Raw genomic sequence first — 43,399 nt, 5'->3', positions numbered from 1 at the left:
TAAGGGACAGGATCGGGACGGGGGGCGTCGGGGAGGTCGAGCAGCTCCCGGCCCCGCTCGTCCCGGAAGGCGACCAGTTCCCCGCGCAGCGCGGCGACCGCGGGCCGCAGCCCGGCGAGCCCGCACCAGGCGCGCAGGTCGGCCGTGGCGGCGGGGCCGAACGCGGCGAGGTAGCGCCGTGCCATCGCCTGGCCGACCGGGTCCGTGTCGTCCGCGGGCAGCGGGTCGATCTCCCGGCCGAGCCAGGACGGCAGCAGGACGTTGTGGACCCCCGCCCTGACCTGCCACACCCCGCGCGGCGGCGCCTGCGCCGTCGGGAGGAGCGCGGAGACGAGCATCTCGCCCAGGGCCCGCCGCGGCACGTCCGGCCAGCGCCCGGCGACCGCGTCGACCAGCTCGGCCATCGTGCGGGGGCGGCCGTCGTCCAGCGCCGCCAGGCCCGCCGCGGCGAGTTCGTCCAGGTCGACGCCGTCGAGGTCGCGGCGGTAGACCCCGAGTACCTTCTGCCGCAGCATGGCGTCGTGGCGTGCCCGCCAGGCGAGGACGTCGTCGGCGGTGACGAGGTGGATGGTGCGGCGCATGAGGGCGGTGCGGACCACGCGCCGCCCGGTCAGCAGGTCCGACAGCTCCGCCGGGTCGAACGCGCGGAGCCGCGACCAGAGCCCGGTGAACGGTTCCTGCGGCTCCTGCGCCTGCATGCCGCAGAGGTGCGCGACGGCGTCGAGCACCGGCATGTCCGAACGGTCGAGCAGCAGCTGCCGGGCGAGCGTGGCGCGGTTGAGCGCCCGGTCGTCCAGGACGGGCATGGTCGGCTCCCTGGTTCCTCGTGATCAGGCCGGAACCAACGATGCCCGGAGAAGCGGTCACATCCTGACCGCTTCTCCGGGCCAATCGCAGCAAGAATCCCGGGGAGCCGAATCCGTCACCGCTCGCCGGTGCGCCGCGCCTCGCGGACCGCGTCCTTGGCCTTCTCACCGACCTGCTTGGCGCCGCCCGCGACGCGGTCCTTGCGGCCCTCCGCCTCCAGGTACGGATCGCGCGACTCGCGTCCCGCGGCCTCCTTGGCGCGCCCCTTGCCGCGCTGCGTCCTGTTCTTCAGCTTGTCGAACAGCCCCATGGACTCCCCCTCCTCGGTTCTTCGGCGGTGTTCGTGTCCCTCGTCGTTCGTGTCCCTCGTCGTTCGTGTCCCTCGTCGTTCGTGTCCCTCGTCAGCCGGCGCGGCGCATCTCCCGGCGGTACCGCTCCGCCTCCTGGTGGATCCGCGCCTCGGTCGCCATGAGGTCCGCCTCGGCGCGCTCGGTCCGCATCCGGGCGTGCATCTCCCGGAAGGTCGGCACGCGGCGTCCCGCCCGCGCCGGCTTCCCGGCGCGCCTCGTTCCCCGCCGTCTGAAACGTCCCAGCAGCCTCATGTCGCGCTCCTCTCCGCACCGGACGGACAGCCATGTGCCCCATTCAGGACATTTCATGCAGGCAGGAGCGTTGACGTGGGGTGACCTGGATCCGCCGCGGTGCGTCAGGAGGGTGGGGCGGTGGCCGGCCGGCGGGTCCGGGCGAGCACCGCGGTGACCGCGGCGGACCGGTAGGCGGCGGCCACCTGGCGCCACCAGGCGAGCTCGCAGTGCAGGTCCGTGCCGTCGCGCTCGTCGCCGTACCGGTCGGCCGCGGTGGCGTCGCCGGCCCGGACGCCGTTCCGCCAGGCGTGCAGGGCGGCCTTGATCTGGGCGGCCTCGACCGTGGTGGTCAGGCGCTCCCCGGTGAGCCCCTGGCGCTCGCCCAGCCGGAGGGCGTCCTCCTGGACGGCGGGGTCGAACAGCGGGCTCAGCGTCCATCGCCAGTCGCTCAACTCGATCAGCGTCCGGCGGATCCGGTGCTGGACGTCCAGCCGCCTGCCGGGCGCGACGAAGACGGCGTTCGGGTTGACGTCGCGCAGGTCGCGGTGCAGGGGGCGCAGCGTCCAGAACGCCGACCACAGGCCGAGGGCGCGGCGGGCGGCGGACCAGCGCGGCCCCCAGACGGGGACCACCAGGGCGGCGGTCAGCAGGAAGCAGCCGGTCAGCGACGCGATGACCGGCACCAGGTTGCCCATCGGGTCCAGGGCGGAGGAGCCCAGCCAGTTCGCGGCCATCGTCAGCAGGCGCAGCAGCGCGTAGACGACCAGGACGAGGCTGGCGCCGCCGTAGAGCCGCAGGCCCCGGCGCAGATGGGGCAGGCCGGCGTAGTCGGGCTGCCGCGCCCAGGTGAGGCACCAGCGGGTCAGGATCGTCGACCCGGTGACCGTCGCCGCGTAGTAGATCGTGTACATGGCCGCGATGGTCGGCTGCCCTGCGTAGTGGAACGTGAAGTCGACGGGCCGTTCCTCCGGTACGTCCGACAGCGCGAACAGCACGACCATGCTGGCGATCACGAGCGAATAGGCCGGGAGCACCCAGCGGATCCGCGACCACGCCTGCGCCGTCGAGTAGCGCCACAGCAGCGCCAGGACGAGGAACAGCCCGCCGAGCGCGGCCAGGCCGACCGCGGCCAGCAACTCCGCGACGTTCGGAATTCCGGTAGCCCGATTAATGACCTTAACGCTGGCCGGAAATGCGGACCACATGGTGACGGCGAAGCAGAACACGGTGGCGCACAGCGCCCACACGCGGGCGCTGCTCCAGCGTGAGCGCAGGTAGCGCAGCTTGTAGAGGAAGACGATCGTGAGCATGACGCCGCACACGGGGAAGGCGATGTTCATGATCACCCTGGATTCTCTTCGGCAGGGGGTTCCCAACATTCACGGTTCGCCTCCGGAGCGCCACCGGGATGGCGAACAAGATGTGATCGATTTCCCGCCGGACGTTCCCCGAACGCCTTGCCGGTTTGTCGCAGATGTGAAGAATCTGAGTGCGAGCTGAGACGGGGGTCCGAAATGGGGGCGCATGGCAGCCGATACCGATGAGCCGGTGGGGCTCGGACGCACGCTGGGCACCACCAAGATCGTCTTTCTGGTCGTCGCCGCCGCGGCACCGCTGGTGGCGATGGCGGGCACGGTGCCGCTGTCGATGGGCGTGGGGAACGGGGCCGGGGTGCCCGGCGCCTACCTGGTCGCCACGCTCACCCTGCTGTGCTTCTCGGCCGGGTACGCGGCGATGGCCCGGACGATCACCGGCGGCGGCGGCTTCTACGCCTACGTCGCCCGCGGGCTGGGCCGTCCCCCCGCCGCCGCGGGCGCGGTGCTCGCCCTGCTCGGCTACAACGGCCTCGTCGCGGCGCTCGCCGGGGGCATCGGCTACTTCCTGACCATCGAGGGCGGCGCGCCCGGACCGTGGTGGGCCTACAGCGCGGCGGCGATCGCGATCATGGCCGTGCTGGGCTTCCGCGCCGTCGACCTGTCGGCCAAGGTGCTGGCCGTGCTGCTGACCTGCGAGATCGGGATGCTGCTCGCCGTCGACCTGGCGATCCTGGCCGACCGGGGGACGGCCGCCTTCCCCGCCGCGTCGCTCGATCCGGCCACCGTGCTGTCCGGGGCGCCGGGCGTGGCGTTCATGTTCGCGTTCGGCTCCTTCGTCGGGTACGAGGCTGCCGCGATCTACGCCGAGGAGAGCCGCGACCCGGAGCGCGCGGTGCCGCGGGCCACCTACGCGGCCGTGCTGGTCATCGGGGTGTTCTACACGCTGACGAGCTGGCTGACGGTCGGCGCGCTGGGCGCCGGCCGGGCCCGCGAGGTGGCCGACGACCAGGAGGGCGAGCTCATGCTCAACCTGACCGCGGACCTCCTCGGCGCGAGCGCCGAGGCGCTGTTCGGGCTCCTGGTGATCACCAGCATCTTCGCCTCGCTGCTGGCCGCCCACAACGCGGCCGGCCGCTACCTGTACTCGCTGGGACGCGACGGGCTGGTCTTCACCCGGCTGGGCCGCGTCCACCCGCGGCACCGCTCCCCGTACGCGGCGAGCGTCGCGCAGTCCGGGTGCACGCTGGTGGTCGTGGCCGCGTTCGCCGCCGCCGGGCTGGACCCGTACCGCAACCTCGTCACCGTCATGAGCGGGCTGTCGACTCTGGGGATCGTGCTGCTGCAGATGCTGACGGCGGTGGCCTGCGTCGTCTACTTCCGCCGCCGCCGCGACCCGCGGCTGCTGCGCACGCTCGCCCTCCCCCTCGCCGGTTGCGCCGGGCTGGTCACCGCGACCGTCCTGCTGCTGGCCAACTTCGGCACGCTGGCGCACAGCGACGCCGTGGCGATCAACACGCTGCCGTACCTGGCGATGCTGCTCGCGGTGGCCGCCGCGCTGTACGCGGTGCGGCTGCGTCGCACCGACCCTGACCGCTATGCCAGGATCGGGGCGTCGCGCCCCGACGCCGCGGACGCGACGCCCGCCGCTGCCCTGACACCGCCCGGGACGGGGGACGCCGATGGTTCGCACGCTCGGTGAACTGCACGAACTCACCGGGAAGGAACTGTTCTGCTCGGACTGGGTGCGGCTCGGCGCCGACGACGAACGGGCCTTCGCCGACGCCTCCTTCCTGCGCGAGGACTTCCTCGGCGCCCCGCCGGCCAACGGCGACCCGTACGGCGACCGGCTCATCTCCGGGTTCCTGCTCCTGTCGCTGCTCGTCGCCTTCCACAAACGGGAACTGGACCTCGACCTCCAGGGCGCCTACGGGCTGAACTACGGCGTCGACAAGGTGCGGTTCCTCCGCCCGGTGCTGGCCGGGGAGCGGGTGCGGGTCCGTGCCCGGCTCGTCGAGGCCCGCGAGAAGGAGCCGGGGCGGGTGCGCGTGCTCACCCGCAACGTCATGGAGGTCGAGGACGCCGGCACCCCCGCGATGGTCGCCGACTGGATCTCGATGTTCGTCACCCCCGAAGAGGAGGGCCCGCAGTGAGCGAACCGCCCGGCGAGGAGATCGTGCCGCGGGTGGGCAGGGTGGCCGGCTACCTCGACCACTGGGCGTCCCGGACCCCCGACGCCCCGCTGGACGAGCTCGACGGCACCGGGCGCGCCCCGCGGACCTACCGGCGCGCCGCCGCCGACGTGGCCCGCTGCGCCGCCGCGCTGCGCGCCTCGGGGGTGCGGCACGGCGACCGGGTGGCCGTGCTGACGACCCCGCGACCGGAGTTCCTCACCCTGTTCCTCGCGCTGTCCCGGATCGGCGCGGTGTGGGTGGGGCTCAACCCCCGGTACACGCGCGGCGAGCTGCTGCACGTGGTGACCGACAGCGCGCCGGTGCTGCTCGTCTCGCTCGCCGAGCACGGCGGCCGCCCGTTCGGGGAGGACATGGCCGCGCTGCGGGACGCGGCCGGCACGGTCCGGGAGACGGTGGCGCTGACCGGCTCGTTCCCCGGGGCCGTGCCGTTCGGGGACTTCCTCGCCCACGCCGGCGCGCCCGCCGAGGACTCCTCGCCGGAGGGCGCGGCCGCCTCGCCGGAGGGCGCGGACGACGACCCCGGGCTGATCATCTACACGTCCGGGACGACCGGCCGTCCCAAGGGCGCCGTCATCAGCCACCGCGCGTTCGCCGAAGGGTGCCGCCTCCAGGCGACGCGCCTGTACCACGCGCCCGCCGTGGCCCTGGCCAACCTCCCGGTCGGCCATGTGGGCGGGGTCATGGACGTCGTGTCGGTCCCGCTGGCCATGGGCGGCGGCGTCTGCTTCATGGAGGACTTCGACCCGGCCGCGATCCCGGCGGCCATCGACCGCGCGAAGGTCACCATGTGGGGCCAGATCCCCACCATGTTCCAGCTGGTCATGATGCGTCCCGAGGTCGCCGCGGCGGACCTGTCGTCGCTGGTGTACGTCGCGTGGGGCGGCGCGCCGCTGCCCCGCGAGCTGGTGCCGCCGCTGCGGGCGACCGGTGCGCGCCTCACCTCCGTGTACGGGCTGACCGAGAGCTGCGTCGCGGTGGCCTACAACGATCCGGACGCCGACGACGAGACGCTCGCCACCACCATCGGCCGCCCCGACCCCCGGCTCGAACTGCGGCTCGCCGATGCGGACGGGACGCCCGTGGCTCCCGGCACGCCCGGCGAGATCCAGGTGCGGAACCCGTGCCTGATGAGCGGCTACCTCGGCGCACCGGACGCGACCGCCGCGGCCTTCACGCCGGACGGCTTCCTGCGCACCGGCGACGTGGCCGTGGCACGCCCCGACGGCACCCTGACGCTGGTCGGCCGCCTCAAGGAGATGTTCAAGTCGGGTGGCTACAACGTCTATCCCCGCGAGATCGAGATGGCCCTGGAGGCGCATCCGGACGTCGCCGCGGCGGCCGTGGTCGCCGTGCCCGACCCGGTGTACCACGAGGTCGGCGCCGCTTTCGTGCTGCCCCGTCCGGACGCCGGGACCAGTCCGGACGATTTGGACCGCCACTGCCGCACCCGGCTGGCCGGGCACAAGGTCCCCAAGCACTTCGAGATCGTCGACGGGCTGCCGCTGCTGCCCACGGGCAAGGTCGACAAGGAGGCGCTCCGGCGGGCGCTTCCGCCCCGCCCCTAGCCGCCGGGCCGCCGCGCGATGCCCCCGTAGGACGTGATCGTGCGGCGGCCGGCGGGCGGGCGGGTGCGCGGCCATCGGGCGACGTCCGTCACCCCGGGTTGCGGCAGGTCGAAGCCGTCGAACAGGCCGGCGATCTGCTCGCGGCTCCGCAGGGTCAGCGGCGCGGTGGCGGTGGCGTACACCTCCTGGAGCATGCCGGTGATGTGCGGTGCGGCGTGGTCGCCGCACAGGTGGCTGACGAGCAGCGCGCTGCCGGGGGCGAGCACGTCGCGGAGGGCGGCCACGACCTCTCCGGGCCGCTCGCCGTCGAGGTGCGGCAGGACCGCGCCGCAGAGCACCGCGACCGGGCGCCGGAAGTCCAGGATGTCGGCCACCCGCGACTCACGGAGCAGGCGCTTCGGGTCGCGGACGTCCCCGGGGACGGTCAGCACGGAGTCGCCTTCGTCGAGCAGCGCCCGCCCGTGCGCCACCACGACCGGGTCGTTGTCGACGTAGACGACGCGGGGGCGCCGCCCGGGCCCGGCGGCGCCGGCGGCGCTCTCGTGGACGGACCGTCCGACCGGCATCCCGCAGCCGAGGTCGAGGAACTGGTCGATGCCCGCCTTCCAGGCCAGCCACCGCACGCCGCGCATCAGGAAGAGCCGCTCGGCGCGGGCGAGCCTGTACAGCTCCGGCGCGTGCTCCAGGAGGTCCCGCACGGCCGACCGGTCCGCCGCGTAGTGGTCCTTGCCGTCGAGGAGGTAGTTGTGCATCCGGGCGACGTTGGGGACGTATCCGCCGACCTCCCGCCGGCGGCTCCCGACCGCGTGCAGGTTCATGGCGCGGGCCCCCCGCCATGCCATCGAGCCTGGTCATACTCAAGAAGCATGGAGACTTGCCCTCCCGTGATGGCAGTAGCGCCGCCTGTCGGAGCGTAGCCAGCACGCAAGGACTACTTCAACTTAAAAGTGGATAAATCGGAGCCTGACTCCAGGGCAGTATGACGGCGGTTCACCGCCGGCCGCCCCTGGCCGGGTAGTGGACCAGCCCCTCGGCGATGCGCCGGACATGCGGGGTGGCCTCGGCCGACGGCAGCTCGGCCGACCGGTCGCCGCGTTCGGTCAGCCGCTCCAGCAGGAGGTCGGCCAGTTCCTCGGCCTCCCGCTCCTCGTCCACCGCGTGGTCGCTGCGTCCCGCGACGATGCGGGCCGCCCGCCCCGGCAGGTGCGGCGCGAGCCGGCGCAGGCCGTCGCCGCCGGACGCGGCGTCGAGCCGGTGGTCCAGCACCACGTGCGCCAGCTCGTGCAGGAGGATGCCCAGGCGGTGGTACCAGGACCGCGACCTGGCGCAGAACACCACGTACCCGCCGTCGGCCAGCCGCACGGTGGCCCCGCTGAACGGGGCGTCGCGCAGCGCGACGAACCGCAGCTCGACCCGGGCGCCGAGCAGCTCGCTCATCACCTCGCCCGTGCGGCGGCACAGCTCCCGGTGGGTCACCCCGCCCGGCCCGCGGAACCGCGCCACCACCTCGTCGCAGAGCTCGCCGCGCTCCCGCCTGCTCATGCGGCCCATCGCGATCCGCCTCCGCTCGTGCCCCGCGCCGGCCTGGTCATCGGTCACTCCCGGGTCCGCGCGGGAACACCCACCGGGTCTCTCCCGACTCCACCGCCTGCGTGATCGCCTCGACGGCCTGCCTGCGCAGTTCGGGACTCCACGTGGAGGCGTGCTCGACCACCCGTGCCGCGAACTCCACCACGCCGGCGTCGCGCAGCGCCTTCAGGTCGGCGAGCTCCGCGTCGATGGCGGCGGCGAGCCGGTCGTCCAGGAAGTACGCGGCCTGCGGGACGCCGTCGTCGCCGGTCAGGCCGAAGTGGCCGGCCAGCGCCAGCATGTGCTTGAGCCGCGGGTTGGGCGGCGCGACCGGGTGCAGCAGCTCCCGGATGTGGCTGGCCGAGATCGACCCGTACCGGCCGTCCGCGCTGATCGCGGCGGCGACGTCCTCGGGCGTGTACGGCCCCCGCGCCGGCGGGTGGACGGCCTCGAACAGGTGCCGCAGCCTGGCCGGGAACGAGCGGCGCGGGCACTCCTCGCCCGCCCGCTCCCGGCGCCCGCCGACGAACGCGGCCGGGCACACGCCGAGGGCGGCGGCCAGGTCCTGGATCGTCTGCAGGGTCGGGTTGTCCCGGTGCCCCTTGCGCAGGTGCGAGATGTATCCGTCGGTGATGTCGCCGCCGAGGTCGGTGACCGCCCGCGCGAGCTCGACGTTGGAGAACGGGCGCCGTCGTCCGGGGGGCCGCCGGCACAGGTCGTCCAGCACCGCCGCGAACGACAGGTCGTCAACCATGGCCACGCCTCCGCCGGGACCTTGCACCAATTCGGGCACCACCGGGCAAGTCGCCGCCCACTCTAGCGACGGGCCCCCGGCCCCGTCCCCGGTTTCCGGCGCCGGGGCCCCCTGGCGTAGCGGAGGGGTCGCCCTCAAGCCGGCGGGCCGGTCCGGCGCGGCACGGTCAGGGCGACGAGGGCGGCGGCGACCAGCAGCACCGCGCTGAGGGTCAGCCCGAGCGCGTACCCGTCGTTGAGGGTCTCGGGCGTGCCTGTCCCCCCGGTGCGGTGGTGGGCCGCAGTGCCCAGCGCGGCGAGCCCGAGCGAGGCGCCGATCTGCCGCGAGCTGTTCAGCAGGCCCGACGCGGTACCGGTCTCGTGGGACGCGACGCCGGCGGTGGCGGTCGCCACGAGCGGCCCCAGGCAGAGGCCGAAACCGACGCCCGCGATGACCGAGGGCCCGAGGACGTCGGTGGCGAAGCCGCCGTCCGGGCTGATGAGGCCGAACCAGGCGAACCCGGTCGCGGTCAGGAGCCCGCCGGCCACCAGCAGGGTCCGCGGCGGGAGACGGTAGCCGAGCTTCACGGCGAGCACGGACCCGGCCACCACCGCGAGGGCCAGCGGCAGGAACATGAGCCCGGCCGGCGCCGGCCCGATCGCCAGGACCCGCTGCAGGTACAGGGACAGGAAGTAGAAGGCCGCCGCCATCGCCGCGCCGACCAGGAGGTTGTAGGCGTTCGCGCCGCGGACGGAGCGGTTGGCGAGCAGGCCGAGCCGGACCAGCGGCTCGCGGGTGGTGGTCCGCTCGACCCGGACGAACGCGGCCAGCAGCGCGGCGGCCGCCGCCAGGGTCGCCAGGGTGACCGGGGACGTCCACGCGTACCGGTCGGTGCGGACGACGCCGAACACCAGCAGCGTCATGCCGGCCGTGGCCAGGACGGCGCCGAGCACGTCCGGGCGCCCGCCGCGCGACGGCGGCGGGCCCGCGGGGACGCCCCGCCAGGCGAGGGCCAGCGCGCCGGCGGCCATCGGCACGTTGACGAACATGACCCAGCGCCACCCGGCGTACTCGGTGAGCAGGCCGCCGATCAGCACGCCGAGCGCCCCGCCGGCGGCGTTCGTCGCGCTCCACACCCCGAAGGCCCGGACCCGGGCCCGGCCTCCGGGGAACGTCGCGGCCAGCAGCGCCAGCGCGGCCGGGGCCAGCGCGGCGGCCCCGGCGCCCTGCGCGGCCCGCGCGGCGACCAGGTGCCCGGGTTCCTGGGCGAAGCCGCCGGCGAGGGAGGCGAGGCCGAACAGGCCGAGTCCGAGCAGCAGGACCCGCCTGCGGCCGTACCGGTCGGCGGCCTTGCCGCCGAGGAGCAGGAGCCCGCCGAAGGTGAGGGCGTAGGCGTGGATCACCCAGGTCAGGCCGACCGCGCTGAAGTCGAGTCCGGCCGCGATCCGCGGGAGGCCGACGTTCACGACGGACAAGTCGAGCGAGACCATGAACTGCACGACGGCCACCACCGCCAGGGTGAGCCCCGGCCGGCCGCCCGTACCGCCCGGTGCTGCCTTCTCGTTCGGTGGACTGCTTTTCGAACGTGTTCCGAAATTCGACATGGCGATTCCCTGCGTGCTGGGGTTCGGGTTCGGATCAGCGGAGGGCGGCGGGCCGGGTCAGGCGCCAGCCCCGCGCGCGGCGGCGTTCCCGCCAGTAGTGGGCGTACCGGCCGTCGCGGGCGAGCAGTTCGTCGTGGCCGCCCTCCTCCACGGCACGCCCGCCGTCGAGGACGACGATGTGGTCGGACTCGCGCAGCGTGTGCAGCCGGTGCGCGATCACCAGGACGGTGCGGTCCCGCGACAGGGCGGCCATCGCCTGCTGCAGGGCGTGCTCGTTCTCGGCGTCCAGCGCGACGGTCGCCTCGTCGAACAGGACGATCGGGGTGTCCTTGAGCAGCGCCCGCGCGATCGAGACGCGCTGCCGTTCGCCGCCGGACAGCCGGCCGCCGCCCTCCCCGACCCGCGCCGCCCAGCCGCCCGGCAGGCGCTCGGCGATGTCGTCCACCCGCGCCGTGCGGGCCGTGGCGCGCACCTCCTCGTCGGTGGCGTCGGGGCGGCCGACCCGCACGTTGTCGAGGATCGTCCCGTCGAACAGGTAGACGTCCTGGAAGACCACCGAGATGAGCGACGTCAGGTCCTCGGTCCGCATCTCGCGGACGTCCACGCCGCCCACCCGCACCGCGCCGGCGGCGGGGTCGGCGAACCGCGCGATCAGCTTGATCACGGTCGTCTTGCCCGCCCCGGACGGGCCGACCAGCGCGGTCATCCGGCCCTGCGGCACCCGCATCGACAGCCCGTCGAGGACCGCGGTGCCGTCATAGCCGAAACGCACGCCGTCGAGTTCGACATCGGTGCCGCCGGGGCGCCGCGACACATCCGGTTCGGGCAGCGTCGCGGTGCCGAGCAGTGCGTCGATGTCGGTCACCGCGTTCTGCGCGACCCGTATCGCGCCGCCCAGCTCGGCGACGACCGTCACCGGCTCGACGAACCGGGCCGCCAGCACCAGCAGGGCGATCAGTTCGGCCGCGCCCACCGAGCCGCCGAGCGCCAGGTGGGTGCCGAGGGCCAGCAGGACGACGAACGACGCCTGCGCGAGGAAGCCGAGCGCGACGATGCCGGGCATCCCGGCGCGCAGCGTCCGGCGGCCGGCCCGGTGCTGCGCGGCGAGGGCGCCGTCGAGTGCGGCGTGCCCCTCGACCGTCCGGCCGAAGGCCCGCAGCACCGGCTGCGCGCGGGCGAACTCCACGATCCGCCCGGCGGCCGCGGCGTGCACGGCGTCCGCCCGGCGGTCGGCGGCCTGCATGCCGCGGCTCGCCAGCCGGTACGCCACCGCCATCCCCGCCGCGGCGACGGTCATCGAGACCGCCAGCCGCCAGTCGAACGCGAACATGGCCGGCAGCACGACCAGCGGCGTGACGACACCGTCGATCAGCGGCCGCAGCAGGTGCGCGGGCACCGACATGATGTCGACCACGCGCTGCGAGGCCAGCCGCCCCAGTTCACCGACGCGGTCGCCGGTGAACCAGGCGGGCGGCAGCTGCGCGACCTTGTCCCCGATGCGGTGGTGCAGGTCGCGGCTCAGGCGCGTCCCCGCCCGGTACCCGGCCACCGTCGCGGCATGGCTCACCGCCGCGTACCCGGCCCACAGCAGCGCGAGCGCGAGCACCCACGGCCAGGCCCGTTCCGGGTCGTCGCCCAGCACCTCCTCCAGGATCGGGACCAGCAGGACGAACGCCGCCCCCTGCAGCAGGGCCGCGGCGGTGAACAGGGCCAGCACCCGGCGCAGCGCACCGTCGTGCTCCGGCCCGAGCGCGGCGAACAGCCGGCGGATCATCGTTCCCCCTCCTCGGCCGCGCCGAATCCGGCGTAGGCGCCGTCTGCACGGGCGTCGCCTTCGTGGACGTCGCCTTCGTGGACGTCGCCTTCGTGGACGTCGCCTTCGTGGACGTCGCCTTCGTGGACGTCGCCTTCGTGGACGTCGCCTTCGTGGACGTCGCCTTCGTGGACCTCGTTCTGGAGCCGCCACATCCGGGCGTAGCGGCCGCCGGCGGCGAGCAGTTCCGCGTGCGTGCCCTGCTCGGCGATCCGGCCGCGTTCGAGCACGACGATCCGGTCGGCGCCGGCCACCGACGCCAGCCGGTGCGCGACGACGAGGACGGTCCGTCCGGCGGCCAGCTCCGACAGCGCGTCCTGGATCGACGCCTCCGCCTCCGGGTCGGCATGGGCGGTCGCCTCGTCCAGCACCACGATCGGGGTCTCGGCGAGGATCGCCCGCGCGATGGACAGCCGCTGCGCCTCCCCGCCGGAGAACCGGACGTCCCGGCCGACGACCGAGTCGTAGCCGCGCGGCAGCGCGGTGACGCGTTCGTCGATGGCCGCGGCCCGCGCCGCGCGGCGTACCGTCTCGTCGTCCGCGTCGGGACGGGCGAGGCGGACGTTGTCGCGCACGCTGGCGTCGAGCAACTGGACGTCCTGCAGGACGAACGACACCAGCCGGTAGAGCCGGTCGGGCGCGATCTCGCGCACGTCGACCCCGCCGATCGCGACGCTTCCCGCGGTCGGGTCGAAGAACCGCGGCAGCAGCTTCGCCAGCGTCGTCTTGCCCGAACCCGACGCGCCGACCAGCGCGGTCACGGTGCCCGGTGCCAGCACCAGATCGATCCCGCTCAGCACCGGCCGGTCCGCGTCGTAGCCGAACTCCACCCCGGACATCTCGACCCGCGGGCCGCCGCCGAGGTCCGGGGTCCGCGGTTCGGCGGGCACGGCCAGCTCCGGTGCCGCGAGCAGGGCGCCCACCCGTTTCGCCGCCGCGTTCGCCGTCTCCATGTCCTCGCCGTGGAAGTCCAGCGCCTGCAGCGGAACGGACAGCCCCAGCCCGAGGATCACGAACGGCAGCAGGTCGACCGGGTCCAGGTGCCCGGCGGTGACCAAAACCATGCCCCCGGCCAGGACCGTGAGCAGGATGGTGACCGGGCTCAGCGCCAGGGCCGATGCGGCGCCCGCCCGGTAGCTCCGCGAGAGCCAGTCGTCGAGGAACTCCGCGAAGTCGTCGGCCGCCCGCGCGTACCGCCGGTGTGCCCGCCTGGCCTGCCCGAACATCTTCACCACGGCGATGCCCTCGACGAACTCGACGACGCTGCCGATGATGCGCTGCAGCGCCTGGTCGTAGGCGGCCATCTCCGCGGTCATGCTCGTGATCCGCCGGGCGAACAGCGCGCTCCCGACGGCGATCGGGACCAGCACGATCAGCGCCATCCGCCAGTCGACCCAGAACAGGTAGCCCAGCGTCACCAGCGACGTCACGACGACCGCGGTGAGGTCCAGCAGGGAGTGCGCCACGAGGTGGTGCATCGCGTCCACGTCGTGCTGGACCGCCTTGCCGATGCCGCCCGCGCCCCGGTCGGTGAACCAGCCCAGCGGCACGCGCCCCAGCCGGTCGACCAGGCGCCGCCGCACCGAGAGCTGGAAGTCCAGGTCCGCGCCGTGGGCGAGCAGCCCCGCCACCGCGGTCAGCAGCAGCCAGGCGAGCAGCGCGCCCGCCGCGACCGCGGTCACCGTCCAGGCCCGGCCGCGGTCGGCCGGGCCTTCCGCGAGCAGCACCCTGGCCAGCTCGGCCACCGCCGCGAACGGCACGACGGCCACCGCCGCCGCCACGGCCCGCAGCGCGACCGCCGTGCCGAGCCGCCGCCGGACGGGCCGCAGCAGCTCCCCGAGCCCCACGGCACCCGCGGGTTCCACTTCCGCCGTCTTCATCGTCTCCGGTGCCCCTCCCCGTCGTAGGCGGACTTTCCGAACGTGTTCCGAAAGTAGCACCGCGCCGTCCGGCTGTCGACCGCGAAAGATCGCTCCTGCTCCGCACCGACCCCGCACCGGTTTGGTCGCGGCGGGCGGCGGGACGGCATGATGGGACGATGTCCCGACCGCCCGCACCGCGCGGCCGCACCGGCCGCCCGCCCGTGACGTCCCGCGCGCAGATCGTCGCGGCGGCCCGCCGGATCATCGAGCGGGACGGCTGGGAGAGGCTGACGATCCGGGGGCTCGCCGCCGAGCTCGGCATCGGGGCGACGACCCTGTACCACCACGTGCGGAGCAAGGAGGACCTGCTGGTCCTGGTGCTCAACCACTACCTCGGGCAGATCGAGCGCCCGCCGCTGCCCGCCGACCCGCGGGAGCGCATCATCGCGGTCGCCACCTCGGTGCACGACGCCGCCGCGGCCTGGCCGTGGGCGGTGGAGATCGTCACGACCGACGGCTTCGTCGGCCTGCTCGACGAGTCGGCCCTGTGGATGGTGGACGAGATCCTGGCCGGCGCCGAGGACTACGGCTGCACGCCCGCGGACGCCGTCTACATCTTCCGCAGCATCTGGTACTACACCGCCGGCGAGGTCCTCGTCCGCGCCAACACCGCGCGGCGGCGGGCCGGCATCCTGGGCCCCTTCTCCCTGGACCACATCGACGGGTCACGGCTGCCGCGCCTCGCCGCCGTCGGCGGCGACCGGTGGGCGGCGGTCGCCGAGCGGGACACCTACCCGGCGGGGCTCCGGGCACTGGTCGACGGCCTGCTCGCACAGACCGCGCCGAAGCCGGATTAGCGGGACTGCGGGCGCTCCAGCGGATGGGGCGGCGCGTCCAGCATGGGGACGAGGAACCGCCGGGCCAGCGCGGCCACCTGCTCGTCGTCGTCGAGGTCGATGAGCTCGCTCGGGATCGCCAGGAAGGAGCCGGAGACCCGGACCATCATCTCGGCGACGAAGTCGATGTCCAGGTCGGGTGACACGTTGCCCGCGCGCTGCTCGCGGCGGAGCTGGCCCGCGACGAACTGCCGCACGATCGCGAGGGTCCGGCCGTCGTCGCTGATCGTGGCGGCCATCAGCACGTCCGGTTCCGCGGCGCTCAGCCCGCCGATCAGGGGGTTGCCCCGGATGGCGCGCAACGCGCTCACGAAGCCGAGCACGACCCGGTCGGCGGCGGTCTCGGCCTGCTTGATCTCGTGCAGGAACCGGTCGAAGTAGCGGCGGAACTCCCGGCGCACCACCTGCTCGACCAGGGCGTCCTTGGTGACGAACCGCCGGTAGACCGTGATGCGGGAGACCCCGGCCCGCCGCGCCACGTCCTCCATGGTGGAGCGCTGGATGCCCATCCGGGAGAACTGCTCATAGGCCGCGTCGAGCACGCGCGCACGGCTCTCGTCCATCTCGTCGACCTGTTCGACCGCGTCGCTGTACGCGCGTTCGAGCAACGACTCCTGGCCCGAATTACCCATGAGCGCGGACAGCGCACGTTCCATGATCGCCTCCCGTGATGACCGATTGTGCCTCACTCTCCGGCCGGCGTCACGCTAGGTCTTGTCAAGGCCGAAACAGTGTGCTGACATTGTGTCCAGCACCGATGATACACAGAAGCGGTTCGCGTTTCAGCGTATCAGGCTGGTGCTCTTCCACCCCGAGGAGGAGCAAGGAATGGAAAACCCCAGCAGACGCAACGTGTTGGTGACGGGCGGCGCCGTCGGCGCACTCGGCGCACTGAGCGTGGCCGCCCCCGCGCAGGCGTCCGCACTGTGGACGTGGTCCCCCAAGGGCTCGGTGGCGGGCGCCGGCGCCGGCGCGGACCCGAAGGGCGTCTGGGACGACGAGGCCGACCAGCTGGTCGCCTCCCTGCTTGAGCGCGGCGTCGTTCCCGACGTTAACCGGAAGCTGGCGACATGGACCAAGAACGACCAGGCGCTTCCGAGCGGCCTGCCCGCGGATCTGCGCGACTTCATCGAGCGGGCCAGGCAGCTGCCGTCATGGACCGACCAGGCCAAGCTCACCCAGGCGGTCGACTTCAACGAGCGGCGGGGACTCTACCTCGGGGTGACCTACGGGTTCGCCAGCGGGATGATGAGCACGGTCATTCCGCGTGAGGCGCGCGCCGTGTACTACTCCAAGGGTGGCGCGGACATGCGGGACCGCATCACCAAGACCGCCAAGCTGGGGTACGACATCGGGACGGCCAACGCCTACGGCGCCAACGGCGAGATGGTCGTGACCTGCGTCAAGACGCGGCTGGCGCACGCGGGCGTGCGCCACCTGCTGCCGCAGTCCCCGTACTGGAACAAGGTCGCGGACGAGGAGAAGCCGATCAGCCAGGCCGACATGATGGTCACCTGGCACAGCCTGCCCACGACCGTCATGCAGAACCTGGTCAAGTGGAAGGTCCCGATCCCCGCCGCCGACTCCGAGGCGTTCCTGCACTCGTGGCAGGTCTGCGCCCACATGCTCGGCATCAAGGACGAGTACATCCCCAACTCGTGGACCGAGGCCAACTCCCAGGCCAAGCAGGTCCTGGACCCGATTCTGGGCCCGACGCCCGAGGGCATCAAGCTCGCGGACATGCTCCTGAACCTCGCCACGATCGTCCCGGGCGGCCCCCTCCGGTACATCACCAAGCCGATCCTCGGCGCGCTCACCCGGTACGTGCTCGGCGACGAGATCGCCGGCTGGCTGAACATCCGCCGGTACCCGCTGTGGGACACCATCTTCGAGGTCGGCTGGGAGCCCTTCGTCCGCATCCGGGAGGGCCTGCTCGAACTGGAGGACGCGCCCGGCATCGTGCAGTCGTCCTACTGGGCCTTCGACGAGCTCCTCCGCGTGGCGGCCCTGCTCGTCCTGTCCGGCGCGGACTTCCCGATCAGCATCGAGATCCCGACCGGCAACAACCCGGACTACGAGTGATCAAGACCGCCTGACCGCAACCGCTCGGTCGGCACCCGCGCATTCGGGCTTGGAATCCCCCCTCCGATTCCAAGCCCGAAGCCATTTCCAGATGATCTGGCAGATCTGAAATCCGCCCCGGCCTAACCCTCGATCCACCGATGGTGGTTCGAGGTTGATCTCTCGGTCGTTTCGGTGAGGTTTGTCGAGTTGGCGGAAGCTTGCGGGCAGGGCTGATCGGCTGGTCTGCCCAGCCTTTCCACGTGTCGAATTCCGGTCGAGCCCGCTTGGGCGGTGGGTAATGGCAGGTCAGATGCTGTCGGGTGGGGCGTGGACGGTGGTGAACAGGTGCATCCACGCATCAGCCCAGGGCCAGTTGCCAGGCAGGTGCAGCAGCAGGCGGCGTGCTGAGCGGGCCAGCCGGGCTGGGACGTTGACCAGGTGGGCGCGGAGGGTGGCGGTGGTGGCTTTGGCGTGGAAGGCCGAGGCCAGCGCGCCGGCGGCGCGCAGCAGGTTGAACGACATCGCCCACAGCACCAGCCATGCGGCGTTGGCGTTGAAGTTCCCAGACGGCAGGTGGGCCAGGGGCCCGGCCTTGCCGTCGGCGATGACCTGCTCGATGACGGCGTGGTGGCGGTGCTGTCGCTCGGCCTGCAGGGTCTGGAACGGGCTGTCGGTGAAGAACGGGTGGTAGCGCCAGGCGGGGAACAGTTCGCCCTGCTCACCCACGGTGGCGGGTTTGGCCAGGTCACGCACCCGGCGGACGATCAGCCGGGCGGTGACCTGCTCGGACTTTCTGCGGCCGGTGAAGGCGGTGTAGGCGGGTATCTCGGCGACCTGGGCGTCATAGATCAGCTCGCCGGTGTCGGGATCGAGTACACCGGTCGGGTAGCGGATCTGCGTCCACGCGTCCTCGCCGATGGCGGCGATGGCGCGCTTGATGGACGGGTTCATGCCGCAGGTGATCGAGAAGTGGGCGTCGGCGCGGCGGCAGGCGGCCACCACATCGGCGTTGTAGTACTGCGAATCGGCGCGCAGTACGCGGATGCCGGTGGCCCCGACCTGCGGTGCGGTGGCCAGCGCCTCGGTGACCAGGCGCATCGCTCCCCGGCTGTCGGCCGAGCGGCCTTGGCGCAGCCGCACCGCGGCCACGATCGGGCGGGCGATCGGGGTGCTGATCGTGGCCAGCAGTGGATGCAGGGTGCGTACGCCTTTGAACCGTCCGATCTGCGCGCCCTGCTTGGTGCGGCCGAACACCCGCTTATGGGTGGAGTCGACGTCGATGAAGGCGACCTGGCCGGCGCCGGGCAGCAGCGGCGCCCGCCTGGCCAGCTCGCCCAGGAACCGGCGATGCACCGCGTGCAGCTGCAACCCATGCCCGTGGGTGAACGACCGCAGGAACGTGCCCAGCGTGGAGGGCGCCCGAACCCCAGTGAAGGCCACCGGCACCGCGCCGTGCCGCAGCCGGTCGGCGTCATCGATGCTGTCGGCGCCGGCGCACATCGCCGCCACCAGCGACATCACCTTCGCCGCCGGGGCGGCGCCCGCGCCGTTGCCCGAACCCTTGATTCGTACCGCGGTGCTCACCAGCTCGGGCAGACCGGCCCGCTCCGCTAGCCGGACCACCGGCACCAGGCCCGCGTCCGCCATCAGGTTCGGTTCATCGAACCCGGCGCCCACCGCCGAGACCGCATGAGAGGATTGCACTTACGGGATGCCTCGTTGTTATTGCGTTGCTGGACCTTAGACAAGCCCATCATCGCAGGCCACGGGGCATCCCTTTCGTCGTTTCCGTAACCTGGACGACCATTCACCCGGTCGGGTGGCCGGAGGGAGTCTCACCCTCCGGCTCCCACAGATCCCGGCGTGACAGTCTCCCGTCACCGGGCTCCTGTCATCCTGATCACCAGACGCGCGGTACCGAGGTGACCCAAGCCCAGTGCGCAAGCCAGCGGGGATACCGCACGGTGATCCCCTGCCAGCACTGGATGGCCTTCTTCATTGGTCGCAGCCGTTTATATTTGTTGCGGATCCAGCGCACCAGGTAGGCGTTGATGCGCGAAAGGAGGGGATACATCGCGGAGCGGTGGAATGCCCCGTAGTAGTGCATCCAGCCTCGGACGATCGGGTTGATCCGTCGGACGAGGTCGCTGAAGGTGTGGCCGGTCCGGTTGTGCAGTCTCCATGATCGCACTTCCGCACTGAGCCTTTTCAAAGCATCCTTGCTGATCGCGGGCAAGAAGGCGTTGAAGTACTGCCCTCTCTTGTTCCGCGCTTTGCGCTGGTGGAACCCGAACCCCAGGAACGTGAACGACGTATGCTCGTAAGAGCCGCGTCGCTGGCCGTCCTGGCAGTAGACTATTCGGGTTTTGTCGGGGTGCAGTCGCAGCCCGACCTGTTCCATCCGTTCGCCGATCGCCTTGGCCACATATTGGGCTTGGGCCTTGCTGACGCAGTGCACGACCACGTCATCGACGTACCGTTCGAACACGATACCCGGGAATCGCCGAGCCATCCACGCATCGAACGCATAATGCAGGAACAGATTCGCCAGCACAGGCGAGACCGCCGACCCTTGCGGGGTGCCGCGGTCACGCTGCCGCAAGGTTCCGTCGGGCATCTGTACCGGGGCCTGCAGCCACCGTTTCACATAAAGAACCACCCACGGCTGGTCGGTGTTGGCCTCCACCGCTTTGACGATCAGGTCCCATGGCACGCTGTCAAAGAATTTCTGGATGTCCAGATCGATCACCCAGTCGTTCTTCCAGCAGCGTTGCCGGCACGTCGCCACCGCATCCAGCGCCGAGCGTCCCGGCCTGTAGCCGTAGGAGTCGGGATGGAAGATCGGTTCGACCTTCGCCTCCAGCCTCCCGGCCACCACCGTCTGGGCGACTCGGTCTGCGATGGTGGGCACGCCGAGCATCCTGGTCCCTGCGCCGTGCGGCTTGGGGATTTCCACCGCGAGCACCGGCGGCGGGAAGTAGCTCCCTGACGACATCCGGTTCCAGACCTTGTAGAGACTGTTCCTCAGGTCCGATTCGAAGTCATCGAGGGAGCGTCCGTCCACCCCCGGCGCGCCCTTGTTCGCCCTGACCTTCTGCCACGCCTCCCATACTTCCCGCTTCGAAATGTCGAACGGCCTGCCTGTTGACTTCAGTTCGCTCACGCGACTCCTCCCAGCCGAATGCTGGTTGATCGAACGCACAAACCACGGATGACCCGGCCCCTTGGCTCCCCTCCCACCGTGTCTAGCAGGAGCTTCACGGCTACTACGGGCCGGTCCGCCAGCGCACCCCGCGTCGGTACTCAATCCCTCACGGTTTCTGCCGCTTGAGACACTCCCTCTCGCGCCCCGCCACCGGGACGGCAGTATCGAGGTCCGCCTTCTCACGTTCCATGCAAGAGCTGCAGATCAGGCTCACGTCGCCTCTATGCCGGGCACCGCCTGGCCAGTAAGCGGGTGACCGCCAGGCTTATCCCGAAGCTATCCACATGCCCCGGTTTCGATGCCAACCGAACCTCTTTCGGCACCTCAATGGCTACGACACTCGTCTTCCTGATCCCCACCTGACGCATCCCGTGCGCCTTTTCCCACACGCTCACCACGACAGTCTTCAGCTAACGCAGCAGTGGGCGGTTTGGAACCTGCCCCCGCAGGCCGATTCCGAGGGGCCATCCCTCATCTCTTACGCAGCACCGCCTCAAGGAACTCCTCCTACATCAAGCTCCTCTCGACGTTCGTGACACACGTGGATCGAGGCTAACGGCCCGCCAGGGCGTTGCCGATTATCCAGCCCATGCCGAACGCGGACAGGAGGCCGTTGCCGGACAGGTAGCCGTCGGAGTGGGGGCCGGCCAGGCCGCAGGCCGTGCCGCCCCCCGCGTACAGGCCGGGGATCGGCCGGCCGGCGCCGTCCAGGACGCGGCCGCCCGGGTCGATCACCAGGCCGCCCTGCGTGGTCAGCAGGCCGTGGGTGACCCACGCGAGGTGGTACGGCGCGGTGAGGCGGCGGCGTCCCGGCAGCGGGGTCAGGGCGCGTTCGGTCTCCTCGACCGTGCGGCCCAGCGCCCCGGCCAGGTCCTCGATCGTCGGGCAGTCCCGGACGGCGCCCGCGGCGAGGGATTCGCGCATCATCTCGGACTCGCGGGTGGCGGCCATCGCGGCGGCGTCCCAGACCATCGCGGCGCGTTCGCCCGGCCGCCGCCGCAGGACGCCCGCCATGGACGAGTAGCCCTTGGACTCCTCGTCCACGAAGCGCTCGCCGTCGCGGTCGACTAGGACGGCGCCGTTGAACGGCAGCGCCGGGGACACCCGGGTGCCGTGGCCGGCGACGAACAGGCCGGAACGCAGTCCGGCGCCCATGTTCCGCAGCCGCGCGCCCAGCCGCAGCGCCCAGCCGAGCGCGTCCCCGGTCGAGGTGGAGACGCCGCCGTAGAAGGGTGTGCCGAGATGCGGCAGGTGCTCCCCGACCAGCGCCGGGTTGTTCGCGAAGCCGTCGGTGGCGAGGACGACGCTGCGGGCCCGGACGCGCTGCAGGACGCCGTTCTGGGAGACGACGACGCCGGTGACCCCGCCGTCGCCGGTCACGAGGTCGACCACGGGCGCCTCGTCCACGAAGGCGGCGTTGCCGTACCCGTCGAGGAGGCCGCGCAGGTGGCGCATGAGCCGGGCGCCGCCGAGCCGCCCGGTGTCGGTGTGCAGCCGCCGCGCGGCCATCCCGGCCCGGGGCATGTCGAGGCCGAGTTCGACGGGGTAGCCGGTGTCGGCGATCCAATGGACGAGGTCCGGCGCCGCCGCGCAGAGCGCCTCCACCACCGGACGCCACTCCTCGTCGCCGCCGGCGCGGATGATGTCGTCGGCGTGCCGGCGCGGCGAGTCCTCCACGCCGGCCGCGGCCTGCCAGCGGGTCCCTCCGGCGGCGAGGGAGCCGGAGGAGATCGCCGCGTTGCAGCCGTCGCGGGTGGACTTCTCGAAGACCGCGACGGTCAGGCCGGGGTCGCGTGCCGCGCGGAGGGCGGTCATCACGCCGCACGCCCCGCCGCCCGCGACGGCGACATCGACCTCCGCGTCCCACGCGTGCGGGGCCGGCGCGGTCACGTCAGCGTCCTGTTCGTCCCGTAGAAGTCGCGTGCCGCGTCGACCAGCGGGCGGGGCGGGCGGGCCCCGTAGAACCCGGTTCGCGCCGGGGCGAGCCCGGTGGCGCGGTACTGCGCCGCGCGCAGCTCCGCGACGCGGACGCAGGTGCCGAGGGAGTCGAGGACCGGCACGTCGTCGACCCGGGACACGCCCTGGTCCGCGAGGAACACGTTGAGCGGCCCCTCACCGGGGACGATGACGTTCGCGCCGGCCTCGATCGCCCGGCGCGCCGCGCGGGTGAACGCGTCGAGCAGCGGCCCCGGGTCGGCGTAGGCCGCCATGACATCGGTGAACCCGGCCTCCACCTGGACGATCGGCCCGACCAGCGCGTCCAGCCGGTAGTTGCGCAGGTTGCGGCGCAGCTGCGGTTCGAGGGCCCCGATGAAGTTGACGATGCCGACGCGGTCGCCGAGCGCGCCCGCCATCAGCACCGACGTCTGGCCGAACGCGATCACCGGGATGTCGACCAGCGTCCGGACCTCCTCGTACGCGGTGTCGGGGATGGTCGCGATCAAAAACGCGTCGTAGCCCTCGTCCTGCGCCCGCAGCGCGGCGTGCGCGAACTGCTCCCGGTGCAGGCCGGCGAGGTAGGCGTACCCGATGTGGGTGCCCGGGTAGTCCGACGGGTAGGTGCCGGGCTTCATCCCGTGGAGGTCGATCCCGGTGCCGGGGGCGGCCTGCGACCGCAGGTGGCGGGCGAGCGCGTCGCGGTAGTGCGGGACGTCGTCGAGGACCGTGAAGGACTGGTGCCAGATCCGCATCGTCAGGCTCCCGCGAGGGACCGCGCGCGGGCCGCGGCGCCGGCGCCGGCGATCCGGCCGAACGTCGCGCCGCGCAGCACCGAGGTGGAGCCCGTGTAGTTGGTGTAATACAGCCCGGTCAGCTCCCCCGCCGCGTACAGGCCCGCGATGGGACGGCCGTCGCGGTCCACGACCTCGGCGGCCGAGGTGGTCTTCAGGCCGCCGAAGCTGAATACGTTGGCCGCCATGATCGGGTAGGCCGCGAACGGGCCCCGGTCGACGGGGCGGCTCCAGTTCGACTTCGGCGGGACGAGCCCGCGGGTCGCGAGGCCGTCCGGCGCGGTGGGGTCGAAACCGTCCGGCGGCGGGCAGGCCGCGTTGTACGCCTCGATCGTCGCCTCGACGTCCGCGGCGGGGAGTTCCAGCCGGCGCGCGAGGTCGCCGACGGTGTCCGCGGTGACGGGCGGGACGTCGGTGCGGACGCCCGCCATCAGGTTCGGCACCGCCAGCCCCCGCTGGTCGAGGATCACCCAGGCGATCCCGCCGGTCTGGTCCTGGATCGCGCGGGTCGTCCGCTCGTACCAGGCGTCGACGGTGCCGCGGGCCTCGTCCACGAACCGGCGCCCCTCCCGGTTGACCAGCACGCCGTAGGGGAAGCAGAAGATCGCGGCCTCGGGCGCGCCGCTGCGCGGGTCGACCGGCTCGGCGTGGAAGAGCGAGAAGTTCCCTGCGGTGGCCGCGCCGAGCGCCAGCGCCATCTCCAGCCCCTCCCCCTTGTTGTAGTTGCCGCCCCTGGCGACGGGACGGCAGGTCAGCGCCCGCTCGCCGTGGTAGCGGGCCATCAGCTCGAAGTTGCCCTGGTAGCCGCCGCTGGCGAGGACGACGGCGCCCTCGAAGACCGCGGGGCCTTCGGCGGTGTGCGCGACCACGCCGGCGACGCCGCGTCCGGAGCGGACGAGCCCGCGGGCGGTGGTCTCGAAGTGGAACTCCACCCCGAGCCGCCGGGCCGCTCCGCCCATCGTCTCGACGATGGCGAGGCCGCCGCCGACCGGCGCCATCCGGGTCGTGGACCGGGTGAGGAACGGGGTCGGCACGAAGTCGAACCGGACGCCGTGCCCGGCCATCCAGCGCAGCGCCCCCGGCGCGTTCTCGGCGAGCGCGGCGACGTAGTCCGGGTCGACGGTGTGGGCGGCGCGGTAGAGCGCGCCCTGCCTGCGGGCCGGGAGCGCCGCGTCGTTGACGATGGACGGGTCGGGGTGCCCCATGAAGTCGTCCACGAGGGCGTCGGCGAAACCGTCCGCGACCTCGTCCAGCGACTTCATGCGCAGGAACGCCTCGGTGTAGCGGGTGTTGCCACCGGTCTCGGCCTCGGGGGCGCGCTCCAGGACCGCGACGCGGGCGCCGTCCTCGGCCGCCGACACCGCGGCCGACAGACCGGCGACGCCGCCGCCGACCACGACCACGTCGTAGCGATGGGTTTGCTCGGTCATGGCGGCGTCCCTCAGAACCGGAGGTCGGCGGAGCCGGTCACGGAGCCGAACAGCGGGAGCATGTGCGTCACGGAGAACTCGTGGAAGTCCGGGCGGAAGGAGGCGCACATGTCCTCGACCACGGTCACCTGGAGCCCGGAGTCCGAGGCGTGCCGCGCCGCCGACTCTACGACGAGGTTGGTGGCGACGCCGCCGAGGACGACCTCGGTGACGCCTTCCGCGGCCAGGACCTCGCGCAGCGGCGTCCCGACGAACGGGTCGACGCAGCCCTTGTCGACGACCGGCTCGCCCGCGACCGGCGCCAGCGCCTTGACGATCTGCGCCTCCGGGGAGTCCGCGAGCATCGCGCGCTGCTCCTCGTAGGGGTCGAAGCGGGGCAGCCGGTTGGTGCGCAGCCGGTAGGACGGGTCGAACGCGAGCCGCACGTGGGCGACGAACGTCCCGGCGGCGCGGGCGGCGGCCAGCACCCGCTCGGCCGTCGCCAGGACGCCGCGCTCGGCGATCTGCGCGGCGAGCGGCGGCATCCGCAGGTGCGGGCCCTCCTCGCAGAGCGCGACCTGGTAGTCGAGCATGAGCAGGGCCTTCTTGGCGGTGGTCATCGAGGTCTCTCCTTCTGATCGGGATGGGGAACGGCCGGGGCTACCAGGCGGACCAGCCGCCGTCGACGTACACGACCTGGCCGGTCATGTACGCGGCGGCCGGGCTCGCGAGCAGCAGCAGCGGGCCGGTGAGGTCGGTGCCGGGATCGCCGAGCCGGCCGAGCATCGTGCGGTCGCCGAACCACTTCAGCCGGTCGGGCTCGGCGCCGAGCGCGGCCGTCATCTGGGTGGGGTAGAAGACGCCGGGCGCGAGGCAGTTGACGTTGACGCCGTGCGGGCCGAGTTCGGCGGCGAGCGCCCGGGTCACGTTGACGACGCCCGCCTTGGACGAGTAGTACGCCGACTCGGGCACGGGCCCCACGCGCTCGGCGTACACGGTGGTGAGGTTGACGATGCGTCCGCCCCGGCCTCGGCGGGTGAGCGCCTTGCCGGCCTCGCGTCCGACGAGCCAGGTCCCGGTGAGGTTGACGCGGACGACCCGCTCGAACTCCTCCAGCGACGTCTCGTCGTAGGGCTTGCGCAGCATGACCCCGGCGGCGTTGACGACGACGTCCAGCCGGCCGTGCGCGCCGATGACGGCGTCGACGAGTGCGGCGACGGACGCCTCGTCGGTGACGTCCACCTCGTGTTCGCTCGCGCCGCGGGCCCGTGCCGTGGCGGCGAGGTCGGCGGCGCGCGACGCCAGGTCGGCGACGGCGACCCGCGCGCCGGCGTCCGCCAGGGCGTGCGCGGCGCGCTCGCCCAGGCCCCCCGCCGCCGCGCCCACCACCAGGGCCACCTGGCCGGACAGGTCGAACGGGTTCGACGGTTTCACCATTGGAGCTCGCTTTCCTCTGCCGCGGCGTTCCGTCCGGCGAGCCGGCCGAAGACGCCGGACTTGCCGATGGACGTGCCGGTCATGTAGCCGGCGCCGTGGAAGCCGCCGGTGATCTCTCCCGCCGCGTAGAGGCGCCCGATCGGGTCGCCCCACCAGTCGAGGACCCGCATCCGGGTGTCGACGGTGAGCCCGCAGTACGTCGCGAGCACGACGGTTCCGGACGGGTGCGCGTAGAACGGCGGCCGGTCGATCGGCACCGGGCGCCCCACTCCCCCGGACAGGCGGGCCCGGCCGAACGGGTCGGGCCGCCCCTGCTCGATCGCCGCGTTGTACTCGGCGACCGTGCGCCGCAAGGAGCCCTCCGGGAGGCCGATCGCGGCCTCAAGCGCCGCGATCGTGTCGGCTTTGAGCAGCATCCCGGCGCGCTCGCGCCCGCCGAACCCGTAGATCGGCACCTCGTCGTTGGCCTGGGCCATCGTCCGGGCGTCGAAGACCTGCCAGGTGGTCACGCCGGGCTGGGCGAGCGCGGCGTCCCCGATCTCCTTGTAGTTCTTCGACTCGTCCACGAACCGGCGGCCCTCGCGGTTGACCGCGATCGCCCCCTTGTAGACCGCGAGGACGCCGGTGCCGTCCTCGTCCGGGTGCTCGGTGTAGTAGTGCCCGTAGGTGCCCTTGATGTAGGGGGTGTCGCGCAGCCCGGCGCCCAGCGCCATGGCCATCTTGAGGCCGTCGCCCTCGTTGCCGTCGCCCCCCTGCCGCAGCGCGTGCTCCATCTGCGGCGCGAACGCGGCGAGCAGCTCCGGGTTCATCGAGAAGCCGCCCGTGGCGAGGACGACGGCGTCTGCCCGCACCTCCCGGCCGTCGGCGAGCCGGACGCCGGTCACCCTGGAGCCGTCGTGCAGCAGCCGGGCGGCCGGGGCGTCGCACATGATCCGGGCGCCCAGCTCGCCGGCCGCCTTGAGCAGCAGCTCCAGCATGCGGGTGGTGTCCGCGGGATGGCTGCGCGGCGCCGACTGCCCGGAGGCCGCGTGGATCTCGCCGTACCGGACGCCGTGGCCCTTGAGCCAGCGGTGGGCGTCCAGCTGGTGCTCGCAGTAGAGGTCGACCAGCGCCGGGTCGTTGCGCCCCTTGCCGACTTCGAGGAGGTCCTTGCGCAGCAGGTCGACCGAGTCGGCGATGCCCTGCTCCGCCTGCTCGTCCGTCCCCGCGAAAGCGGACAGCCCCGCGGACTTCACGGTGGACCCGCCGATCTCGCCGGTCTTCTCCAGCAGCAGGGCGTACCGGCCCGCCTCGGCGGCCGCCAGCAGCGCGGCGCATCCGGCGAGCCCGGCGCCGAGGACGAGGACGCCGACGCGCTCGGGCAGCTCGGTCTCGACCGGCAGGCCGGGCACGGCGCCGTCCCGGAGGCTCACTTGGCGCCCCCGGGCTCGCGGTCCAGCGCGGCTTCGGCGGCGCTGAACGCGGGCAGATTGAACAGGTTCTGCCGCTGCGACCAGGTGGCCATCCGGCCGGCCCGCGACGCGGTCTCACCGCGTTCGCGCAAATGGGCGAGCGCCTCCCGGCCGGCCAGGTGCATCGACCGCATCAGGTAGTTGGCGAACAGCACGACGCCGAACCCGAGGCGGGCGTACTCGGCGAGCTCCAGTTGCGGGGTCTTGCCGCCCTCGACCACGTTGACGATCAGCGGGACGCCCGCCAGCTCGCGGCCGACCAGGGCCAGCTCCTCGACCGTCCGGGGCGCCTCGACGAACAGCGCGTCCGCGCCGGCCTCGGCGTACGCGCGGCCGCGGGCGATCGCCTCGTCGATACCGTGCGCGGAGCGGGCGTCCGTCCTGGCGATGATCACCAGCGCGTCGGCGGCGCCCGGCTCCGCGCCCCGCGCTGCGCACGCCGCGGCGATCTTGGTCTGCATGTGGCCGGACGGGATGAGCGCGTGCGAGTCGAAGTGCCCGCACCGCTTGGGCGTCTCCTGGTCCTCCAGCTGGAGACCGGCGACCCCGGCGCGCTCCAGCAGCCGGACGGTGCGCATGGCCGACAGCGGGCCGCCGTAGCCGGTGTCGGCGTCGCAGATCAGCGGGATTCGGGTCGCCTCCGTGAGCCGTCCGGCGTGGTCGGCCACCTCCGTCTGGGAGACGAGGCCGATGTCGGGCAGGCCGAAGCCGGCGTTGGCCAGCCCCGCGCCGGTGGCGTAGACCGCGGCGAACCCCGCCTCCTCCACGAGCCGGGCGCCGAGCGCGTCGGTCGCGCCCGGCAGCACGAGCGGTTCGAGGGCGTCGCCCCGGCCGGGCACGGCCGTCACCGCGGCCAGCGCGGAGCGCAGCGCGACGCGCTTGTCGCGGGCGCTCGGGCCGGGGCCGACCCCGGTCAGCGACGAGAGCAGGCCCGACTCCCAGGGCTGCGTGAGCGGCACGGTCGACTCCTCCATGTAGTGATTACTACAGAGCCTTACCGTGACATCAGCCGCCGCGAGAACGCAACCCCGACAACCTGAGGAGGGGTGCGATCTGGGGAAGATGATCGGCCGCTGTGGTCGCCGTCACGAAATTTCGGCACCCCTCTTGCCTTTTCTGGAGTGCCCGTTCTACGGTTCCGTGTAGTGACTGTTCCAGAGATGTCGGTCACGCCTCCCTGCCGATCTCCACTACCGAAGGAACTGACGCCGATGACCGTCCTGGACGAGATCCGCCGGCTGGAGCCGGAGTTTCGCGCCGAGGAGGACCTGTCGGCCGAGCAGCGCACGCTGACCGGCCTGGCCTTCACGTACATGCGGGAGACCGGCCTCATGCGCGGGCTCCAGCCGAAGCGCTGGGGCGGCGCCGAGCTGTCGCTGCGCGAGCACCTCACCGCCGTCTACGAGCTCGGCCGGATCGCGCCCTCGGCGGGCTGGGTGGCCGGGGTCATGGGGTCGCACCCGTGGCAGATCGCCCTGTTCCCCGAGGAGACGCAGGCCGAGGTCTGGGAGTCCGACCCGGACTGGAACGCCTCCTCCTCGTACGCCCCGACCGGGAAGATCGAGCCCGTCGACGGCGGCTACCGCGTCTCCGGCCGCTGGTCGTTCTCCTCCGGCTGCGACCACGCCCAGGGCGTGATCCTCGGCGGCTTCGCCGGGAAGGTCGAGGCGGCGCCCGGCGTCGAGGTGCCGAACTACGGGTCCGCGCTGCTGGACCGCGACCAGTACGCCATCGAGGACACCTGGCACGTCCGCGGCTCCCGCGGCACGGGCAGCAAGGACATCGTCGTCGCCGGCGCCTTCATCCCCGAGCGCCGCTTCCTGTCGAGCCCGCTGTACGAGTACAACCCCGACCGTCCCGCACCCGGCATGGAGACCAACCCGTCCGCGCTCTACAAGGTGCCGTGGGCGGTCATGTTCAACCTCGTCCTCGTCGCGCCGATGCTCGGGCTGGCCCGCCGCGTCCTGGACGACTGGACGGCCGACACCCGCGTCCGCAAGGCGAACTGGGGCGGCTCCTACGCCGACGACCCGCTGATGCAGATGCACCTCGCCGAGGCCGAATGGGTGCACGAGGCGGCCGTCCTGAAGATGTACGACGCGATCGACACGATCACCGAGGCCGCCGAGAGCGGCGTGTTCCTCGACAAGCGGGAGCGGGCCCGGATGCGGTGGAACATCACCAAGGGCTGCCAGGAGACCGGCTTCGCGATCAACAAGCTGATGCGGGTCGCCTCGGGCCGCACCGTCTTCGTCGACCACCCGCTGCACCGCATCTACCAGGACGTGATCGCCGAACTGGGCCACGCGTTCCTGGTCTCCGAAGGCGTCGGCCAGTACTACGGCGCCGCGCTGCTCGACTCGTCCGCTCCGGAGGTCATGCTTTGATCACGCAACTCGCCTACCTGGGGATCGCGTCGCCGAAGTACGCGGAGTGGCGCGACTACGCCACCCGGCTGCTCGGCGCCGTCATCGCGGAGGACGGCCCGGACGGCGCGGTCCGGGTCAAGGTGGACGACAAGGGCTACCGCGTCGCCGTCCATCCGGCCGAGCAGGACGAACTGCGGTACGTCGGCTGGGACTGCGGCAACGAGACCGCGCTGCGGTCCTACGTCGCCGAGCTGCGCGGCAAGGGCGTCGAGCTGCACGAGGGCGGCACCGACGAGCTGAAGGAACGGCAGGTCGCCGAGCTGCACTGGTTCGCCGACCCGTTCGGCAACCGCCACGAGCTGGTCTGGGGGCAGTTCTCCCAGCCGAACTCGTTCTTCCCCGGCCGTCCCATGCGGGGCCGGTTCGTCACCGGCGACCTCGGCCTCGGCCACATCGTGCTCATCGTCCCCGACCTCGAACGGGCCAACGCGTTCTACGCCGACACGCTGGGCTTCCGGCTGTCCGACCGGGTGAAGAGCGACATCTTCAACCTGCGGTTCTACCACTGCAACGGCCGCCACCACTCGCTGGCCGTCGCGGAGATCCCCGGCATGACCGGCATCAACCACCTGATGCTGGAGGTCGAGTCGTTCGACGACCTCGGCACCGCGATCGACCTGTTCACCGCCGACCCGGACCGGGAGATCCTGCTGTCGCTCGGCCGGCACACCAACGACCTGATGACGTCGATCTACGTGCAGACGCCGTCCTCGATGCAGATCGAGTACGGGCACGGCGGCATCACCGTGGACGACCTGACCTGGGTCGCGGGCAACCACGACCTGCCGTCGATCTGGGGGCACCACCGCTCCCAGGCGTATCTGGACGGGCCTCCCGGGATCTTCCGCACGGTCGCGGCAGAGGGGACGGGCGGATGAGCGCCGGGATCCGCGTCGCGGACGTCGAGATCGGCGGCGGCCGGCATCTGCGCGTCAACCAGAGCGGCACCCCGGGCCGGCCGGCGCTGCTGTTCCTGCACGGCTCCGGGCCGGGCGTGACCGCCGCGTCCAACTGGCGGAAGGTCATCGAGGGCCTCGGCGACACCTACCACTGCATCGCCCCCGACATCCTCGGCTTCGGCGATTCCAGCCATCCGGACCCGCAGCCGCAGGGCTTCGCGGCGCAGGCGGAAGTGCGCATCGAGGCGTTGTTCGACCTCGTGGACAAGCTGGGCCTGGAAAAGGTCGTCCTGGTCGGCAACTCGATGGGCGGCATGTACTCGCTGCGGATGGCCCAGCTCCGGCCGGAGCTCGTCGACCGGATCGTGCTGATGGGCTCGGGCGGCATGCCCGGCCTGCAGCCGACCCCGGAGCTGATCAAGCTGATCACCTACTTCGACGACCCGACCGTGGAGGCGATGGCCGACCTGCTGATCCAGTTCGTCCACGACAAGAGCGCCTTCGGCGACACGGTCGAGGCCGTCGCGGCCGAGCGGATGCCGATGGTGCGGCGGCCGCACATCGAGGCGGGGCACCGGGCGATGTTCGGCCCCGAGATGCTCGTCTTCGAGCCGGACGACCTCGCGAAGATCGACATGCCGGCGCTGGTGGTGCACGGCCGCCAGGACGTCATCGTCCCGCTGGAGTGCGGCTACTACCTGGCCGAGCACCTGCCGCGGGCGGACCTATACGTGATCGACAAGTGCGGCCACTGGACGCAGATCGAGCAGGCCGCGCGCTTCCAGGCGATCGTGCGGACATTCGTGGGGAACGGGGACGAGGACAGATGAGCATGATCGAACGGGCGCGGGCTGTGGCACCGGCCCTGGCCGCGGCCGACGCGGAAGGCGCGAAGCTGGGGCGGCTGACCGGCGAGGCCGTCGCGGCACTGGAGTCGACGGGCGTGCTGCGCGCCCTCCAGCCGGCCCGGTGGGGCGGCGGCGAGGTCCACCTCGCCGAGTACGCCGAGACGGTGATCGAGATCGGGCGCGCCTCCGCGTCGGCGGGCTGGGTGGCCTCCGTGGTCGGCGTCCACCCCTGGCAGATCGCCCTCTTCCCGGAGGAGACGCAGAAGGAGATCTGGGGCGAGTACCCGGCGCGCAGGATCGCCTCGTCCTACACCCCGACCGGCAAGATCGAGAAGGTGGACGGCGGCTACCGCGTCTCCGGCCGGTGGTCGTTCTCGTCCGGCAGCGGCATCTGCGACGGCGTCATCCTCGGCGGCATCGCCGGTCGACGCGAGCTGAACGGGACCGAGTACCCCGACTTCACGTCGGTGATCCTGGACGCCGGCGACTACCGGATCGAGGAGACCTGGAACGTCGCGGGCCTGCGCGGCACCGGCTCCAACGACATCGTCGTGGACGACGTCTTCGTCCCCGGGCACCGCGGCCAGTCGCACGTCTACTACACGCACGGCCTCGGCACGCCGCTGCCCGGCCAGGAGCTGAACGACGGGCCGCTGTACCGGGCGCCGTGGGCGGTCACCTTCAACCTGATCATCGCGGCGGGCGCGCTCGGCGCCTGCCTCGGCTTCTACGACCAGTGGGTGAGCGAGACCCGCGGCCGCCGCACCAACTACGGTCAGCTGCTCCGCGAGGAGCCCGGCGTGCAGAACCACCTCGCCGAGGCCGCCTGGCAGCTCGACGCCGCCGTCCTCAAGGTGAAGCGGGCGGCGGACGAGCTGATGGAGCACGCCGAGCGCGGCGAGATCCCGTCCCTGGAGCAGCGCGCGTTCTGGCGCTGGGACATCGCACGGTCGGCGAACGCGGCACTCGACGCCGTCCAGGCGCTGATGCGGGTCTCGTCCGGCCGCTCGGCCTTCATCGACCACCCGCTCCAGGCGAAGTTCCAGGACGCCGTCGCAGCCGGCAGCCACGCCTTCCTCTTCGACGACCCACTGGCCAAGGCGTGGGGCGGTCGCCACCTCGGCGCCGAGAAGCTCGCGGAGGTGCACCTGTGATCACCTCGACCGATGTCTCCGTCAAGGCGCGCGGCGGGGAGCTGACGTTCCGGCTGCACGAGACCGGCGAGCGCGGGCCGGAGGCCGTGCTGTTCCTGCACGGCTCCGGCCCCGGCGCCACCGGCCTGTCGAACTGGGAGCGGATCATCACCGACCTGGGGCACCGCTACTGGTGCCTCGCGCCGGACCAGATCGGCTTCGGCGACTCCACGCACCCTTTGGACCCGCCGCGCGGGATGGGCCCGTTCAACGACTTGCGCGCCGAGGCGCTCCTGGCACTGCTGGACGCCCTCGGCGTCGAGAAGGCCCACCTGATCGGCAACTCGATGGGCGGCCAGCTCGCCTTGCTGATGACGCTGGCCCGCCCGGACCTCGTCGGGAAGGTGCTGCTGATGGGCAGCGGGGGCGCACCGGACATGCCGGTCAGCCCCGGCCTCAAGCACCTGCGCGAGTTCTACGCGAGCCCCAGCGCGGAGAACCTCAGGGGCCTGCTGAACGAGTTCGTGTACGACCTCGAACCCATGCGCGGCACCGTGGACCGCGTGGTGGCCGAGCGGATGGAGTACGTGAACCGGGAGGACGTCCGCCGGTCCCACAAGGCGTCGTTCGACCCGGACGGCCCCCGCCGCTTCTTCACCCCCGAGGAGCTCGCAGCCATCCCCCACGAGGTGCTCTGCGTCCACGGCCGCGACGACCGGATCATCCCGGTCGCCGCGAGCCGGTACTTCGCCGACCATCTCCCCAACGCGAACCTCTACGTCATCGGTCAGTGCGGCCACTGGACGCAGATCGAGCACCCCGAGACGTTCGAGAAGCTCCTCGTGGGCCTGATCGACGGCCGAATCTGATGCGCATGGCCAACCACGCGGGCCGCGCCGTCCTGGTCGTCTCCGACGGCAAGGGCACGGACATCGCAACTGCCTCGAACGGCCGTTTCGGCCCCGACCCGCAGAGCGTCTACGACCAGTGGGACGCCTTCACGGCCTGGGCGGCGACCACCACCCCGGTGCCGGACGTCGACATCGACAAGAGCCGGCTCGAGTCACCGTCCCCGGCCCCGTCCCAGGTGGTCGCGATCGGGCTGAACTACGCCGACCACGCGGCCGAGGCCGGTTTCGCACCGCCGACAGACCTGCCGCCGGTCTTCACCAAGTTCGCGTCCTCCATCACCGGCCCGTACGGCGAGATCGAACTCCCGAAAGGCGGCAACACCGACTGGGAGGCCGAGGTGGTAGCGATCATCGGCCGCACAACCCACCGGATCTCAGCCGACGATGCCTGGGACCACGTGGCGGGCCTGACGATCGGCCAGGACCTCTCGGAACGAATCCTGCAGTTCGTCGGCGAGGCCCCACAGTTCGGCTTCGCGAAGTCCTACCCGGGCTTCGCACCCATGGGCCCCTGGCTGGTGACCCCGGACGAACTCCCCGATCGCGACGACCTGGCCCTCGGCTGCGCGATCGACGGAGAGACGATGCAGGACGGCCGCACGTCCAAGTTGATCTTCTCCATCCCCCGCACGCTCGCGAAGCTCTCCGAGGTCATCACCCTGAACCCCGGCGACGTGATCTTCACGGGCACCCCGGACGGCGTGGGCCTGGGCATGACCCCGCAACGCTTCCTGCAACCCGGCGAAACCCTGCGCACCTGGGTAGAAGGCATAGGCGAAATGCAGCACACCTTCAAACTCCGACGTCCCGCATAAGCCGCCGTCGAGCCACGGGACGGCGTCGGCGGGTTATCGTGGCGGCATGCCGGGTTGACGCTAGAGACTCCGCACCACTCAGTGGCCTAGGGCTCCGCCCTTCCTTCCCTGTTTCAGGACGACTCGTCCCCCGAAGGGAAGGAAGACCATGGAGGTCAGACGGATCCACGACGGTGAAGGCGAAGCGGTCGGCGGTCTGTGGGACCGCATGTGCCGCGAGATCGAGGACGGCGGTCCGCTCACCGAGCAGGGGCGCCGGAACCTGTCGCGCATGCTCGCGATGTCCGCATGGCACCGCGACGCGTTCTGCCTCGTGGCCGTGGAGAACGACCGGATCATCGGCTTCGTCAACGGCCGCATCACCGATGAGGACGGGCTCCTGCCCGGCCTGACCGGCGAGATCGACTCGCTGTACGTCGTCCCAGAGCAGCGCGCCAAGGGGATCAGCCGCTCACTCGCCGAAGCCGCGATCAGGCGGTTGCGGGACCAGGACGTTCACACGATCCGCTACCTGTCCTGCGCCGACGCCACCGACGACCACCGCTTCTGGCAGGCACTCGGCTTCGAACCCGACATGGTGTGCCTGTCGCTGTACCGCCCTGACTGACACCCGATGATCCCGAGGGCCGGGAACCGGCAACTTCCCGGTCCTCGGGCCTGATCGGTGGCCACTTCCGCGCCGAGGCGCTCGCGGCCGGCCCGCCAGAGGTGACCGGTGACGGCAGGTTCAGGCCACTACGGACGCATTCGGGACCAGACCCATTTGCCGCCGGCAGGGTCGCGGATGACCCCGCACTTGGTGGACAGGGCCTGGACGATGTGCAGGCCCCAGCCGCCGTTGTCGTCGAACGCATCCTCGGACAGGTCGAGGTTTTCGAGGGTGAGTTCGGCCATCGGCTTGGCCTGGGGAAGCTCATGGGCCGCGTCCCAGACGGCGACGATGACGCCGTACGCGTCCCGACTGAGCTGCAGCCGGATCTCCTCATGCGGCGTCTGCCGGGCCGCGTTCGTCACGAGTTCCGAGACGACGAGCCGCACACTATCGAGAATGTGCATATAACCCCATTTGCGGATTCGCATATCCACAAAATTCCGCGCGATCCCCACCGCGGCTGGCGTCCCCAAAAGGGACATGGCTGACTCTTCGGTCGCAGTCTCCATCCTCGCCCCGCCCTTGCCTTGAGAGATTTCAACTTCCCGTGACAAGAGTCACCTGAGATGCCTAACCTCTCGCTGTACCCACACAACTTGGAAACTTGGGAGAAGCGATGCCCCCCGTTCGCGAACCCCTGGACCCTCGGCTCTCAATGTGGCACTTCCTAGCTTTCTTCATGCGTTTCATGCGAGAGAAGGCAGGACTGTCGCTCGCCCAGTGCGGCGAGATCATCGGCGCCGCTCGCTCGACTGTTTCCAACATGGAGGCGGGCAGGCGACGCCCTCAGGATGATCAAATGCGGCTACTCGACAAGCACTACGGGACAGGTCTGCTTTTTCAGCTGATCCTCTGGTTCGCCCGAATGGCCCATGATCCGGACTGGGCGCGTCAATGCATGGAGTACGAGAAGACGTCCACCGCGATCAAGACCTACCACGGGAAGGCGATCCCTCGACCTTTCCAGACCGAGGGATACATCCGCGCGCTCCTCGAAACGGAGACGACCAAGGAAATCGAGACGGAGATCGCCACGCGCCTGGAGCGGCAACGTCTGATCTTGGAGCGCTCGGATGCGCCTACGCTCTGGATGCTCGTTGATGAGAGCGTGCTGGCCATCCCCATCGGCGGTCCCGAAACTATGAAGCACCAACTTGAGCACCTGCTCGAGATGGCGAGCCGAGCGAACGTCATCATGCGGATCGTTCCGACTGCGGCTGGCCCGCACCACGGCTTCGACGGGTCGTTCCAGGTCATATGCCTACCAGCGCGGGATGTGGCTTATGCCGGCGCCCAGAACGGCGGACGCTTGATCGAGAGCCCTATCGAGGTGAGGGACTTTTCGACTAAGTTCGAACGTATCGGTGCGAAGGCCCTCCCCGAAGAAGCCTCGCGCGCTCTCATCGAGCAGTACCTGGAGCAGTACTCATGAACGTCCGTTGGCGAAAGAGCAGTTACAGCGGCGGCATTAGCGACCAACAGTGCGTTGAACTGGGGCGACTTCCGTTGGGGACCGGGATCGGGATGCGAGACAGCAAGGACCCGGGCGCAGGACACCTCGCCCTGACCGCCACCGAGTTCGCCAACCTCCTCGAACAGGTCAAGCAGCAGCCGGAACGCTGACCTGTCCCGGCTCCAGTTCGCGTGACGGTGCAGTCACCCATACTGACCAAGGTGGTCCATGCGGACTTCCCCTCGGCGCAGCCGGTCCCACGCCTGAGGTACCACCCCACCTTGGCCGCCGCACTCGCCCACAGCAGCATGTGCGAACGCCGGGCTGAAGCCAGGTGGACTTGCCCGTCATGGATGGACGTCGGCCGTCTTCACGGTGTTGGACATCAGTGAGCCTTTTTCAGCGGCAGTTCGGTGTGCGCTGATCACAGCATGATCGCGGACGGCGTGGACGGCGCCGGACGTCAAGAAACCCCTGGTAGGACGGTTGGTCTCTCACAACGTCCCGTCCCCACCAGAGGCCTCAGATGCTTTTGTACCGTGCTTCGCTGCCGTTGTCGCGCCGGACCCTGGCCTACGCCACCGGTGTCGTCTGCCGCCACCGCCGGGCTATCGGGAGCAAAGGCCGGTGCCTGCCCCCAGGCATGCAGGCCCTGATGACCCTGGTCTACCTGCGCAAAGGCGAGACCTACGCCGAACTGGGTGCCGGATTCGGCATCTCCACCACCACCGCGTGGCGCTACGTCAACGAGACCGTCGACCTGCGCACCGCCCGCGCGCCCAAACTCGGCGCGGCGCTGGCCAGAGCGGTCAAAGCCGGGCTGCCTTACCTGGTGCTGGACGGCACCTTGATCTCGATCGACCGGGTCGCCGCCGACCGGCCCTACTACTCGGGAAAGCATCGCCGCCACGGCATGAACCTCCAGGTCATCGCCGCACCGGACGGGACCTTGCTGTGGGTGTCGGGACCACTGCGCGGCTCGGTCCACGACCTGGCGGCGGCCCGGATCTGGGGCGTCATCCGTGCACTGGCCGCCACCGGTCTGCTCGTGCTGGCCGACAAGGCCTACCAGGGCGCCGGCACGCACATCCTCACGCCCTACAAGGGACGCGACAAGCCCGAGCCCCAGAAGGACGCCAACCGCGCACATGCCAAGCTCCGCGGACCCGGCGAACGCGCGAACGCCCAGCTCAAGTCATGGCGAATCCTGCGGAAGCTGCGCTGCTGCCCCCACCGCGCCGGACACCTCGCCAAAGCCATCCACACCCTGCAACTCCGCGAGACCACATCACGCTGAAAAAGGCTCAGTGACGCGGGAGCTGACATCGCGTTCCGCGGGCATCCGCCATGAAGGGCTGTAAGTCATGGCGTATCTTCCGTCTATGACGCAACTCTTCCTAGCGATTGTGATCATGCTTGCCGGGGTCGCGCTTGGAGTTACGGAGCTGATCGGGGGTAGGCGCAGGCGCGCGGAGAGCACGCAGAAGTTCGCCGAATTACAAGACCAGATCAGGAGGATGGCAGAAGCTGCCCAAGCCAGTCTGAACAACGAGATCGGTACGGTACGCGGTGAAGTGGCCGCGACGCGTACGGAGATGCGAGACCAGCATGCTGCGGACTTGCGCAGTGCCATGGGCGTGTTGCATGACGCGGCCGAACGATCGAGGGTGGAAACGGCCCGTCAAATCACTGAGGTGACCGACAAGTTGGAGGCCCTGCGAGGAAACCTCGAGACCGAGGCTGCAGAGTCCCACCGCGAAACCCTGGCCCGGTTGGAGCGAGTGACCGAGGAACTCAGGGGCCTCGCGCTCCGTGTGGGACAGCACCACGAGGAGGTGCGATCGGGGTTAGCCGCGGAGAAGTCGCGCCTCGACAAGATCGGCAATGCACAACGATCGCATGACCACCGGCTAAACGATCTCGAGAAAGATTCTTGGGGAGCAGTTCGCGGAGAGATCAAGTGCGACGATACCGATGTCAGCTACGCGGTTGAAGATGTAATGCTCCACCTGGCCAGTGCCGCGGGTTTGCGGTTGGTGAGCAGCCGCGTGGTGAGCAGCACCCCATTGAAGGCACGCTACTGGTTCTCCGGTATCGACGAGACGGAACTCGAGGACTGGCTCAGAAACGCTGTGCAGACCGAAGACCCGAGAGTCAAGGCGCTTTTCGAGATCGTCAAGACGATGGCGAAGGGGGCAGTGAGCCTCGGGCCGATCGTTCTGCACGGAGGGTCAGGGCGGGGATTGTACGGTATAGGGAACCAGTACACCGATATCCCTGCATGACGGCTTGCGGGTTCGCAGGTCGACGTCAATGTGAGCGGCCAGTCCGAGCCGGTGGTCGCACAGCATGACGGCGCCGATACGACGGAGCCACTGCGCCGAAGTCTTCGCGCTTCCCGGTCTACGGGGAGAGAACACATGTTGGTGCAACGCCCGCTGGGCCAGGATCAGCCCGTGCACGGCGAGGTCGAACCCTTGAAGTCCTCTCATGTCCACGTAAACGATCACGAGCAGAAACTCTGCCGGGTCCAGATCCGCGAAGTCTCTCAACCCGGCACCGTGGACGGGGCCGGGCTTTTCCCCTTGGCCGGCGGACCCGCCGGGCCCTGGCCCGCGCGGCGGCGGCGGATCGGCAGGGTCTGCGGAGTCGACACCCCAGCGCGCAGAGGGTGACTCTGGCACGGCTTCGGGGGTGCCCGGCCACGCCTCGCCTGCTGTATCCGCTGCTGCGGCGCGTGCCTCTGGAAACAAGGGTTCAGGAGAGGGACGTCGGCTTGGCCGATCGCCTTCGAACTCGTCCGGCCGCCGCCAGCGAGGTTCGGCGGCGACTCGCCATCTGCCGGTATCCAACGAGAGGGGTACGACGCCAACGTCGAGGTGTGCATCCTTTGTCAGGACGCCAAATTCGGTGGGGCGCCGCAGTGAGAACGAAGCCGATCCTTCTTCCTGGACGAAATACGCCCGCTTCAACCCAGGGGGAAGTTGTGTCTCTCCCGTAGCGGTCGATGCCCCAGAATCGAGCCCACTGGTGGTCGGTGCGGCTTCCGGCCCTATCGTCGGAATGTCGCCGAATGCCAGGTCGAACCGTAATCTGGGATTGCCTTTGGCGTCTGTGACCGTCACGCCGACATACTCGAGCGGAATGGTGATTCGGGTCGGCCCCTTCCCGGTCAGCGCCTCACCGGCCTCCCAGACCATCTTGATCCGCAGCGCCAATCGTCCTAATCCGGGCTCGAAAGCGTCCATGGCGCACGTCAAAGCACGGAACATGATCGTAGGCTTTGCTCGCTCTACCAGACCGGGAGTAGTCTTCTCTTCCGGCCTCGCGTCCGGGGGAGCCTCCAGGCCTCGGTTACCGAATATCTCCCGTATTCTCCGCCCGAAAGTCTCCAGGACGGCGTCCTTGCGCTCGGGTGTGGCCGTGTCGACCGCACGCCGGGAAAGACGTTCCTCCTCGGCCAGCCTCTGGTAACGAGCGTCCAGCTCTGCGAAGGGATCCGCATCGGCCTGCCGATTCTCACTTCCCATATAGAGGTCGATGCTCGTCCTACCTCGATCGAAGATGCCCTTAATCTCCTTCTTGTGGCGCAAAATGCGTTCTTTATTTTCACTGGCGCGCCTGTCGGCAAGACCTAGCTGATGAAAGCCGTAAAGTTCAGATAGCTGCTGATCATCGAGTGTCTCGCACGCTCGGCGCGCAATACCAGCCAGGGATTGGACTCGTTCCTGGCGCCTGACCCTGTGCTGGTCAGCATCTTCCCGTGCAGATCGCTTCGCTCGCTCCACGAACACCGAGGAGGCGTCCCCCGCCGACGGTTCGTATGCTTCCCAAGCCGCCATCTTCTCGCGGAAGACGGTCTCCAACTCCCTGATTTCCTCCGCGTCCTCCTTCTTTGCCCTGTGCACTGTCTCCGCGAACTTGTCCACCACCTCCTCACAAGCCTCTCGGGCTGCTGATTCCACTTGAGATAACTCTCGTTCCAGCGCCTTATTCTCCCGCGTTTCCTCGACTGGCGTGTCGGCCGCACGATCGCTGACTTCGCGACGACGATCTGGTTTCGGGGCATCAGAAGGCCACGATGGCATGTCCATGGCCCTAATATGCCGGGCCCAGGGTGTGAAGTGCCTACGATCGATCGTTTCGGTATGGATGCGCGCCGGCCGTACGAAAGATGAGACCGCGCGGGTCAGCAGAACGACAGCAAGCTCGGTCTGCTGAACACGTCCAGGAACTTCACGCCCGGACGTCGCCACCTCGACCAGCACCTAGCCCGACCTCGCCTTTCGCCCCGCGGCGTCCCTCCGGTCCGTCGCTCTCGTCTACGACGGCGCGACGCATGACCCCACCCGTTGCTGATGGCTCGCACGAATACGTCACGAACGGGTAGGGGGCAGACGGCTGCCTTCTACCCAGGAGTGGGCGCCCTCGCCTTAGAGCTCCTCAGGTATCAAGGGAATCGGGGTTAGATTATGGTTACCAGTGCAGCACGGCACAGTGGCTCCATCGGACGCGCGTCCGAGGAGGGCCTGCCCCACGAGGTGGACGTGGTGATCGTCGGGTCAGGTGGCGCGGGGCTGATGGCGGCGCTCACCGCGGCGAAGGAAGGCGCGCGGGTTCTCGTGGTCGAGTCCCGGGAGATCGTCGGGGGTGCCACCGGCATCTCGGCCGGGGCCGCCTGGATCCCCGACCACGGATTCTCGACCGGGGACCTGAAGGTGGACGACGACCTGGACCAGGCCCGGCGCTACATCTACGGCCAGGGACGCGACCAGATCCTCGACCACGACTTGGTGGAGAAGTTCCTGGAGACCGGCCCCCACGTCGCCCGGTTCATCGAGGAGCACACCTCTTTCGGCTGGATCCCGGCGATCTGGCCGGACTACCGCTCCGACATCGAGGGCGCGTCCGTGGGCCGGGCGCTCTTCCCCGGCCCCTACTCCCCCGAGGGGCTCGGTGACGCCGCGAAGTACGTGCGGCCGGCCCTCACGACCGGCATGGCCAAGAACCCGCTGCCGTTCTGGCTGCTGGGCGGGATCGGCATCGACGACGTCTGGCTCGCCGGACCGGCCCTCATCGGAGCCCTGCTGGAGGCCGGCCTGCGCAACGGTGTCGACGTGCGAGTCAAGGCACCCGCGACCCGGCTGGTCACCAAAGGCGGGAGGTGCGCGGAGTCATCGTCCGGACGGACGGCGTTGAGCACACTGTTCGCGCGACCAGGGGCGTACTGCTGGCCAGCGGCGGGTTCGAGAGTTCGAGCAAGCTCACCGAGACCTTCCTCGACGCGCCCTTCGGCGTGCAGGTCTCCCCCAAGGGCCATGACGGCATCGCCGTGCAGCTGGCCCAGGAGGTGGGAGCCGACCTGGCCGGCATGGACGACGCCTGGTGGATGCCCGGTGTGCAACTGCCCGGTGAAGAGCTGGAAGGCCGTCCGCTGAGCCGGGTCTTCCTGGGTGAGCGGGCCCTGCCGCACAGCATCATGGTGAACCGCTCAGGCGAGCGCTTTGCGAACGAAGCGCTGGCCTACGACCAGTTCGGGGCGATCATGCGGGAGGTCGACCCGGAGACGGGCACAATGCCGAACGCCACCGCGTGGCTGGTCTTCGACCACAACTACTGGACGAAGTTCGGGATCTTCGGCGTCCCGCCGGGCGGAGAGGTGCCGGACTATCTCCAGCGTGCGGACAGTCTCTCGGAGCTGGCGTCCAAGATCGGGGTGGACGAGGCGGGCTGCTCCGCACCGTCGACCGGTTCAATCCCGAGGCGCGACGGGCCCGCGATCCGCAGTTTGGCCGCGGCGACACGCTGTTCGACCGCTACTTCGGCGCGTTCTACCCCAGGCTGGGCCGGTTCTCGCCGGACGCCCGGTTCCCCGCCGCCACCGCCAAGGCTCGCACGACCATCGCCGCGGCGATCGGCCCGGTCGTGAGCAAACTCGCGGGACGAGTGGCCAAGAAGAACGACCCCGAGCGCATGCGCTCCATCGTGGTCGGCCCCCTGGCCAAGATCATCCGACCGGTGCTGAAAAGCCCGAAGTCGAGCGTGCTCGGACCGATCGACACCCCGCCGTACTACGCGCTCGAGGTCCGCGCCAGCGCACTGGGAACCGTCGGTGGCCCCAAGACGGACGCGGTCGGCCGGGCGCTCACCACCGAGGGCAACGTCATCCCGGGCCTCTTCGCCGCAGGCAACGCCGGCGGCGCCCCGCTGAAGGGTTTCTACGGAGGCGCCGGAGGGACGATCTCCCTGGGCCTGGTATTCGGCTACCTAGCCGGACGAGAGGCTTCCCAAAGGACGCAAGAGACCTGAGCCCCCACACCTCGCTGACGGCGCCCGGCACCGGACGTTGCTAATTGCACGTTCTGGGTCGGCAGCCTTTCTGAGCCCTCGAAGTCCGCCCAGCACGCCAAGGAGGCGGGACAGTCCCAGGTGCTGCTCGTGATGAGTTGAAGACCGAGTGGCGTGGCCTTCAGCACGGATGCCAAACCTTCCCGCCCGGCTCATAACACCGTGGTCCGGTGTAACCCGGGTAAGCGCCACCGCCCCCGTTACCACTACCGCCGTTCGATTGCGGTGGAACTCTCGGGGCCTCCACAGTCGGCTTCGGATTCGGCTTCGGTTTGGGCTTGGGGACCGCGGCCTCCCACGTCTTCCCACCGTGGTGGAGGATCACTTTGCTGCCCCTCGCAATGCCGGCCGCGCAGAAGGTGACGCTGCCGGGACCTTCCCCACCCGGGAGGATGCTTCCGTCAAGGCTCAGGCGCTTCGTGACCGAGCGGATCTCCTGGCCGAGGACGTTCACCAGCCTGAAGGGGGCGTGGAAGCTCGTATACACCCCCTGTATGGAGGTGGTCCTGTTGTTGGTCACCGTCACCTGCGCGACCACACAGTTGGAACCTAATCAGTTCTGGGAGTCGCCATCCGGCAGACTCCGGGTTGGTGGCCAGCCGGTAGGTGAGCACTCGTGGTTCCTGGACGTTGAGTCCTGATGAAAGATCGTGCCCCTGCCGGTGTGCCGGGAGA

Annotated in this window: 40 protein-coding genes and 1 pseudogene; 19 read left to right on the top strand and 22 right to left on the bottom strand. The window is 70.8% G+C overall.

Going from position 1 to position 43,399, the window contains the following annotated elements; genetic code table 11:
* From E1289_RS15905 to E1289_RS15890, 4 genes are all read right to left on the bottom strand, one after another.
* A partial coding sequence (locus E1289_RS15905; protein ID WP_131980781.1) for a winged helix DNA-binding domain-containing protein occupies positions 1–806 on the bottom strand: 806 nt, incomplete at its 3' end.
* A 116-nt stretch (positions 807–922) separates the two neighbouring features.
* On the bottom strand, positions 923–1,117 hold the full coding sequence (locus tag E1289_RS15900) for a CsbD family protein (protein WP_131980779.1): 195 nt from the start codon (positions 1,115–1,117) through the stop codon (positions 923–925).
* Between the two features lie 91 nt (positions 1,118–1,208).
* The gene (locus E1289_RS15895; RefSeq protein ID WP_131980777.1) at positions 1,209–1,409 is read right to left on the bottom strand and encodes a hypothetical protein; all 201 of its coding nucleotides are present in this window, start codon (positions 1,407–1,409) and stop codon (positions 1,209–1,211) included.
* Between the two features lie 104 nt (positions 1,410–1,513).
* Positions 1,514–2,731: an MAB_1171c family putative transporter gene (locus E1289_RS15890; protein ID WP_131980775.1), complete on the bottom strand. Its 1,218-nt coding sequence runs from the start codon at positions 2,729–2,731 to the stop codon at positions 1,514–1,516.
* 184 nt (positions 2,732–2,915) lie between these two features.
* Here E1289_RS15890 and E1289_RS15885 point away from each other — a divergent pair, with 184 nt between their 5' ends.
* Genes E1289_RS15885 through E1289_RS15875 form a run of 3 tightly spaced genes read left to right on the top strand, consistent with a single transcriptional unit; the run spans position 2,916 to position 6,464 of the window.
* Positions 2,916–4,406: an APC family permease gene (locus tag E1289_RS15885; RefSeq protein ID WP_131980773.1), complete on the top strand. Its 1,491-nt coding sequence runs from the start codon at positions 2,916–2,918 to the stop codon at positions 4,404–4,406.
* Complete coding sequence (locus tag E1289_RS15880; protein WP_131980771.1) at positions 4,387–4,857, top strand: MaoC/PaaZ C-terminal domain-containing protein; 471 nt, start codon at positions 4,387–4,389, stop codon at positions 4,855–4,857. The genes E1289_RS15885 and E1289_RS15880 overlap by 20 nt, the downstream gene beginning before the upstream one ends.
* Entirely contained in the window at positions 4,854–6,464 is a 1,611-nt protein-coding gene (locus tag E1289_RS15875; protein WP_131980769.1) for a class I adenylate-forming enzyme family protein, read from the top strand. The genes E1289_RS15880 and E1289_RS15875 overlap by 4 nt, the downstream gene beginning before the upstream one ends.
* Here the strand turns inward: E1289_RS15875 and E1289_RS15870 are convergent.
* From E1289_RS15870 to E1289_RS15845, 6 genes are all read right to left on the bottom strand, one after another.
* Positions 6,461–7,306 carry an SAM-dependent methyltransferase gene (locus tag E1289_RS15870; RefSeq protein WP_131980767.1) on the bottom strand — a complete coding sequence of 282 codons (846 nt, stop codon included), beginning with the start codon at positions 7,304–7,306 and terminating at the stop codon, positions 6,461–6,463. The two genes, E1289_RS15875 and E1289_RS15870, sit on opposite strands and share 4 nt — an antisense overlap.
* Before the next feature lie 148 nt (positions 7,307–7,454).
* Positions 7,455–8,063: a hypothetical protein gene (locus tag E1289_RS15865; RefSeq protein WP_131980765.1), complete on the bottom strand. Its 609-nt coding sequence runs from the start codon at positions 8,061–8,063 to the stop codon at positions 7,455–7,457.
* Complete coding sequence (locus E1289_RS15860) at positions 8,053–8,793, bottom strand: helix-turn-helix transcriptional regulator (RefSeq protein WP_131980763.1); 741 nt, start codon at positions 8,791–8,793, stop codon at positions 8,053–8,055. Before E1289_RS15860 ends, E1289_RS15865 begins: the two co-directional genes overlap by 11 nt.
* A gap of 128 nt (positions 8,794–8,921) precedes the next feature.
* A complete protein-coding gene (locus E1289_RS15855; protein WP_243712850.1) occupies positions 8,922–10,274 on the bottom strand; it encodes an MFS transporter in 1,353 nt (450 codons plus the stop codon).
* Between the two features lie 130 nt (positions 10,275–10,404).
* Positions 10,405–12,144 carry an ABC transporter ATP-binding protein gene (locus E1289_RS15850; RefSeq protein ID WP_131980759.1) on the bottom strand — a complete coding sequence of 580 codons (1,740 nt, stop codon included), beginning with the start codon at positions 12,142–12,144 and terminating at the stop codon, positions 10,405–10,407.
* Positions 12,141–14,063 carry an ABC transporter ATP-binding protein gene (locus E1289_RS15845; RefSeq protein WP_165970490.1) on the bottom strand — a complete coding sequence of 641 codons (1,923 nt, stop codon included), beginning with the start codon at positions 14,061–14,063 and terminating at the stop codon, positions 12,141–12,143. Before E1289_RS15845 ends, E1289_RS15850 begins: the two co-directional genes overlap by 4 nt.
* Before the next feature lie 158 nt (positions 14,064–14,221).
* Between E1289_RS15845 and E1289_RS15840 the strand changes: the two genes are divergently transcribed.
* Complete coding sequence (locus tag E1289_RS15840; RefSeq protein ID WP_207928991.1) at positions 14,222–14,902, top strand: TetR/AcrR family transcriptional regulator; 681 nt, start codon at positions 14,222–14,224, stop codon at positions 14,900–14,902.
* Here E1289_RS15840 and E1289_RS15835 read toward each other — a convergent pair.
* Complete coding sequence (locus E1289_RS15835) at positions 14,899–15,597, bottom strand: TetR/AcrR family transcriptional regulator (RefSeq protein WP_131980757.1); 699 nt, start codon at positions 15,595–15,597, stop codon at positions 14,899–14,901. The two genes, E1289_RS15840 and E1289_RS15835, sit on opposite strands and share 4 nt — an antisense overlap.
* A gap of 172 nt (positions 15,598–15,769) precedes the next feature.
* Here E1289_RS15835 and E1289_RS15830 point away from each other — a divergent pair, with 172 nt between their 5' ends.
* The gene (locus tag E1289_RS15830) at positions 15,770–17,023 is read left to right on the top strand and encodes an oxygenase MpaB family protein (protein WP_131980755.1); all 1,254 of its coding nucleotides are present in this window, start codon (positions 15,770–15,772) and stop codon (positions 17,021–17,023) included.
* A 288-nt stretch (positions 17,024–17,311) separates the two neighbouring features.
* Here the strand turns inward: E1289_RS15830 and E1289_RS15825 are convergent, their stop codons facing one another.
* The 9 genes from E1289_RS15825 to E1289_RS15785 form a co-directional block, all read right to left on the bottom strand.
* On the bottom strand, positions 17,312–18,709 hold the full coding sequence (locus tag E1289_RS15825; protein ID WP_131980753.1) for an IS1380 family transposase: 1,398 nt from the start codon (positions 18,707–18,709) through the stop codon (positions 17,312–17,314).
* A gap of 196 nt (positions 18,710–18,905) precedes the next feature.
* Complete coding sequence (ltrA, locus tag E1289_RS15820; RefSeq protein WP_131980751.1) at positions 18,906–20,168, bottom strand: group II intron reverse transcriptase/maturase; 1,263 nt, start codon at positions 20,166–20,168, stop codon at positions 18,906–18,908.
* A 594-nt stretch (positions 20,169–20,762) separates the two neighbouring features.
* Entirely contained in the window at positions 20,763–22,100 is a 1,338-nt protein-coding gene (locus E1289_RS15815; protein WP_131980749.1) for an FAD-binding protein, read from the bottom strand.
* Positions 22,097–22,900 (bottom strand): aspartate/glutamate racemase family protein, encoded by an 804-nt coding sequence (locus E1289_RS15810; RefSeq protein WP_131980747.1) that lies wholly within the window; start codon positions 22,898–22,900, stop codon positions 22,097–22,099. Before E1289_RS15810 ends, E1289_RS15815 begins: the two co-directional genes overlap by 4 nt.
* A 2-nt stretch (positions 22,901–22,902) precedes the next feature.
* On the bottom strand, positions 22,903–24,369 hold the full coding sequence (locus E1289_RS15805) for an FAD-dependent oxidoreductase (protein WP_131980745.1): 1,467 nt from the start codon (positions 24,367–24,369) through the stop codon (positions 22,903–22,905).
* A gap of 11 nt (positions 24,370–24,380) precedes the next feature.
* Positions 24,381–24,968, bottom strand: a complete 588-nt coding sequence (locus E1289_RS15800; protein ID WP_131980743.1) for a cysteine hydrolase — start codon at positions 24,966–24,968, stop codon at positions 24,381–24,383.
* A 40-nt stretch (positions 24,969–25,008) separates the two neighbouring features.
* Positions 25,009–25,785 carry an SDR family oxidoreductase gene (locus E1289_RS15795; protein WP_131980741.1) on the bottom strand — a complete coding sequence of 259 codons (777 nt, stop codon included), beginning with the start codon at positions 25,783–25,785 and terminating at the stop codon, positions 25,009–25,011.
* Complete coding sequence (locus tag E1289_RS15790; RefSeq protein ID WP_131980739.1) at positions 25,779–27,197, bottom strand: FAD-dependent oxidoreductase; 1,419 nt, start codon at positions 27,195–27,197, stop codon at positions 25,779–25,781. The genes E1289_RS15795 and E1289_RS15790 overlap by 7 nt, the downstream gene beginning before the upstream one ends.
* Positions 27,194–28,210, bottom strand: a complete 1,017-nt coding sequence (locus tag E1289_RS15785; RefSeq protein WP_131980737.1) for an isocitrate lyase/PEP mutase family protein — start codon at positions 28,208–28,210, stop codon at positions 27,194–27,196. Before E1289_RS15785 ends, E1289_RS15790 begins: the two co-directional genes overlap by 4 nt.
* Before the next feature lie 237 nt (positions 28,211–28,447).
* Here E1289_RS15785 and E1289_RS15780 point away from each other — a divergent pair, with 237 nt between their 5' ends.
* From E1289_RS15780 to E1289_RS15750, 7 genes are all read left to right on the top strand, one after another.
* Positions 28,448–29,623, top strand: a complete 1,176-nt coding sequence (locus E1289_RS15780; RefSeq protein ID WP_131980735.1) for an acyl-CoA dehydrogenase family protein — start codon at positions 28,448–28,450, stop codon at positions 29,621–29,623.
* Positions 29,620–30,543 (top strand): VOC family protein, encoded by a 924-nt coding sequence (locus tag E1289_RS15775; protein ID WP_131980733.1) that lies wholly within the window; start codon positions 29,620–29,622, stop codon positions 30,541–30,543. The genes E1289_RS15780 and E1289_RS15775 overlap by 4 nt, the downstream gene beginning before the upstream one ends.
* Entirely contained in the window at positions 30,540–31,394 is an 855-nt protein-coding gene (locus tag E1289_RS15770; protein ID WP_131980731.1) for an alpha/beta hydrolase, read from the top strand. The genes E1289_RS15775 and E1289_RS15770 overlap by 4 nt, the downstream gene beginning before the upstream one ends.
* Entirely contained in the window at positions 31,391–32,566 is a 1,176-nt protein-coding gene (locus E1289_RS15765; protein WP_131980729.1) for an acyl-CoA dehydrogenase family protein, read from the top strand. The genes E1289_RS15770 and E1289_RS15765 overlap by 4 nt, the downstream gene beginning before the upstream one ends.
* On the top strand, positions 32,563–33,414 hold the full coding sequence (locus E1289_RS15760; protein ID WP_165970489.1) for an alpha/beta hydrolase: 852 nt from the start codon (positions 32,563–32,565) through the stop codon (positions 33,412–33,414). Before E1289_RS15765 ends, E1289_RS15760 begins: the two co-directional genes overlap by 4 nt.
* Before the next feature lie 5 nt (positions 33,415–33,419).
* Positions 33,420–34,271: a fumarylacetoacetate hydrolase family protein gene (locus E1289_RS15755; RefSeq protein WP_243712849.1), complete on the top strand. Its 852-nt coding sequence runs from the start codon at positions 33,420–33,422 to the stop codon at positions 34,269–34,271.
* Between the two features lie 148 nt (positions 34,272–34,419).
* Positions 34,420–34,878 (top strand): GNAT family N-acetyltransferase, encoded by a 459-nt coding sequence (locus E1289_RS15750; protein ID WP_131980725.1) that lies wholly within the window; start codon positions 34,420–34,422, stop codon positions 34,876–34,878.
* A gap of 128 nt (positions 34,879–35,006) precedes the next feature.
* On the opposite strand, the gene E1289_RS15745 is transcribed toward E1289_RS15750, so the two are convergent.
* Positions 35,007–35,432 (bottom strand): ATP-binding protein, encoded by a 426-nt coding sequence (locus E1289_RS15745; RefSeq protein ID WP_131980723.1) that lies wholly within the window; start codon positions 35,430–35,432, stop codon positions 35,007–35,009.
* 107 nt (positions 35,433–35,539) lie between these two features.
* Here E1289_RS15745 and E1289_RS15740 point away from each other — a divergent pair, with 107 nt between their 5' ends.
* From E1289_RS15740 to E1289_RS15725, 4 genes are all read left to right on the top strand, one after another.
* Entirely contained in the window at positions 35,540–36,355 is an 816-nt protein-coding gene (locus E1289_RS15740) for a helix-turn-helix transcriptional regulator (protein ID WP_347813581.1), read from the top strand.
* The gene (locus E1289_RS15735) at positions 36,352–36,546 is read left to right on the top strand and encodes a DUF397 domain-containing protein (protein ID WP_131980719.1); all 195 of its coding nucleotides are present in this window, start codon (positions 36,352–36,354) and stop codon (positions 36,544–36,546) included. The genes E1289_RS15740 and E1289_RS15735 overlap by 4 nt, the downstream gene beginning before the upstream one ends.
* A 356-nt stretch (positions 36,547–36,902) precedes the next feature.
* Positions 36,903–37,673, top strand: a complete 771-nt coding sequence (locus E1289_RS15730) for a transposase family protein (RefSeq protein ID WP_131980717.1) — start codon at positions 36,903–36,905, stop codon at positions 37,671–37,673.
* 85 nt (positions 37,674–37,758) lie between these two features.
* Entirely contained in the window at positions 37,759–38,661 is a 903-nt protein-coding gene (locus tag E1289_RS15725; RefSeq protein ID WP_131980715.1) for a hypothetical protein, read from the top strand.
* Here the strand turns inward: E1289_RS15725 and E1289_RS15720 are convergent.
* The gene (locus tag E1289_RS15720; protein ID WP_165970487.1) at positions 38,608–40,470 is read right to left on the bottom strand and encodes a hypothetical protein; all 1,863 of its coding nucleotides are present in this window, start codon (positions 40,468–40,470) and stop codon (positions 38,608–38,610) included. The genes E1289_RS15725 and E1289_RS15720 overlap by 54 nt on opposite strands.
* Before the next feature lie 378 nt (positions 40,471–40,848).
* Here E1289_RS15720 and E1289_RS39600 point away from each other — a divergent pair.
* From E1289_RS39600 to E1289_RS40320, 3 genes and pseudogenes are all read left to right on the top strand, one after another.
* A pseudogene (locus tag E1289_RS39600) lies at positions 40,849–41,541 on the top strand (FAD-dependent oxidoreductase); the annotation flags it as partial.
* Positions 41,541–42,305 carry an FAD-binding protein gene (locus E1289_RS40325; protein ID WP_347813580.1) on the top strand — a complete coding sequence of 255 codons (765 nt, stop codon included), beginning with the start codon at positions 41,541–41,543 and terminating at the stop codon, positions 42,303–42,305. The pseudogene E1289_RS39600 and the gene E1289_RS40325, both read left to right, overlap by 1 nt.
* A gap of 17 nt (positions 42,306–42,322) precedes the next feature.
* Positions 42,323–42,685, top strand: a complete 363-nt coding sequence (locus tag E1289_RS40320; RefSeq protein WP_347813579.1) for an FAD-binding protein — start codon at positions 42,323–42,325, stop codon at positions 42,683–42,685.
* Positions 42,686–43,399: the final 714 nt, after the last annotated feature.

Source organism: Actinomadura sp. 6K520 (assembly GCF_004349245.1).
Taxonomy (GTDB): domain Bacteria; phylum Actinomycetota; class Actinomycetes; order Streptosporangiales; family Streptosporangiaceae; genus Spirillospora.
Note: the sequence above shows the minus strand (reverse complement) of the source record. Positions and strands in the feature narration are given on the sequence as shown.

Excerpts from the sequence above, each read along its gene's own strand:
- E1289_RS15900 (WP_131980779.1), bottom strand. The coding sequence starts at position 1,117 with ATGGGGCTGTTCGACAAGCTGAAGAACAGGACGCAGCGCGGCAAGGGG.
- E1289_RS15895 (WP_131980777.1), bottom strand. The coding sequence starts at position 1,409 with ATGAGGCTGCTGGGACGTTTCAGACGGCGGGGAACGAGGCGCGCCGGG.
- E1289_RS15890 (WP_131980775.1), bottom strand. The coding sequence starts at position 2,731 with ATGAACATCGCCTTCCCCGTGTGCGGCGTCATGCTCACGATCGTCTTC.
- E1289_RS15885 (WP_131980773.1), top strand. The coding sequence starts at position 2,916 with ATGGCAGCCGATACCGATGAGCCGGTGGGGCTCGGACGCACGCTGGGC.
- E1289_RS15880 (WP_131980771.1), top strand. The coding sequence starts at position 4,387 with ATGGTTCGCACGCTCGGTGAACTGCACGAACTCACCGGGAAGGAACTG.
- E1289_RS15870 (WP_131980767.1), bottom strand. The coding sequence starts at position 7,306 with ATGGCATGGCGGGGGGCCCGCGCCATGAACCTGCACGCGGTCGGGAGC.
- E1289_RS15850 (WP_131980759.1), bottom strand. The coding sequence starts at position 12,144 with ATGATCCGCCGGCTGTTCGCCGCGCTCGGGCCGGAGCACGACGGTGCG.
- E1289_RS15845 (WP_165970490.1), bottom strand. The coding sequence starts at position 14,063 with ATGAAGACGGCGGAAGTGGAACCCGCGGGTGCCGTGGGGCTCGGGGAG.
- E1289_RS15840 (WP_207928991.1), top strand. The coding sequence starts at position 14,222 with ATGTCCCGACCGCCCGCACCGCGCGGCCGCACCGGCCGCCCGCCCGTG.
- E1289_RS15835 (WP_131980757.1), bottom strand. The coding sequence starts at position 15,597 with ATGGAACGTGCGCTGTCCGCGCTCATGGGTAATTCGGGCCAGGAGTCG.
- E1289_RS15830 (WP_131980755.1), top strand. The coding sequence starts at position 15,770 with ATGGAAAACCCCAGCAGACGCAACGTGTTGGTGACGGGCGGCGCCGTC.
- E1289_RS15810 (WP_131980747.1), bottom strand. The coding sequence starts at position 22,900 with ATGCGGATCTGGCACCAGTCCTTCACGGTCCTCGACGACGTCCCGCAC.
- E1289_RS15805 (WP_131980745.1), bottom strand. The coding sequence starts at position 24,369 with ATGACCGAGCAAACCCATCGCTACGACGTGGTCGTGGTCGGCGGCGGC.
- E1289_RS15800 (WP_131980743.1), bottom strand. The coding sequence starts at position 24,968 with ATGACCACCGCCAAGAAGGCCCTGCTCATGCTCGACTACCAGGTCGCG.
- E1289_RS15795 (WP_131980741.1), bottom strand. The coding sequence starts at position 25,785 with ATGGTGAAACCGTCGAACCCGTTCGACCTGTCCGGCCAGGTGGCCCTG.
- E1289_RS15785 (WP_131980737.1), bottom strand. The coding sequence starts at position 28,210 with ATGGAGGAGTCGACCGTGCCGCTCACGCAGCCCTGGGAGTCGGGCCTG.
- E1289_RS15780 (WP_131980735.1), top strand. The coding sequence starts at position 28,448 with ATGACCGTCCTGGACGAGATCCGCCGGCTGGAGCCGGAGTTTCGCGCC.
- E1289_RS15770 (WP_131980731.1), top strand. The coding sequence starts at position 30,540 with ATGAGCGCCGGGATCCGCGTCGCGGACGTCGAGATCGGCGGCGGCCGG.
- E1289_RS15765 (WP_131980729.1), top strand. The coding sequence starts at position 31,391 with ATGAGCATGATCGAACGGGCGCGGGCTGTGGCACCGGCCCTGGCCGCG.
- E1289_RS15755 (WP_243712849.1), top strand. The coding sequence starts at position 33,420 with ATGGCCAACCACGCGGGCCGCGCCGTCCTGGTCGTCTCCGACGGCAAG.
- E1289_RS15750 (WP_131980725.1), top strand. The coding sequence starts at position 34,420 with ATGGAGGTCAGACGGATCCACGACGGTGAAGGCGAAGCGGTCGGCGGT.
- E1289_RS15745 (WP_131980723.1), bottom strand. The coding sequence starts at position 35,432 with ATGGAGACTGCGACCGAAGAGTCAGCCATGTCCCTTTTGGGGACGCCA.
- E1289_RS15740 (WP_347813581.1), top strand. The coding sequence starts at position 35,540 with ATGCCCCCCGTTCGCGAACCCCTGGACCCTCGGCTCTCAATGTGGCAC.
- E1289_RS15735 (WP_131980719.1), top strand. The coding sequence starts at position 36,352 with ATGAACGTCCGTTGGCGAAAGAGCAGTTACAGCGGCGGCATTAGCGAC.
- E1289_RS15730 (WP_131980717.1), top strand. The coding sequence starts at position 36,903 with ATGCTTTTGTACCGTGCTTCGCTGCCGTTGTCGCGCCGGACCCTGGCC.
- E1289_RS15725 (WP_131980715.1), top strand. The coding sequence starts at position 37,759 with ATGACGCAACTCTTCCTAGCGATTGTGATCATGCTTGCCGGGGTCGCG.
- E1289_RS15720 (WP_165970487.1), bottom strand. The coding sequence starts at position 40,470 with ATGGACATGCCATCGTGGCCTTCTGATGCCCCGAAACCAGATCGTCGT.